The sequence below is a fragment of the Rothia sp. 11254D007BW genome (assembly GCF_053548195.1).
In genome coordinates this window covers 684570-742240 of the sequence record NZ_JBPWPK010000001.1, presented here as the reverse complement: position 1 = coordinate 742240, position 57671 = coordinate 684570, and the positions used below count along the sequence as shown (strand labels likewise).

At 59.7% G+C, this 57671-nt stretch carries 46 protein-coding genes and 2 tRNA genes (2 of these 48 cut by a window edge); 31 read left to right on the top strand and 17 right to left on the bottom strand.

Translation table 11 applies throughout. The annotated features are described in order from the left end of the window. The 7 genes from ACEE43_RS03395 to ACEE43_RS03365 all read right to left on the bottom strand — a co-directional run. On the bottom strand, positions 1-1272 hold the 5' portion of the coding sequence (locus ACEE43_RS03395) for a type I restriction-modification system subunit M (RefSeq protein ID WP_449106907.1). 210 nt of this gene lie to the left of the window's left edge; the window shows 1272 of its 1482 coding nt (coding positions 1-1272); the start codon lies at positions 1270-1272; its stop codon lies off the left edge, out of view. A 38-nt stretch (positions 1273-1310) separates the two neighbouring features. Further along, positions 1311-4688: a DEAD/DEAH box helicase family protein gene (locus ACEE43_RS03390; RefSeq protein WP_449106906.1), complete on the bottom strand. Its 3378-nt coding sequence runs from the start codon at positions 4686-4688 to the stop codon at positions 1311-1313. Between the two features lie 171 nt (positions 4689-4859). Beyond that, positions 4860-6782 (bottom strand): ABC transporter ATP-binding protein, encoded by a 1923-nt coding sequence (locus tag ACEE43_RS03385; RefSeq protein WP_449106905.1) that lies wholly within the window; start codon positions 6780-6782, stop codon positions 4860-4862. Further along, positions 6779-8533 (bottom strand): ABC transporter ATP-binding protein, encoded by a 1755-nt coding sequence (locus ACEE43_RS03380; RefSeq protein ID WP_449106904.1) that lies wholly within the window; start codon positions 8531-8533, stop codon positions 6779-6781. The genes ACEE43_RS03385 and ACEE43_RS03380 overlap by 4 nt, the downstream gene beginning before the upstream one ends. Positions 8534-9209: 676 nt before the next feature. After that, on the bottom strand, positions 9210-9824 hold the full coding sequence (locus tag ACEE43_RS03375; RefSeq protein ID WP_449106903.1) for an energy-coupling factor transporter transmembrane component T family protein: 615 nt from the start codon (positions 9822-9824) through the stop codon (positions 9210-9212). Continuing rightward, positions 9821-10627 (bottom strand): energy-coupling factor ABC transporter ATP-binding protein, encoded by an 807-nt coding sequence (locus ACEE43_RS03370; protein ID WP_449106902.1) that lies wholly within the window; start codon positions 10625-10627, stop codon positions 9821-9823. The genes ACEE43_RS03375 and ACEE43_RS03370 overlap by 4 nt, the downstream gene beginning before the upstream one ends. Positions 10628-10641: 14 nt before the next feature. Then, on the bottom strand, positions 10642-11244 hold the full coding sequence (locus ACEE43_RS03365; RefSeq protein ID WP_377129459.1) for a biotin transporter BioY: 603 nt from the start codon (positions 11242-11244) through the stop codon (positions 10642-10644). A 175-nt stretch (positions 11245-11419) separates the two neighbouring features. Between ACEE43_RS03365 and abc-f the strand changes: the two genes are divergently transcribed. After that, positions 11420-13018: a ribosomal protection-like ABC-F family protein gene (gene abc-f / locus ACEE43_RS03360; RefSeq protein WP_449106901.1), complete on the top strand. Its 1599-nt coding sequence runs from the start codon at positions 11420-11422 to the stop codon at positions 13016-13018. A 587-nt stretch (positions 13019-13605) separates the two neighbouring features. On the opposite strand, the gene ACEE43_RS03355 is transcribed toward abc-f, so the two are convergent. Next, positions 13606-14337 carry a metal-dependent hydrolase gene (locus ACEE43_RS03355; RefSeq protein ID WP_449106900.1) on the bottom strand — a complete coding sequence of 244 codons (732 nt, stop codon included), beginning with the start codon at positions 14335-14337 and terminating at the stop codon, positions 13606-13608. A gap of 231 nt (positions 14338-14568) precedes the next feature. Between ACEE43_RS03355 and ACEE43_RS03350 the strand changes: the two genes are divergently transcribed. Continuing rightward, positions 14569-15912 (top strand): nucleobase:cation symporter-2 family protein, encoded by a 1344-nt coding sequence (locus tag ACEE43_RS03350; RefSeq protein ID WP_449106899.1) that lies wholly within the window; start codon positions 14569-14571, stop codon positions 15910-15912. After that, complete coding sequence (locus ACEE43_RS03345) at positions 15909-16499, top strand: xanthine phosphoribosyltransferase (RefSeq protein ID WP_449106898.1); 591 nt, start codon at positions 15909-15911, stop codon at positions 16497-16499. Before ACEE43_RS03350 ends, ACEE43_RS03345 begins: the two co-directional genes overlap by 4 nt. Before the next feature lie 83 nt (positions 16500-16582). Here ACEE43_RS03345 and ACEE43_RS03340 read toward each other — a convergent pair whose 3' ends face one another. Together ACEE43_RS03340 and ACEE43_RS03335 are read right to left on the bottom strand one after the other, a co-directional pair. Then, positions 16583-17551, bottom strand: coding sequence for an SURF1 family cytochrome oxidase biogenesis protein (locus ACEE43_RS03340; protein ID WP_237242256.1), 969 nt, complete (start codon positions 17549-17551; stop codon positions 16583-16585). Between the two features lie 257 nt (positions 17552-17808). Continuing rightward, positions 17809-18324 (bottom strand): DUF3099 domain-containing protein, encoded by a 516-nt coding sequence (locus ACEE43_RS03335; protein WP_449106897.1) that lies wholly within the window; start codon positions 18322-18324, stop codon positions 17809-17811. Between the two features lie 183 nt (positions 18325-18507). Between ACEE43_RS03335 and ACEE43_RS03330 the strand changes: the two genes are divergently transcribed. Further along, complete coding sequence (locus ACEE43_RS03330) at positions 18508-19215, top strand: beta-ketoacyl-ACP reductase (RefSeq protein ID WP_346874528.1); 708 nt, start codon at positions 18508-18510, stop codon at positions 19213-19215. Between the two features lie 348 nt (positions 19216-19563). Beyond that, on the top strand, positions 19564-20304 hold the full coding sequence (locus ACEE43_RS03325; RefSeq protein WP_185172947.1) for an SDR family oxidoreductase: 741 nt from the start codon (positions 19564-19566) through the stop codon (positions 20302-20304). A 207-nt stretch (positions 20305-20511) separates the two neighbouring features. Here ACEE43_RS03325 and serB read toward each other — a convergent pair whose 3' ends face one another. Next, positions 20512-21447 (bottom strand): phosphoserine phosphatase SerB, encoded by a 936-nt coding sequence (gene serB / locus ACEE43_RS03320; RefSeq protein WP_449106896.1) that lies wholly within the window; start codon positions 21445-21447, stop codon positions 20512-20514. 30 nt (positions 21448-21477) lie between these two features. Here serB and ACEE43_RS03315 point away from each other — a divergent pair, with 30 nt between their 5' ends. The 4 genes from ACEE43_RS03315 (at position 21478) to ACEE43_RS03300 (ending at position 24835) form a co-directional block, all read left to right on the top strand. Beyond that, complete coding sequence (locus ACEE43_RS03315) at positions 21478-22263, top strand: ABC transporter ATP-binding protein (protein ID WP_237185651.1); 786 nt, start codon at positions 21478-21480, stop codon at positions 22261-22263. Positions 22264-22272: 9 nt separating this feature from the next. After that, the gene (locus ACEE43_RS03310) at positions 22273-23151 is read left to right on the top strand and encodes a TrmH family RNA methyltransferase (protein ID WP_449106895.1); all 879 of its coding nucleotides are present in this window, start codon (positions 22273-22275) and stop codon (positions 23149-23151) included. Positions 23152-23247: 96 nt separating this feature from the next. After that, complete coding sequence (locus ACEE43_RS03305; protein WP_083091002.1) at positions 23248-23505, top strand: type B 50S ribosomal protein L31; 258 nt, start codon at positions 23248-23250, stop codon at positions 23503-23505. 169 nt (positions 23506-23674) lie between these two features. Next, a complete protein-coding gene (locus tag ACEE43_RS03300) occupies positions 23675-24835 on the top strand; it encodes an LCP family protein (protein ID WP_449106894.1) in 1161 nt (386 codons plus the stop codon). 85 nt (positions 24836-24920) lie between these two features. Here the strand turns inward: ACEE43_RS03300 and ACEE43_RS03295 are convergent, their stop codons facing one another. Both ACEE43_RS03295 and pepN read right to left on the bottom strand, forming a co-directional pair. Continuing rightward, positions 24921-26090 (bottom strand): hypothetical protein, encoded by a 1170-nt coding sequence (locus ACEE43_RS03295; protein ID WP_449106893.1) that lies wholly within the window; start codon positions 26088-26090, stop codon positions 24921-24923. Positions 26091-26205: 115 nt separating this feature from the next. Continuing rightward, on the bottom strand, positions 26206-28866 hold the full coding sequence (gene pepN / locus ACEE43_RS03290) for an aminopeptidase N (RefSeq protein ID WP_449106892.1): 2661 nt from the start codon (positions 28864-28866) through the stop codon (positions 26206-26208). A gap of 149 nt (positions 28867-29015) precedes the next feature. Here pepN and ACEE43_RS03285 point away from each other — a divergent pair. The 3 genes from ACEE43_RS03285 to ACEE43_RS03275 all read left to right on the top strand — a co-directional run bounded on the left by ACEE43_RS03285 (position 29016) and on the right by ACEE43_RS03275 (position 31209). Next, a tRNA-Leu gene (locus ACEE43_RS03285) sits at positions 29016-29101 on the top strand. A gap of 267 nt (positions 29102-29368) precedes the next feature. Continuing rightward, positions 29369-29454: transfer RNA gene (locus ACEE43_RS03280), tRNA-Leu, on the top strand. Positions 29455-29703: 249 nt separating this feature from the next. Continuing rightward, a complete protein-coding gene (locus ACEE43_RS03275; RefSeq protein ID WP_449106891.1) occupies positions 29704-31209 on the top strand; it encodes a protein adenylyltransferase SelO family protein in 1506 nt (501 codons plus the stop codon). A 95-nt stretch (positions 31210-31304) separates the two neighbouring features. Here the strand turns inward: ACEE43_RS03275 and ACEE43_RS03270 are convergent, their stop codons facing one another. After that, positions 31305-33569 carry an MDR family MFS transporter gene (locus ACEE43_RS03270; RefSeq protein WP_449106890.1) on the bottom strand — a complete coding sequence of 755 codons (2265 nt, stop codon included), beginning with the start codon at positions 33567-33569 and terminating at the stop codon, positions 31305-31307. 387 nt (positions 33570-33956) lie between these two features. On the opposite strand from ACEE43_RS03270, the gene ACEE43_RS03265 reads away from it, so the two are divergent. The 4 genes from ACEE43_RS03265 to mshC all read left to right on the top strand — a co-directional run bounded on the left by ACEE43_RS03265 (position 33957) and on the right by mshC (position 37723). Beyond that, positions 33957-34919, top strand: a complete 963-nt coding sequence (locus ACEE43_RS03265; RefSeq protein ID WP_237185657.1) for an L-lactate dehydrogenase — start codon at positions 33957-33959, stop codon at positions 34917-34919. A gap of 153 nt (positions 34920-35072) precedes the next feature. Further along, positions 35073-35378, top strand: a complete 306-nt coding sequence (locus ACEE43_RS03260; protein ID WP_449106889.1) for a hypothetical protein — start codon at positions 35073-35075, stop codon at positions 35376-35378. Positions 35379-35467: 89 nt separating this feature from the next. Then, positions 35468-36298 (top strand): undecaprenyl-diphosphate phosphatase, encoded by an 831-nt coding sequence (locus tag ACEE43_RS03255; protein ID WP_449106888.1) that lies wholly within the window; start codon positions 35468-35470, stop codon positions 36296-36298. A 120-nt stretch (positions 36299-36418) separates the two neighbouring features. Continuing rightward, positions 36419-37723, top strand: coding sequence for a cysteine--1-D-myo-inosityl 2-amino-2-deoxy-alpha-D-glucopyranoside ligase (gene mshC, locus ACEE43_RS03250; RefSeq protein ID WP_449106887.1), 1305 nt, complete (start codon positions 36419-36421; stop codon positions 37721-37723). On the opposite strand, the gene ACEE43_RS03245 is transcribed toward mshC, so the two are convergent. Beyond that, positions 37720-38604: a PAC2 family protein gene (locus ACEE43_RS03245; protein ID WP_449106886.1), complete on the bottom strand. Its 885-nt coding sequence runs from the start codon at positions 38602-38604 to the stop codon at positions 37720-37722. The genes mshC and ACEE43_RS03245 overlap by 4 nt on opposite strands. A gap of 100 nt (positions 38605-38704) precedes the next feature. On the opposite strand from ACEE43_RS03245, the gene ACEE43_RS03240 reads away from it, so the two are divergent. The 15 genes from ACEE43_RS03240 (at position 38705) to ACEE43_RS03170 (ending at position 56222) form a co-directional block, all read left to right on the top strand. After that, complete coding sequence (locus ACEE43_RS03240; protein WP_449106885.1) at positions 38705-39850, top strand: site-2 protease family protein; 1146 nt, start codon at positions 38705-38707, stop codon at positions 39848-39850. 65 nt (positions 39851-39915) lie between these two features. After that, positions 39916-40950 (top strand): tRNA (adenine-N1)-methyltransferase, encoded by a 1035-nt coding sequence (locus tag ACEE43_RS03235; protein ID WP_237236256.1) that lies wholly within the window; start codon positions 39916-39918, stop codon positions 40948-40950. Between the two features lie 88 nt (positions 40951-41038). After that, a complete protein-coding gene (gene arc, locus ACEE43_RS03230) occupies positions 41039-42724 on the top strand; it encodes a proteasome ATPase (RefSeq protein WP_237204932.1) in 1686 nt (561 codons plus the stop codon). Between the two features lie 2 nt (positions 42725-42726). After that, positions 42727-44328, top strand: a complete 1602-nt coding sequence (gene dop, locus ACEE43_RS03225; protein WP_449106884.1) for a depupylase/deamidase Dop — start codon at positions 42727-42729, stop codon at positions 44326-44328. 29 nt (positions 44329-44357) lie between these two features. Next, positions 44358-44555 (top strand): ubiquitin-like protein Pup, encoded by a 198-nt coding sequence (locus ACEE43_RS03220; RefSeq protein ID WP_237185666.1) that lies wholly within the window; start codon positions 44358-44360, stop codon positions 44553-44555. A gap of 51 nt (positions 44556-44606) precedes the next feature. Continuing rightward, complete coding sequence (gene pafA / locus ACEE43_RS03215) at positions 44607-46040, top strand: Pup--protein ligase (RefSeq protein WP_449106883.1); 1434 nt, start codon at positions 44607-44609, stop codon at positions 46038-46040. 105 nt (positions 46041-46145) lie between these two features. After that, a complete protein-coding gene (locus tag ACEE43_RS03210; RefSeq protein WP_449106882.1) occupies positions 46146-47204 on the top strand; it encodes an FKBP-type peptidyl-prolyl cis-trans isomerase in 1059 nt (352 codons plus the stop codon). A gap of 34 nt (positions 47205-47238) precedes the next feature. Continuing rightward, positions 47239-47640 carry an FKBP-type peptidyl-prolyl cis-trans isomerase gene (locus ACEE43_RS03205; RefSeq protein ID WP_237199069.1) on the top strand — a complete coding sequence of 134 codons (402 nt, stop codon included), beginning with the start codon at positions 47239-47241 and terminating at the stop codon, positions 47638-47640. 72 nt (positions 47641-47712) lie between these two features. Further along, positions 47713-49665 carry a helix-turn-helix transcriptional regulator gene (locus ACEE43_RS03200; RefSeq protein WP_449106881.1) on the top strand — a complete coding sequence of 651 codons (1953 nt, stop codon included), beginning with the start codon at positions 47713-47715 and terminating at the stop codon, positions 49663-49665. Positions 49666-49812: 147 nt separating this feature from the next. Continuing rightward, positions 49813-50127 carry a hypothetical protein gene (locus ACEE43_RS03195; protein WP_237204938.1) on the top strand — a complete coding sequence of 105 codons (315 nt, stop codon included), beginning with the start codon at positions 49813-49815 and terminating at the stop codon, positions 50125-50127. Positions 50128-50132: 5 nt separating this feature from the next. After that, positions 50133-50390 carry a Sec-independent protein translocase subunit TatA gene (tatA, locus tag ACEE43_RS03190; protein ID WP_449106880.1) on the top strand — a complete coding sequence of 86 codons (258 nt, stop codon included), beginning with the start codon at positions 50133-50135 and terminating at the stop codon, positions 50388-50390. Positions 50391-50491: 101 nt separating this feature from the next. Then, complete coding sequence (gene tatC / locus ACEE43_RS03185; RefSeq protein ID WP_449106879.1) at positions 50492-51340, top strand: twin-arginine translocase subunit TatC; 849 nt, start codon at positions 50492-50494, stop codon at positions 51338-51340. A 108-nt stretch (positions 51341-51448) separates the two neighbouring features. Further along, a complete protein-coding gene (locus ACEE43_RS03180; protein WP_449106878.1) occupies positions 51449-54289 on the top strand; it encodes a DEAD/DEAH box helicase in 2841 nt (946 codons plus the stop codon). 34 nt (positions 54290-54323) lie between these two features. Beyond that, positions 54324-55373 carry a hypothetical protein gene (locus ACEE43_RS03175; RefSeq protein WP_449106877.1) on the top strand — a complete coding sequence of 350 codons (1050 nt, stop codon included), beginning with the start codon at positions 54324-54326 and terminating at the stop codon, positions 55371-55373. Between the two features lie 114 nt (positions 55374-55487). Continuing rightward, positions 55488-56222: a polyprenol monophosphomannose synthase gene (locus ACEE43_RS03170; RefSeq protein WP_237193723.1), complete on the top strand. Its 735-nt coding sequence runs from the start codon at positions 55488-55490 to the stop codon at positions 56220-56222. Positions 56223-56290: 68 nt separating this feature from the next. Here ACEE43_RS03170 and ACEE43_RS03165 read toward each other — a convergent pair whose 3' ends face one another. Together ACEE43_RS03165 and ACEE43_RS03160 are read right to left on the bottom strand one after the other, a co-directional pair. Further along, complete coding sequence (locus tag ACEE43_RS03165) at positions 56291-56629, bottom strand: RNA polymerase-binding protein RbpA (protein WP_135011868.1); 339 nt, start codon at positions 56627-56629, stop codon at positions 56291-56293. A gap of 93 nt (positions 56630-56722) precedes the next feature. Beyond that, a protein-coding gene (locus tag ACEE43_RS03160; RefSeq protein WP_449106876.1) for an SPFH domain-containing protein crosses the window boundary here: on the bottom strand, positions 56723-57671 show its 3' portion. The gene runs 176 nt beyond the window's last position; only the last 949 of its 1125 coding nucleotides appear in the window; its start codon lies off the right edge, out of view; the stop codon is at positions 56723-56725.

The following is a 57671-nucleotide window of genomic DNA, read 5'->3' as shown; positions in this document are numbered from 1 at the left end:
CTCAGCCCCATCACGATCAGCCCAGTGCTTCAAAACCTCCGGCAGGTCATTAGCCTCCACTGGGTTCCGCTTGTCATCCAGGCTGAAACCATCAGCCTCAACATCAAAGAACCACACCTCGTCAGTGCCACCCGAATTCGTCTTCGTAAAGAACAAAATAGCAGTCGATACACCCGCATAGGGCTTAAAGACCCCCGAAGGCAACTTCACCACAGCGTCCAGCTTCTGGTCCTCAACCAAGGCGCGGCGGACGTCCTTATGAGCCTTCGACGACCCAAACAAAACACCATCCGGCACAATCACCGCAGCCCGTCCACCGGGCTTCAACAACTTCAAAAACAGGGCCAGAAACAGCAGCTCAGTCTTCTTGGTCTTAGCGACCTTCAACAAATCCTGACTGGTTGCTTCATAATCCAAGCTCCCCGCAAACGGCGGGTTTGCCAGAATCAAAGAGTACTTCTCGGCGTCCTCACTGGCACCCTCACTCAGAGAATCACGGTAGCGAATATCAGGGTTATTTACCCCGTGCAACATCATATTCATCGACCCAATACGCAACATGGTCGAATCAAAGTCATACCCGTGGAACATACCCCCATGGAAATGCTCCCGGTGCTTCGCACTCGTAAACGGGTCCCGATTCTCACGCACCCACTCAGCAGCAGCCACCAAAAAACCAGCCGTACCGCAGGCAGGGTCCACAATGACGTCCTCAACATCAGGCGCCATCATCGCCACCATCAACTCAATAATGTGACGCGGAGTGCGGAACTGGCCATTCGTGCCCGACGTTGCCAACTTCGACAGCATGTACTCATACAAGTCGCCACTCGTATCAAGATCATCAAGAGCTATCGCGTCTAATTGATCAACCACCTTCGCCAGCAAGGCAGGGGAGGGAATGCGGAAAGTTGCGTCCTTCATATGTTGCGAATAAGTGGACGCCTCACCACCCACCTGGCTACCCAAATTCCGTAAGAAGGGGAAAATGCCAGTATTCATCAGGTCAAACATGACCTGCGGGTCCTGATTCTTAAAATTCTGCCACCGCAACAGCTCCTGACCCTCACCGAACACCGGGTTCTCCACCGGGCGGCCAGTCAACCGAGCCTTCTTCTCAGCACGGGTCTGCGCATCATCCAAACGACGAATAAACAGCAGATAAGTCATCTGCTCAATAACCTCAAGCGGGTTAGAAATACCGCCCGACCAAAAATCATTCCAAATACGATCAATACGCGATTTAGTCTCGCCCGAGATTGCAATAGCCATAGCTCTAAGTATATGGGGTCACAAGCCCCTACACCCTGCTAAGCCACCTCGGCCGTAGCCCTGATACGGTTGAGAATAGAAACAATCTCAAAGGCGTCATCGTCCCCGAACATCTCAAGCGGGTCACCCAAACTTACATAGGGGTCCTCATAGAGACGCGACGGGTCAACCGTGCCATTCTCACTCAGCTCATCCACAATGCGCTGCACAAATCGAATCTGCGTCGCCGAATACCGCGACTCATCCAAAAAGACTGCAAAAGCCGCCCGGGCCTCGTCCCTGCTCAAACCCACCAGCGAGCGCACAAACACACCCAGACCCCCAGACTCACGCGCTACCTGCACATTTGCAGGCCCGCCAATACCCGAAGCATCAATCAAATCAGCCAGAGCCGCAAAATCCTCGTCCGTCAGCTGCTTGCCGCGAAGAACCTTCTGCACAGCAACTGCATCCAGGTGCTCGCGCAGGTACTCCTGCATTTTCTGCTCAAACCGCTCCTGGTTCATACCCACCTGGGTACGCACCACTTCGACCTCTACCGGGTCGATAAGCTCGTCCTGAAAATTGGTGTAGACAATCTTCTTCTGACCCTTATCAAGCAGGTGGGTGACACCGCGCAGCTTCTTGCGCATGAACTCCAGCAGGGCAGGGGAGACATCCACCCACCAGTCATCTGCAGCCAACTGCTCCAGGTGGGGCAGGACGGCCGCGATGGCAGGAACCGCTGCCTTAGTCAGCAGATCCTCGGCCAGGGTCTGGGCCACCTCTTTGGCACGGGCTAGTGCGGCAGAATCACCGGTGAGGGCAGACAGCTGGGCCCCAAGCATGAGCAGGTCAAACTGCTTAGCCTCCAGGGTTCCTTCGACCTGCACCGTTGAGGCAACAGCCCCCAAACTCAGCGCCAACTCGGCCTCAGCCTCAGAAAGTTGCGCCCAGGCATCCGCGGATGCAAAGCGCTCCACCGCTGCCCGGTGCGGGCGCACCAGCACATTGCCCATATCCAACCTACCCACAAAGGTAGCCAGGTCAGAGCGCACCGCCACCGCGTAATCGTCCCCAGTACCCACGGTGCCAGAGCCCACCAGGGCCCGGGCCAGCCTCACCCGAGTTTCAAACACCCGCTGAGAGACAGGCTTAGCCAGCTGACCCTCAGAGCCGGGCAGATCCTGGCTGAAATACTCCAGGTTCTGGCAGAAATCGAAGACCAAAAAGTCCGTCTTATCGGCCCCGGGGCCAAAAACATCGGGAGCCAGGCGGGTACCGCGACCCAGCATCTGCCAGAACTTGGTCTTCGCCCGTACCAGCTTGAAAAAGACCAGGTTCAGAATCTCGGGCACATCAATGCCGGTATCGAGCATATCCACGCTAATAGCAATACGGGGCAGAGACTCCGGTTCAGAGAACTTCTCAATCGCTGACTCTGCCGCATACGTGCGGTTAGTAATCACCTGGGCGTAGGAGCCGCCGTAACCGGGGAAGAGCACGTTAAACCGCTCATAGATAAAATCAGCGTGGGCCTGGTTCTTGGCGAAAATGATGGTCTTGCCCAGCAACTCACCGTCAGCTACCCGGTAGCCGTGCTCCATGAGCGTGGTCAGCACCTTATCGACCGTATCGGCGTTGAAAAGAAAGCGGTTCAGGGCCTCGCTGGTAATCTCATCGGGCACAGCATCGCCCCAGTCGGCAGACTCCCACTGCTCCTGCTCAGCCTCACTGAGCTGGTCATAGCGGATGCCCTCACGCAAGAAACGGGTACCCACGCTAAAGCCCCGCGCCGGCACTAGATAACCGTCGCTGACCGCCTGATCGAGGGTGTAGGCATCGGTCGGCACGCCGGCCTCCAGGTCAAAGAGAGCATAGGTATTGAAATCAACCTCGTCCTTAGGGGTAGCGGTGAGCCCCACCAGCAGGGCGTCAAAGTACTCAAAAATCGCCTTGTATTTGGCATAGACCGACCGGTGAGCCTCATCGACCACAATCAGGTCAAAATAGCCGGGACCGAATTCGCGCAGGGTAGCTTCACCCTCAGCCCGGGTGCGGTTGATGATGTTTAGCATGGTGGGGTAGGTGCTAGCATAGACCCGGCCATTGGCCTGCCTATCTTCTACTAGATTCACCGTAGCCAGGTTGGGAAGGTGAGCCTTGAAGGCCTTGACCGCCTGGTTGACCAGGGCAGTACGGTCAGCAAGGAACAACACGCGCTTGACCCACCCAGCCCGCGACAGCAAATCCACCAGGGCGATGGTTGTGCGGGTCTTACCCGAACCGGTCGCCATCACCAACAGGGCCTTACGGCGGCGGGCATCAAATGACTCAGCCACCGACGCAACAGCCCGCAACTGATAGCCGCGCCCCGCAATCTCAGTGTTGACCTGCTGCCCGCTCAACTGCTGGCGGCTAGTCCTGCGCTCAATCATGAGGGCCAGCTCATCCTCGGTGAGGAACCCCTGCACCTCACGCGGCGGGTAACCGGCAGCGTCATCCCACAGGTAGTGGGTATAGCCGTTGGTATAGAAAATAACCGGGCGGACGCCGGTCGCCGCCTGAAGAGCGTCCGCATATGCTTTGGCCTGGTCGCGACCAATATCTACTGACTCCCGGGCCCGCTTGGCTTCGACCAGGCCGAGGGGGCGGCCGTCCCTGCCCCACAGCACATAATCAACTCGACCCGACCCGCTGGGAGTGGGCAAACCCGTCACCGGGTACTCGCGGTCCCGCTTATGAGCAAGGGGCCAGCCAGCTTCGCCCAGGAGCAAATCGATGAAGTAGTCGCGGGTCTCCGCCTCGTTGTAGTCGTGGGTATCTGGCAGGGTCTTAGCCGCCTGGGCTTCAGCCAACTGGGCTCGAAGACGCTCCAGCTCGGCGTCCATAGCATCCACCCTCGCCTGGTGCTCAGCTGCTATCCTCTCCATCTCAGCCGTGCGCTCGGCCTCAGCCTCAGCCATGCGCTGCTGGGTCAGAGCTCGCTGCTCTGCCTGGCGACGCAGCGTGGGAATCAGCTGGCGGTCAAAAGCCTTGCCCATAGGAGCTAGGGCTGGGGTTGCCGAATGGTTGTACACACCCCAGACCATCAGGTGATACAGGTCGGTCACCGCCCGCTCGGCGTCCCGGTCAGAAAGGACCCTCCGGGAGTTATGGGCCGCATCGTTTCCCAGGTGGCGGATAGTCTTGAACTTCAGGCGCTTGTCATTATCGAGAAATACAGAGAAAGCCTCATTGCTGGTCAAGGTCGCCAGCGTGGCCTGCTCCGTCCGATAGATGCCCCGCACTCGGTAAATATGCTCAACCAAACCCTCGATAGCCCGCCGGGCGTAGAAGCAGGCGGTGGGCGCGTCCGTCACCAGATAGCCCTCGGCCTTGGCACAATCCTGGTAGAGCTCCGGCAGGGCCTGGTAAACAAAAGCAAAGTTAGACATAGCGCCTCGTGACTGTGCGAGAAGGTGTAGGTGCAATCACACATATTTTAGCCTGGTCAGCGCTTGAAAGGGGACCTCAAAACCTCAAAGGGACCGCATAATATGCGGTCCCTTTTTGGAAATCAGGTCCCCTTGGGAGGCGGCCGTGAGCGGGAGCCTGCTCCGCCCGCCCTAGTCGCTAGCCCCCGCGAACTGCGAGTTATACAGCTCAGCGTAGAAGCCACCGCGCTCCAGCAGTTCGGTGTGGGAGCCGGATTCGACGATGTCACCGTCACGCATAGCGAAGATGACGTCGGCGTCGCGGATGGTGGAGAGACGGTGGGCAATCACGAAGGAGGTCTTACCAACCGCCAGCTGGCCCAGGGCACGGGCAATCAGCAGCTCGGTGCGGGTATCAACCGATGAGGTTGCCTCATCTAGGATCAGCAGCGGCTTATTGGCCACCATAGCCCGGGCAATAGTGACCAGCTGCTTCTGGCCGGCTGAGAGCTGGGTCTGGTCGGTCAGCACGGTGTCGTAGCCATCGTGCAGCTGGGTGACCAGCTCGTCCAGGCCCACCGAGGCCATCACCTCATCAAGCCGCTCCTGGCTTACCTCCCCAGCCCCGTAGACCACGTTCTCCCGCAAGGTTCCCTCAAAGAGCCAGGTATCCTGTAGCACCATGGCAAAGAGAGAGTCCACCTGTTCGCGGGTCAGATCGGTGGTAGGTACCCCGTCAATACGAATCTGGCCCGAGTCCAGTTCGTAGAAACGCATGAGCAGGTTGACCAGGGTGGTTTTGCCAGCACCGGTCGGGCCCACAATCGCGACCTTCTGGCCCGGTTCTACCGAGGCGGTAAAGCCGTGGATAACTTCCTTGCCCGGCTCGTAGCTGAACCGCACGTCCTCAAAGTCCACCGCCCCGCGCACCGGCTGATCCAGGGCGGCGGTCTTGGCGGACTCGTCCTCCAGCTCCTCTGCCTCTAAGAACTCAAAGACGCGAGCGCCAGCGGCTGCCGCCGACTGCAGGGAGGTAGCCGACTGGGCCAGCTGGCCCAGGGGATTGGTGAAGAGGCGGACGTAGACGATAAAGGCCACAATCACGCCGAACGTGATGCTGTTGTTGAGAACCAGGGCGGCACCAACCACGCAGACCACCACATAGCCCAGGTTGCCGATGAAGCCCATGAGGGGGAACATGAGGCCCGAGAAGAACATGGACTTCCAGGCCACCCGGTAGAGGTCGCTATTGCGGTCGGCAAATTCGGCGCGGGCGCCTGCCTCCCCGTTGTAGGCGCGAATCATGGAATGGCCGCTGAGGGTTTCTTCAATGTGGCCATTGAGCTTACCGAGTAGCTGCTGCTGGGCCACGAAGTATTTCTGGCTGCGGGCCAGCACGAAGCCTGAGGCGACGATACCCAGCAGAGAGGCAACAATGGCAGCTAGGGCCATGCGCCAGTCGGTTACAAACATCATGATGGTTGAGCCCACCAGGGTGACCACACCGGTGATGGTGGTGGCCAGGGAGTTGTTGAGGGTCTGCTGAAGGGTGTCCACATCGTTGGTCACGCGCGAGAGGGTATCGCCGGTTGAGCCCCTATCCATGTAGGCCAGGGGCAGTCGGTCAATTTTGCGGTCCAAATCGTGGCGCATGGAGCGCGATACCCAGACGGTCGAGCGGGCCATAATCTGCCCCTCCACCAGGCTCAAGAGCAGGGAGGCCACCAACATGCCGATTGAAATCCACATCAGGCGGTAGATTTCATCCATATCCAGCTGGCCGGTGAAGCCCTTCTGAATCTCGTCGGTAATCGCCGAAAGGAACTGCGGGGCAACAATGGTAAGAACAACCCCGATGACGGCAGCGACGATAGCGACCACCATGCCGGGTAGCACCGGGCGCAGGTAGGCAAGGAGCTTGCCCATAGTCTGCTTAAAAGGGGCGGACGCCTGCCCCGGCAGGGCGTGGCGCGGCGGCCCGCCGGGCCCGCCGTGACCTCCGGGACGCCCTCCCTTCTCGCTTTTGAGCTGGCTATCGCGCAGCTGGCCTGCAGACTCAAGACCCCTGCGGGCTGACTCTAGCTCTTCGGGGGTAAAAACTGGTGACTGGCTCATGAGCGAAGTTCCTCCTCAGAGAGCTGGGACAGGGCAATATCCTGGTAGACCTCGTTGCTGGCCAAAAGTTCCTCGTGAGTACCGGAGCCGACCAGGCGGCCCTTATCAAGCACCAGAATCTTATCGGCCTCCCGTACCGTACCGATACGCTGGGCCACCACCACAATGGTCGCCCCCTTGGCGGAGTTCTTGAGCTGACTGCGGATATCCCGTTCAGTCTTATAGTCCAGGGCCGAGAAGGAATCATCAAAAATCATGATCTCCCCACCACGGGCAAAGGCCCGAGCCATGGACAGGCGCTGCCGCTGACCACCTGAGAAGTTCTTACCGTTTTGGGCAACTACCGAGGCGTAGCCGTCCTCCTTCTTGCCCACGAACTCAGCTGCCGCAGCTGCATGAGCTGCCGCCACCACGTCCTCGGCGGTCACCTCCTGCAGGCCCTCACCCAGGGCAAGGTTAGAGGCCACCGAGCCAGAAAAAAGCACACTCTTTTGAGGCACATAGGCCAGACGGGCTCGCAGGTCCTTCTGGTTCCAGTTACGCACATCAACACCGTCCACCAGCACCGCGCCCTCGCGCACATCGGCAAATCGCGGAATCAGATTCACCAGGGTCGACTTACCCGAGCCGGTCGAACCAATAATAGCTACCGTCTCACCCGGGGCTGCCGTAAAGGAAATCGAATGCAGGGCATCGCCGTCAGCCTCGGGGTAACGGAAGCTGACATTCCTAAACTCCAGGGAACCTGCCGGGGCCACACCAGCGCTGACCCCGCCGTCCATAATTGCCGCCTGAGTTGTCAGAACCTCGCGGATACGGCGCCAGGCAACCAGCGCTCGCGGGCCCATCACAAAGATAACGGTCATCATCATGAAGCTGGTGACAACCTGCAGGGCGTAGGTAGAGAAAACAACCATCTGCCCAAAGAGGGTGACGCGCTCGGTCAAGTCGGCTGTACCGTTAATCAGCACAGCACCCAACACATAAATAGAGAGCGACAGGCCGGTCATAATGGCTGTCAGCAGGGGCATGATGAAGGCCATGGTGGAGCTGATGAAGAGGGTGGTGTTACGCAGGTCGGTATTGACCTCCTCAAACCGCTCCTCGTGGAAGGCGCCGGTGGTGTAAGCCCGAATAACCCGCAGGCCGGTCAGGTGCTCACGGGTGACCCGGTTGAGGCGGTCGGTGATTTTCTGCATGCGCATCATGCGGGGGATTGCCAGGCCCATGGCGACACCCAGCACCAGCAGGGTAGCGAGGACGGCGATCCCGGTGGGGATGGTCCATGTCAGCGACTGGGTAGCAATTTTGGAGCTAGCCCAGAGCGCCATGATGGGGGCCTTAATGCTCATCTGCAGGCCCATGACCACAAACATCTGCACCTGGGTCACATCGTTGGTGGAGCGGGTGATAAGGCTGTCGGTGCCGATGTGATTAACTTCTGCACTGGAGAGGTCAAAGGTTTTGTTGTAGACCCCGGCCCGCAGTCGCCGGGCTAGGGTGGTACCGAAAATTGCGGTGCAGAAGCCGGTGATAATGGCACAGACCATAGAGGCCAGGGCTGCTGCCAGCATGAGAGTGCCGTCTGAGGTGACGTCCTTCAGCTCGGACCCGGGCGTTGAGATGGTGAGGGTGATGTTTTCCATGTACTCGGGTACCTTGAGGTCAAGGTAGACCTGAGCCACGATGGACAGCACCGCCACCAGGGCGAGTAACCATTCTCGCCGGTGAATGAATTGGGTGATTTTCATGGAATCCTAGGGCGTTTTCGTCAAAGAAAAAAGGTGCATCTCTGCACCTTCGTCCTTTCTATTATGCCCTAGGTAGAGCGGCTAGATGTTGGTGAAACCGGTAACGTTGAGATGAGAAAGCTGGCTTCTTCTAAACTTTTTACCCAATTTCCTATGGCCTCAGAACGATACGAAATAAGGTTCAGCATGACGGCTAAATCTTCAGTCAGGTCTCGGGTGAAAACAGGTTCGTAGTGTGCGATCCGGTTTCGAAGTGTTCGTATTCTTTCGAGCGTAAAAGTTGCTGCCAGAACTCAAGCTTGAGCTCGGTAATCACTTTGCCTGTTGTCGTATAACTTGACCTAGTACGTATTAGATCTTGGCTTTGTCTGTGCGGAGGCTTATTCATTAGGGTAGGTGGAGCAGGCTCGCAGCGAAGCTGCTGGCTCGGGGCTGGCGTGAATCGCATTGAGAGCGAAGCGAACCATGCGAGAGGGTCGGCAGCGAGCGCGAGCCTGTGGAACCCCTTATGAATAAGCCTCGCGGTAGCGACTTCACAAAACCTTGTATATAGTTGGTCTCACGAAGCTAGAGGATTTAGCTGGAAGCAGTTTAGCTTTCTCCCCCTTTAGCACAAGATAATTATGAAGAGGAGCCAGGTCTGGCTCCTCTTCTTTTTATACACAGTAAATCATCTTTATCGGTCAAGGCCCCGGGCGGCCAGGGCGTCGCCGGTTTCGTGGGCGTAGGCCACCGTGGCAATCACCAGGGGGATGAAAAGCCGGAACTGGGCGACCTTGATCCCGCGGGCGGCCACCGCCGCCTGAATCAGCTGCCAGCTATCCATAATCACCGGGATAGAGCGCACCATCAGGGCCAGAGCCAGCCCCACCCGCTCAGGGGAGCCGCCCACCCACTTCAGGGGGGTGCACAGCCAGATAAACCCGTCAATCAAGACCGGCATAGGGGTTGACCACAGCAGCACCTTTGAAGCTGCAATCATGGTGAGTAGGGTCAGCAGGACGTCTGCCCCCGACTCTAGCTTGCTGCTGACCAGGTAGTAGACCAACAGAATTGCCAGCAACCAGGAAAGAGAAACCAGGGACTGCGCCCAGGTGCGCCAGGGAATTTTTGCCAGGGCCCCAAGAGCTAGCACCAGCGCGAGGGCTGCAAGGCCAAACCCCCAGTGGCTGGTAGCTGCCAGGTAGATGCCCAGCAGAAGAATGAAGACACCTTTGACCCACAGGGGTGCTCGGTGTACCGGGGTGCTGAGGGGCTTATAGGTGCCAAAGAGCTGGTTGGCAATGTTCATGCCCGACCCCCGGGACGTTGGGGGTCAGCAGGTTCAGGTGGGGCGGGGAAGTCCGTGGCACACCAGCGCTGGTAATCTGCCAGGACGGCTTTCGCCGGCCCCTGCGCCAGCAGGCGGCCCTCGTGGATAACGATTGCCTCATCGCAGGTAGCTGCCAGGTCAAGGTCGTGGGTGGAGATGACCTGCTGCTGGGGAAGTGAGTCGAGCAGGTCAAATAGTCTCAACCTATTCTTGAGGTCTAAAAGCGTTGTGGGCTCATCTAAAAGTAGAACCTTAGGGTTCACTGCAAGTACGGCTGCCAGGGCGGTCAACTGCTTTTCACCGCCTGAGAGGTTATAGACAGAGTCAAAAGCGCGGTGCTCAACCCCGCGCTCAGCAAGGGCATCCAGGGCGGCGGCGCGGCGGGCGTCCTTGCCTTTGATGTGCTGAAGGGAGAGCTCGACATCCTCAACCCCCGTGGGCATGACCAGCTGGGCACCGGGGTCTGAAAAGAGCATGCCCACCCGCGAGCGCACCGCGGTCAGGTTCTCACTGACACTCACCCCGTGAACACTTACCTCGCCTGAGGTCAGGGTGGAGAGCCCGTTGAAAAGCCGCAAGAAAGTAGATTTGCCCGAGCCGTTGAGACCCAACACCGCGGTGCGCGGGGCGGAAAGCTCCACGGTAATTCCGTGCAGGAGGGTGCGTTCGCTGGTGCCGGTATCGACGGTGACGGTAGCTGAGCGAGTGGCAAGCAGCCCGTCGTCCGAAAACCGAGCCGACGGGCTTGTAGCGCTTGCGCGTGAAGAGCGAGAAAAAAACACGGGCTCTATCGTACCTAGCGGCGGGCCAGGGTGGGGAAGGCCCGGTGCACAGCCAGGGTAACCAGCACGGCTACCAGGCACTTAATGAGATCGCCGGGGATGTAAATCAGGGCAGCGGCAACGGCAGCACCCAGCTCAAGGTCGGCGTTGATCATCATGCCGGCAACACCAAAGACCTGGATGATGGCAAAACCTGCGAGCACAGCCACCACAAAGGCTCCAAACAGGCCGGCCCCGCTCATACGGCGGCGCAGGGCTGCGTAGGCAAGCCCACCGGTAACCAGGGCACCGGGAATAAAGCCCAGCAGGTAGCCAAAGGAGGGAGAGACAATGGTGCCGAAGCCGCCGCGTCCGCCCGAGAAAACCGGAAGGCCAATCAGGCCAGCGACGACATACAGGGTAACGGCAAGGGCAGCGCGGGTGCCACCTAAGGTCAGGGCTGCGATGTAAATCGCCAGGGTCTGGAGGGTAATCGGAACAGCGGCCGGGCCCACCGGAATAGCGGGCAACAGGGCACATACGGTAATAAAAGCGGCAAAAACAGCGATAAGAGCCAGATCGCGACCGGGATTGGCAGCGGCGCGCGCCGGGCGCGCGGAAGTCTGTGATGATGTCATGCCCACTACTATAAACAGGTTTTGAACACCGTTCAAAAACTCTGCCTTTCTTTCACTTCTGTGACGCCAGCCCGAACCAACGCCCCGGTGGCCCTTCCAACATTGACCAGCACCACACCGGGGCGGTAAGATAGAAAGCTGGCCATCCACCCCTTACCTTAGGAGCAGTAGACCCGTGCTGTCAGTCAACAACCTCGAACTGCGAGCTGGCGCTCGCCTGCTCATGGAGGACGTCACCTTCCGCATCGATAAGGGCGATAAGGTTGGCCTCGTGGGTCGAAACGGCGCCGGTAAAACCACCATGACCAAGGTGCTGGCCGGGCTGACCCTGCCCGCTGACGGTACCGTCACCCGCGGCGGCACCATCGGCTACCTGCCCCAGGACCCCAAGGTCGATGACATGACCCAGCTCGCCAAGGACCGCATCTTCTCGGCCCGCGGCCTGGATGGGGTTGCCCGCAAAATGCGCCAGGCCCAGGAAATGATGGCTAGCGAAGACCCCGCAGAGCACGCCAAGGGCATGCGCCGCTACGACCGGCTCGAAGCTGAGTTCATTGCCGGTGGCGGCTATGCGGCCGAGTCTGAGGCAGCTACCATCACCGCCAATCTTGACCTGCCCGAGCGCGTCCTCAACCAGCCCCTCTCCACCCTCTCCGGTGGTCAGCGCCGCCGCGTCGAACTGGCCCGCATTCTCTTTGCCAACGCAGACACCATGCTGCTCGATGAGCCCACCAACCACCTGGACGCCGACTCGGTAGTCTGGCTGCGCGAGTTTTTGAAGAACTACCAGGGCGGCATCCTGGTCATCTCCCACGACGTGGAACTGATGGAACTGGTGGTCAACAAGGTCTTCTACCTGGATGCCAACCGCTGCGTCATCGATATCTACAACATGGGCTGGAAGAACTACCTGCTGCAGCGCGAGCAGGACGAGGCCCGCCGCAAGCGCGAGCGCGCCAACGCCCAGAAAAAGGCCTCGGCCCTGATGGAGCAGGCCAACAAGATGCGCGCCAAGGCAACCAAGGCGGTTGCAGCCCAGCAGATGATCAAGCGCGCCGAAAAGCTCATGCGCGGGCTGGAAGAAGAGCGCCAGGTCGATAAGGTGGCCGCGATTCGCTTCCCCGACCCTGCCCCCTGCGGCAAGACACCCCTATCGGCGACGGGGCTGTCCAAGAGCTACGGCTCCCTCGAAATTTTCACCGACGTCGATTTGGCTATTGACCGCGGCTCGCGCGTGGTGGTGCTGGGCTTTAACGGCGCCGGTAAGACCACCCTGTTGCGCATGCTAGCTAAGAGCACCCAGCCCGATACCGGCGAGGTCATCTACGGCCACGGGGCCAAGGTGGGTTATTTCGCCCAGGAACACGAGATCCTCGATCACGACCGCACCGTCTTTGAGAACATGAAGTCGGCGGCCCCTGACCTTGATGACACCCGTGTCCGCACCATTCTTGGCTCCTTCCTCTTCTCGGGAGATGACGTCGATAAGCCCGCAGGCGTGCTCTCCGGTGGTGAGAAGACCCGCCTGTCGCTGGCAACTCTGGTGGCCTCGTCCGCCAATGTTCTGCTGCTCGATGAGCCCACCAACAACCTCGACCCGGCCTCGCGCGAAGAGATTTTGAACGCCCTGAAGAACTATCGGGGGGCCATCGTGATCGTTTCCCACGATGAGGGGGCAGTTGAGGCCCTTGACCCCGAGCGCGTGCTACTGCTGCCCGATGCGGTAGAAGATTTGTGGAGCAAGGAATACCAGGACCTCATCTCCCTGGCTTAGGCAGGAATGAGTGGACGCCCGCCCCGCCCGGTAGTTGACCGGGCGGGGCGGTCTTGTATCGACACCCCTTCTTTGGTCCGTACAAATAGGCTTGTGTGTCTGTTTCTTACACAAGCCCACTGTTGGGGCCACCACACTCTACGAAAAAGACCTGTGTGTTTCGTGGGTTTTTTGTTCCCAAACAAAGGTCACGAAATGATAACGGTCCTATTTTGCTAGTGCAGGGTGGGCCAGTCGGCGTAGAGTAAATACCAGCTTCGGAAGCCAATCTTCCCCAGCTGCACCTCAAGCACACCGCCTCACCGATGAGGCGGCACACAAATCCAACACCGACGTTGGGCCGAACCTTGAAAGGATGATTCAATGCTGGAATCACACGACGTACGTTACCCCGAAATCGCTGAAGAGGGCGTAGAGGTCGACGTTTTCTGGACCGAAGACTAAACATCGTTCGCCTCAGCGGCACAGATATATTTTTGTTTTCCTTCCCACCCCACCTCAATGAGTGACTACATAGAAGTGATACACGGGTGAAAGACGGGGGCCCGGCACCACGCGGTGCCGGGCCCCTGTCTTTGCCTGAAGTCTTAGGCTCCTGTGAGGAAGCCGCTGATCAGCTGGGCGGGATAGCTGGTGAGGAAACCGAAAAAGGCCAGGGTGTAGGCCCCGATATAGACGGTCAGGGCGGCGGTGAGGAAGTTCTCGCGGGCTGAGCCAGCATCGCCCAGGATGGGTAGAGCCATGTAGCCGCTCTTACGCCAGAGCTTGCTGGGAACTACGGGCTTGATGGTAGCTGGCCAGAAGGGGTTGACCCCTCTGGTAGTCAGAGCATCGCCCAGAATGTGGGCGGTCGCCCCGGTGAGAACCGCCCAGGGCATGAGGGCCAGTGAATCGGTATAGATGGTTCCGGCAACGACCGCGAGCGCCCCCAGCCAGCCCCCCGGTGCCTTGAAGGTGCGCAGGGCCAGGCCGCCAGCAAAGCCGGCTAGAGCCAGGGCTAGGACGGGGATGCCCGCGTAGGTCAGGCGGTCGGCAAAAAATGCCAGGGCCCAAAAGGCTGCTAGGCCAATCAAAGAATGGGTTCCCTTGCGGTGGCCGCCTGAAAGTCGGCCCACCAACAGGGCAACCCAGCGACTGACCGGCGGAATCGAGTGGGCGATGGTGCCGTTATGGTGATCAATATCGGGGAGCATGCCCGCACCGGCAGCCGCTAGGGTAGTGACGGTCAGGGTGGTGGGGTCGTCAATGCCCAAGACTCCCGCCTCGTTGAGGGCTAGCCAGGCTGCTGCTGCGCTAATGGAGTGGGAATAACCCATCATGATGGTGCGATCCTTATGAATAATCCTCTGGAAGTGAAAGCACCACTTTAACACAGTTTCGAATATTTGTTCTAAAAGGACGCCGGTGGTCACGGAGTAGGCACAGCCGGGGGAACGTTCGCCCAGAGCGAGCAAGAAGCGTAGACTAAAACTAGGACCACCCCACCCCGGCAGCCCTGCCGGGGGCGAGCGTCCTTACACCCACCACAACTACATACCGAAAGTCCTTCGTTGAACCAACATACCCAAGGGTCAGAACCCCAGACCCCTGCTGAAACTTCAACCGACATGCTCTACCAGATCGACGACACCCCACCCCTTGGTGTTTCTATCCTGCTAGCACTCCAACACATCCTGGCAGCCTTCGCCGGAATCATCGCAGTACCCCTGGTCGTCTGCGCCGCCCTCGGCTTTAACGTCGCCCAAACCTCACTGATGGTCAGCGCCTCCATCTTCGTCGCGGGCCTCACCACCTTCATCCAGTCCCGCGGTATCGGCCCCGTGGGCGCTCGCGTACCCGGCATGATGGGCACCGACTTCACCTTCGTCAACCCCACCATCGCGGTTGGCTCCCAGTTCGGCATGGCCGGAATCGTGGCCGCCACCATCAGCGCCTCACTGGTTGAGATTGTGCTCTCCCGCTTCATTAAGCCCCTGATGCGTTTCTTCCCGCCGCTGATTACCGGTACCGTGGTGGCCCTCATCGGTATCACCCTGCTGCCGGTCTCCATGGACTGGGCAGCAGGCGGCGCGGGCTCCGAGGACTACGGCTCCCTGCAGAACCTCACCATTGCCTTCGGCGTCATGGCCCTCACCCTCGCAATCGCCCACTTTGGCCGCGGTATTCTGCGCGCTGCCGCCGTCTTTATCGGCATGGTCGCCGGCTACCTAATCTGCATTCCCTTGGGCCTAGTTGACCTCTCGGTCGTCTCAGACGCCGCCTGGTTCGCCCTGCCCAACATCTTCGCCTACGGCCTGCACTTTGACCTGGCCTCCACCCTGGCCTTCGTCCCCGCCTACATCGTCTCCACCATCGGAACGGTCGGCATCATGATGGCTATCGGCCAGGCCTCCGACGCCACACTCGACAGCAAGCGCGTCTCGAACGGCGTACTTGCGGACGGCGTCGGCTCAGCTTTAGCAGGCGCTTTCGGCGCGGGCCCCAACACCGCCTTCTCCCAGAACGTCGGCCTCATTACCCTCACCAAGGTAGCCTCCCGCCGCGTCATGATTACCGCAGGCATTATCCTGGCTATCCTCGGCGTCTTCCCCAAGCTCTCAGCCCTGATTTCCGTGATGCCCCAGCCCGTCCTCGGTGGTGCAGGCGTCATCATGTTCGGTCTGGTCGCTGCTCAGGGCATCAAAACCCTCACCACCATCGAACTGGGTGACCGCGAACTGCTCATCGTCTCGGTGGCCTTCGCCCTGGGTATTGGCGTGACTGTGCGCCCCGACATGCTCGCCAACCTGCCCACCGCCCTGCAGATGATTCTCTCCTCCGGCATCTCCACCGGAACCCTGGCAGCCCTGCTACTCAACATCATCCTGGTAGACCGAAAGAAGAAAACCGCATGAAACTCCTCGAAGACCGCATCCGCCGCGACGGCCGCATCCTGCCCGGAAACATCCTCAAAGTCGATCAGTTTGTCAACCACCAGGTCGACCCCGCCCTCATGATGGAGATGGGGCGCGATTTTGCCGAACACTTCAAGGACGCCGGTATCACCCGCGTCCTCACCCTCGAAGTCTCCGGTATCTCCATAGCCATGACCGCAGCCCTACACCTGGGAGTGCCTATGGTCTTCGCCAAGAAGATTTCTTCAAAAACCCTCTCCACCGATACCTACCACTCCAAGGTCTTCTCCTACACCAAGAAAATCGAGTACGACATCCGGGTGGACAAGCGCTTTGTCACCCCCGATGATCGAATCCTGATCATTGATGACTTCCTCGCAAACGGTCAAGCCCTGCACGGGCTGACCCACCTCTGCGAGCAGGGCGGAGCCCAGGTAGCTGGAATCGGCATCGCTATCGAGAAGGTCTTCCAGGGCGGCGGCAAGGAATTCCGCGAGCGCGGCTACGACGTCTACTCCCTGGCCATGATCGACCACTTCACCGACGACGGGGTGGTCTTTACCCACGAGGTAGAAAAAACCCAGTAGCACAGCAAGCAGCTCAAGAAAATGCTCCCCTCCACCTGAAGCGGTGGAGGGGAGCATTTTCTTTTCTCAATCACCCACAAAGCCTAGCGGTAGAGCTGCTCATCGAGCAGGGCGTCCTCCACCTCTTCATCGGTAATCTTCTTACTGCGCTTAGGGGCCTTAGGGCGCACAATGGACTTCATATGCGCGGGCATATCATCCACAAACTCCATGCGGCGGCGCACCACCTCTTCGTCCTCATCGCCGATATAGGTGCCATCAGCATCGTAGAACTGACCAAAATAGGCCTCAAGCTCAGCGGCAACCTGCGCATCGAGCTCATCGTTGCGCACCTTCTGGCGGGCAGACCAGAAATAGGCAATATAGAACATGGCCGCAAAACAGTACCACTGCACCGAATACGACAGGTTCGGCCCGTAATCTTCCTCCGGCTTATCCTTGACAACCGGGGCGCTCGCCGGAGCCGGGCTCTCAGAAGCCATCACACCGTAATTGACCGTATCGAGATCAAGACCGGTCACCTCAGCAACCTCGGGAAGGTCAATACTGGTAATCTGCCCATCCACCGATGAAGCACCCGTATCAATCTCACCCTCCACCAGACGCACCGTAATGGTCACCTGCCCAGCCGGGGGAGCAGGCACCGGAGAAGCCGTCGAGCCGGCATCCCCAAACGCAGCCTCCATCCAGCCGCGATTGACCACCACAATATGGCCCTGGTCGGTCTGGAAAGGCACCAGCACCTCATACCCGTTCAACCCGTTATAGGGCCGATTGCGCACCAGCAACTGGTGCTCACTCAGGTACTCGCCGGTCATGGTCACCGGCTGCCAGCGCAGCTCAGAATGAGCGGACGCAAACAGGCTAGAATCATCCGCAAAATCCAGGGGAGCGGCATCATAGTTCTGCGAAATACGCTCATTCGAAAAATCAAGCGCCTCCTTACGGCTCATCTGCCAGCTCGCCAAATACAGGCACACCAGCGACGCGACCACCGTCAGCACAAACAGGCCAACCCACTTACCCGAGAGCAGAAAACCGTACTTCTTCACAACCAACCACCCTATCCCAGCGGGACAGTCTGCTTCCAAAAACTACGCGCCACCAAAAAATCCTGAAGATACTGAACATGCTCCTCACAGGCAGCCCAACTCTTCAAACGTTCCGGAGCATGCACCTTGGGGTTATTCCACAAGACCTCAAACCGGGCCTGCTCCTGGCAACCCTTACGACTACACTTCACAAAATCAGGCCCCTGCTCACCCGCAGCAGCCTGACCCTGATTCAAGGACCCTAAAATATCCACTCGCTACTCCCTGCCATCCTCATCAAAAACCACTTCACCATCAATAATCACAGGCTCACCAGAACCATCCGCCCCGGAGTTAGCCGGGTGAGCGCTCGCCCCAGCTGCCTGGGAGTCGTGAGCACCGGCGTCCGCGCCCTCAGAACTCTGACCCTGAGCAGCCGCAGCTCGTGCAGCCCGATCAGCCTGAGCCGCCTCAATAGCAGCCTGCTGCTCCGGCGGCAGCATGGCAGAAAAACCGCCACCACCCTGCTTAGCCTCACCGTTAGCCACCACCACAGCCGTCCAAGGAATAATCGCAGCCGCAGCCAGGCACACCCACTGCCATACCCCCTCCACCATCACCGCAGCGATGATAAAGACAATGCGCAAAAACATCTTGAAAGCATAAACCTTAGCCCGAGAACTGACCCCCACAGACTGCCGCTCAGCAGCGTCCGTAATCTCAAAAACCTCAGGTTCCCCCGAAGAGTAACCGGCAGCCTGCAAATCCTCAGCAGTCCAATACTTCTGCGCCACCGGCAAACCTCCTCACACAGGCACAAACTCACCCCACCAGTCTACCCCCGACCACCAACCCCACCCCACACCCTAACCGAACCCAACAGGCCAAATAACACGCGCCTACTTGAACAAACCACCACTTTTTTCTCAAGAGCGTAAGATAGGGGCAGAACCAAAACCCCACAACAAGGTGAAACAATGACCAACCCCACCGTACTCATCACCGGCGGCAACCGAGGCATCGGCTACGCCATCGCCACCGAATTCAAAAAAGCCGGCTACAACGTCGCCATCACCTACCGCTCCGGCGAACCCCCCGCAGAATTCTTCGCCGTCAAAGCAGACGTCACCGACACAGCCTCCATCGACCAAGCCTTCACCGCCGTCGAAGCAGAATTCGGCCCCGTAGGCGTCGTCATCGCTAACGCCGGGATCACCAAAGACACCCTGCTCATGCGCATGAAAGAAGACGACTTTACCTCCGTCATCGACACCAACCTCACCGGCGCCTTCCGCGTCGCCCAACGCGCCACCAAGGGCCTACTCAAAAACAAGGGCGGCCGCATCATCTTCATCTCCTCCGTCGTCGGCCTCTACGGCAACCCCGGCCAGGTCAACTACTCAGCCTCCAAAGCCGGACTCGTCGGCATGGCCCGCTCCATCACCCGCGAACTCGGCGCCCGCAACATCACCGCCAACGTCATCGCCCCTGGCTTCATCAAAACCGACATGACCGACCAACTCTCCGACGACCTCAAAAAGCAGTACACCGACTCCATCCCCGCCCGCCGCTTCGCCGAACCCAAAGAAATCGCCGACGTAGCCCTCTTCCTCGCCTCCGACGCCGCAGGGTACATCTCAGGTGCCGTCATTCCAGTAGACGGCGGCCTGGGCATGGGGCACTAATACAGCCTGGCCGGTGTGTGCCCGTCCGCGACCCTCTCACTCCTCGCCCGGGGGGCTCGTCGTGATTCACGCCAGCCCCGAGCCAGCGGACGGGGCACACACCTTCCCAGGCTGCTGTGTATGCCAGAGCGGGGGGCGGTAGCTCCCCGGCAGCCGACTGGCTGGGGCTGGCATGAATCGCAGTGATGAGTGCCGAGATTCCGAGCAAGCGAGGAAAATAATCTCGGCGCGAATCTGGCGAGCATGCGAGCCAGTTAGCGAACCGGCGAGAAGGTTAGCCGGCAGAGGGGAGCTACCGCCCTTTACTTCTCACAGTAATCATTTGTACAACGCTTATAAGGACTAAGAATGTCACTTCAGAACAAGACCATTATCATTACCGGTTCTTCCCGCGGCGTGGGCGCAGACACCGCCCAGATTCTTGCCGCCCAGGGAGCCAACATCATCGTCAACTACCGCTCTAAGGCACCCCGTGCTACCAAGGTTGTTGCCGCCATTGAAGAAGCCGGCGGCAAGGCCGTTGCTGTACAGGGCGACGTGACCAAGGCTGAGGACGCCGCCGCCCTGGTAGAAGCTGCCATCGAGAACTTCGGCTCCCTGGACTACCTCATTCTCAACGCCTCTGGCGGCATGGAAGCCGGCATGCCTGACGACTACGCCATGGTGCTCAACCGCGACTCCCAGCTGCGCCTGGCCCGTCTGGCAGCCGAAAAGATGCCTGAGGGCGGCCGCATCGTCTTTGTGACCAGCCACCAGGCCCACTTCATCCGCGAAGTAGAGACCATGCCCGAGTACAAGCCGGTTGCTGAGTCCAAGCGCGCCGGCGAGGACGCCCTGCTAGCAGAAATCCCCGCCCTCACCGAAAAGGGCATCTCCCTGGTGGTTGTCTCCGCCGACATGATTGAAGGTACCGTCACCGCGGCCCTACTCAACCGCCTGCACCCCGGCGCCATTGAGGCCCGCCGCGAAGAAGCCGGCAAACTTTACACCGTCAACGAGTTTGCCCAGGAAGTTGCCAAGATGGTAACTGCCGACGTTGAAACCGGCCACATCGAGCTGGTCGGCGGCGCGGGCGGCTTCATCAAGTAGCCTTAGCATCACAAGATTTCGCAGGCTCGCGCTCGCTGCCGACCCTCTCGCTGGTTCGCTGACGCTCACAAGCGATTCACGCCAGCCGCCGAGCCAGCAGCTTCGCTGCGAGCCTGCGAAACCTAACCCCTTCATACGTAAAAGGACGCTGGTAACCACCTACCAGCGTCCTTTACCTATTGCGTGAGGGTAGTGCCTCGCAAATCTTTAGAGCCCAGCGAAGTGGCGCACCGCGTCCAGACGCAGGGTGTTGATTTGGGCGTCGGCGACCTCAAGCAGGGCGGTCTTAGCGTTGAAGGCAACACCCAGCTCAGCCTCAAGAATCATGAGCACATCGTTAGCTCCGTCGCCCACAGCAATGGTCTGGGAGGACTTAATATCGAACTCCTTAGCCCACTCCTTCAGCGACTCCTTCTTGACCTCACCGGTAATGACCTCGCCGGTGACCTTGCCGGTCAGCTTACCCTCGATGATGTCAAGGACGTTGGCGCGCGCCTTGGAAAGGTTCAGGTAGCCCGCCAGCGGGGAGAGAACCTGAACAAACCCGCCCGAGACCACGCAGACCTCGTGGCCGGCAGCCAGGAAAACCTCAACCAGCTTGGTAGCACCGGGGGAGTACAGCACCTTGGAAGCCACCTCATCAATCACCGACTCATCGAGACCGGCTAGGGTAGCAACCCGCTCACGCAAGGACGCCTCAAAATCGAGCTCACCGCGCATCGCCCGCTCGGTCACCTCAGCAACCTCGGCGCCGCGTCCTGCCGCAGCTGCCAGCTCATCAATGACCTCCTGGCGGATCAGGGTAGAGTCAACATCCATAATGAGCAGCTTCTTCTCATCATTAGCCAACTCAGCAGGCACCACATTCAGGTCAAAGCCCAGCGAGCCCGCCCCATCGAGCAGCCCCAAGGCGCCGCGGGCGTCCTCAACACCACCGCGCTCCCACGAAGCCGCAGCAATATAGACCGAGTAGGCCGGGCCCTCAGCCTCGCGCTCCACGCGAGAGGCAGGAACCTCCATCAAAAGACCTGACTCAAGCTCCAGGCCCTCAACCGCCTGCAACGCAGCAACCAGCTGCTCCTCAGTAGCAATCAGGGGAGCGTCCGCACGAGAAATAGCAACAATATTCACAGAAGTACTCATAGGCACCATTATCTACTAAAGTTGTGAACCATGGCATCAGTTCTTGAACTTAATAAGGTTACTGTCTCACGAAGCGGTAAGAACCTCATCCACAACATCACCTGGTCTGTCGAAGAAGGCGAACGCTGGGTCGTCCTTGGCCCCAACGGCGCGGGCAAAACCACCCTGCTCTCCATCGCAGCAGCCCGCCTGCACCCCACCCGCGGAGAAGTCGACATCCTCGACGAAATCCTCGGCGCCGTCGACGTTTTTGAACTACGCCCCCGCATCGGCCTCTCATCAGCCCCCATGGCAGCCCAAATCCCCGGCAACGAAACCGTGCTCGATGTCGTCATCACCGCAGCCTACGGCGTAGCAGGCCGCTGGAACGAAGAATACGACTCCTTCGACGACAACCAGGGCAAGGCCCTGCTCGACGACTGGGGGGTAGCCCACCTAGCTGACCGCCCCTTCGGCACCCTGTCTGAGGGCGAAAAAAAGCGAGTGCTCATCGCCCGCGCCCTCATGACCGACCCCGAAATGCTGATTCTCGATGAACCCGGCGCCGGCATGGACATCGCAGGCCGCGAAGACCTGGTCAAGCGCCTCACCCACCTGGCCCTTGACCCCTACGCCCCAGCCACCATCCTGGTCACCCACCACCTCGAAGAAATCCCCGCAGGCTTCACCCACGCCCTGCTCCTACGCGAAGGCGAAATCGTAGCAGCAGGCCCCATCGAAGAAACCCTCACCCAGGCCAACGTCTCAGCCACCTACGGCCTCGACCTCGACCTGACCATTCACGAGTCCGGCCGCTACTCAGCCTTCGCCCGCTAGCTCACAAGCATGAAACCCAAACAACTCACCCCCGAGCAGCTGGCAGAACGCTCAGCCCGCGTCACCGCCCTGCCCAACACGCGTCCGCTCAGCACAGCCCCGAGCGAGGCCACCCGCTTCTACACCCACCTCACCGACGTCAAGCTGCGCTCCATCAAAGAACCCGAATGGGGAATCTACATCGCAGAGTCCTCCAAGGTAATCCGCCGGGCGCTCGCCGCCGGGCACCGGCCTCTCTCCTTTCTCATGAGCGAAAAATGGGCCGATGACCTCATTGACGTGCTGCAGGAGCACCCCGAGGTGCCCGCCTTGGTGGGAAGCGAGGACGAGCTGGAGCAGGTCACCGGCTTCGCCCTGCACCGCGGGGCCCTTGCCGCCATGGCCAGGCCCGAACCCGCCCCCTTACAAACCCTGCTTGAGGGGGTGCGGCGCATCGCAATTCTGGAAGACATCGTGGACCACACCAACGTGGGTGCCATCTTCCGCTCGGCAGCCGCCCTCGACGTCGACCTAGTGCTGGTAACCCCGCGCTGCGCTGACCCGCTCTACCGGCGCTCAATCCGCGTCTCCATGGGAACCGTCTTCCAGGTACCCTGGGCCCGACTGGACTCCTGGCCAGGCACCCTCGACACCCTACACACAGCGGGCTTCACCACCGCCGCGCTCGCCTTAGAAGAAGATTCTTTGAGCCTGACCGAACTGGCTAACCGCAACGACGAAAAGCTAGCTCTGATTTTGGGCACTGAGGGGCACGGGTTGGCCACATCCACCCTGGCAGCCACCCAGCACACTGTCATGATTCCCATGAGCCACGGGGTTGATTCCCTCAATGTAGCGGCCGCCTCAGCCGTTGCCTTCTGGGAAACCCGCCCAAAGATGGTAGAGTAGTTCCTCGGTTGTAAACCGCAACCACCGGTAGGCACCCGCCCCGGTAGCAACAAGATATGCACTGGCAAAATCCAGGGCACGAAGAAGGTAAATATCATGCAGGCTGGCATTCACCCTGAATACAACTACGTTCTCTTCCGCGACCTCGCATCAGGCGAGACCTTCCTGACCAAGTCAACTATGACTTCTCAGAAGACCGAAAAGTGGGAAGACGGCAACGAGTACCCCCTCGTAGAAGTTGAAATCTCATCAGCTTCACACCCCTTCTACACCGGCAAGCAGCGCATCATGGACGCCGCTGGTCGTGTTGAGCGCTTCAACGCTCGCTTCGCAAACTTCGGCAAGAAGGCCTAAGTTTACAGCCAGTCTATTCAGGCTTAATATCACACCCCGTGACCGTGATTTATCACGCGTTACGGGGTGTTTTTGTAGGTTCACTGCGTAGAATTGGGTTCGATTCACTCCGCGTATTACACCCTTGCCGGGTGGTTGCGCCCCTTTTGAGACAAGTTAGGGAGGTACCGTGTCCGTCGCGGCTCACGAAGAAGAACCTAAAAAGAAGAAAAGTAAAAAAGCTCTCTGGATTACTCTGCTCATTCTGCTGCTGATTCCGGTCATCGCTGTGGGCGGGTACCTGTTCATGATCAATAAGGCATGGAATAAGTCCGAGACTTTTGATAGTGCCATGCCGAATGAGGACGGCTCCGTAACTACCCCCCATAATGACGAGCTGCAGAAAATAGTAGATGAGGCAGCTAACGCAACGATTACCAATGAATCGGGCGCTACCTTAGAAAGTAACGTCTCTGAGGGCGATGCTAACGGTAACGGCATCCTTGATATCTATGAAGGTGGTGCCGTCACCGACCGTCCGGTTAACACTGCTGCCACCGATATCCTGCTGCTAGGTTCTGACCAGCGTTCCGGTGCCGAAGCACAGGTTGTGACCGGTGCTCGAGCAGATACCATCATGGTGCTGCACATCCCTGAGGACGGCTCCGCTGCCTACCTGATCTCGGTAATGCGCGATACCTGGGTTAATATCCCCGGTTACGGCTCTCACAAGGTTAATGCCGGCCTGAACTATGGCGGTGTTGACCTGCAGGTTGCTACCATTGAGCAGCTTCTCGGCATCCAGATGGATCACGTCGCTGAAATTGACTTCCAGGGTTTTAAGGCTCTGGTTGATACCCTGGGCGGTGTAACTGTTGATGTTCCCTTCGCTTTTAACGCAACTCCCGCTGGATATTCCTTTGCTGCTGGTCCTCAAACCATGACCGGTGGTGAGGCGCTGGTCTTCGTGCGCGAACGCTACGTTTTCTCTGACGGTGACTACCAGCGCGTCCGTAACCAGCGTGCCTTCCTGCGCGGCGTCTATAACGAGCTAAAAGCCGATGGCGCCCTGTCTTCTGCTAGCAAGCTGCTGCAGGTCATCGAGTCTGTATCTCCCTACATGAGCGTAGATCAGGGTCTATCCCCTTCAGCCATCGTGGGTATTGCCCAGCCTGTTCTGGCTAACGGTAACACTCAGCTGGTTTCCATGACCCTGCCGAATGCCGGTACCGGCTGGTCCTGGGATGGTCAGTCGATCGTGGTGCTCGATGCCGCTGCAACCAGCGCTCTGTCGAACGCTCTGAAGACCGATACCATGCCTAGTTACATTGCTACCTACGGTTCTGACTAAATCCAGGTAGTCCCTCGCCAGAGGATATAAGGGGAGCCCCACCAGTTTGGTGGGGCTCCCTTTATATTTTCTTTTTACCTTGAGGCTAGTGTTCGAGCGGGTCGGCAGATACTTCTTCTTCGGTATAGCTGTTATCGCGACCGACGAAGAGAGCTAGGAAGGCTACGGAGGCGCCGAGCACTATACCTAAAATGCCGAGCAGGGGCTTGAAGAAGACAAGGACTAAACCTGTGACCAGGATGAGCCCGCCTACAAGGCCAAGGAGCGCAGAGATGCGCTGTAAACCCAGGGAGTTCGCTGTAGTGGGTTCTGCGGTTTCAGCTCCGTTGGCTTCAACGGTAGTGTGCTCAGTTGCGGCCGGACGGCTGGGCATGAGTGAGCGCTTTTTCTTGGAGGCATTACTGCGGGTCGCTTCACCCTCGGTCGGTACGTAGGCGGGGGGTACCTCGTAGGAGGGTGCGGCCGGTAGAAGCTCGGGTAGGTAATTGGGGAGCTCCTGGTACCACTCGGCAGGAATTTCAGAGGGGCGGACGGCCTGCACCGTCAGGGACAGCTCAAAGGAGTTGCCACGAATCGTGCCCCAGGCGCTGGTGAGCTTATCGTGCTCATAGGCGTAGCGGATGACGGGGGCTAGCTGCTCGGAGATCTGGGTGGAGAGGCGGCCTACCACCTTGCGGTCGTGCAGGACGTCGACCGAGTCAACCACACGCCCGTCCGCGTGCTTAATCTGGTTATTTTCCAGGGAGAGAATCACTCGGCCCTCACCGGAGGGAGGCAGGATGGAGTGTAGGTACTCGGAATGGTCCTTCTCATCGAGCACCTTCATAGAGGCCCCCTGGGGTAGCAGGGTTGCCTGGGTGGGGGCGTTGTTGAGGGGAAAAAGGGAGCCAGGGGCGCTCAGGGAGAGCTGGCCGCTGCTTTCGATGTGGGTTTCACCGGTGACCCCGCGCAGAACAGCAGAGAGCTGCATGCGGGTCACAGCGTCGTAGCCCGAGGCCACAACGCGTGTAATCGGGCCCCAGTAGGCAGCGGAGTCCTCGGGGGAAAGACGCCCCAGCTTGAGGTCATCAGCGTAAACCGCAATGGCCTGGGGCTGGTAGGGGTTATCGGGTTCTGGTACAAGGCGAACCTCACCGTTCCAGACCCGTTCGCGGTCAATCAAGAGTTCTTCAAAAACCTGAAGAATTTCTGCATCGTAGTAGTCATCGGTGATGACCTGCACGGTGCCGCGATCGCCCAGTACGTAGTCGGTCACAGTAGGCTCCTTATCCCAAAAAGTTACTCTCTATAGCTTCTCACGAAAAAGCCGGTTTTGGTTTGCAATGCTGCGCCCCAAAACCGGCTTTCTGCGTAGATTCCCAGGTAAAGACCTAGTTACCTGCCCCCTCTTCGGCGACAGATGCGTTATAGGCCTGAGCGGTAAGGATACGGACGGCATCATCGAGCAGCTCCCGCACCAGTCGCACCAGGGCGGTGGGGGCGTCCGCATGCTCGGCTAGCCAGCGCTCAGTGGCGCGGACGACCGGGTGGGTTCCCGCAGTACCCTCTGCCAGCTCTACCGCCGGGTAGAGACCACGAATAACGCGGGTAGCCATACCGCCGGTACGGGCAGCCCAGGTGGGTACAAGAAGCTCAAAGAAAGCATCCCGATAACCAACACGCAGTTCTTCCGGGCCATGCTGGAAACCTGCAGCGGTCGCCGACAGCAACTCATTCGAAAGGCCCATATCTTCAGTTACCAGGTTCCAGGCAGCCTGCTTCGCAGCCGCCACCGGCAGAGCAGCGGTCGCAAAAGCATAGCCACGCTCAGCCGTAGCAGAAGGACGGAAAGACCGCGCCTCATCCAGCTCCTGCCGAGTCACCGCGTCCTGAACCGCAAGCGCCCCCAGAGCCTTCCAACCCAGAGTCTGGTTATAGCTCATACCAGGAGCATCAGAAATAAAGCCCTCAACCTGCCTGCTCGCACCCCGCGCCAGATCCTGAGCGAACTCAAGACCCAACTGCGAATGCGCCGACACAGACAGTAGCGCCCGCACCAGAATCAGCTGCTCATCACTACCCTCCTTCGCGCTAGCAAGAGCCTCAGACAGCGCAGCATACAGGGCATCCCACAACTCCCCACGAGCACCCGCCGGAGTGTACAAAGAAATCGCAGCCTGCGCCTGATCCACAATATTCGACAGAAGAGTAGCGGACGGCTCAGCAGCGGCAGCCTGCCCCACAGCCAGCACAAACCGGCGGCTAGCAAGCTTGCCATCACGCACCATATTCCACAAACTACCCCACAGCAGACCCCGCGACAGAGCATCCTCCACCGACGACACCTGACTCAAAGCAAACTCAAGCCCATCAGCCTCAGCCAGGGCAACCTTCGCATAGGTCAAATCCTCAGCATTGAGCAAAACCACATCAGCAGCAGCCACAAGAGCCTGCTCCTGATCAGTCAACCCAACAAGCACCTCATTCTGACCCACAGGAATATCAGCCGACACCACACCCGTGGGCACCAGACGCCCGCCCTCAGAGGCGAACAGGGCAATCTTCAACAGATGCGGCCGCCCCAACTCAGCCGGAACACCCACAGGCAACTGCTGACGCACCACCAACTGCACAGAACCATCAGCACCGGTCACACGCTCACACGACAGCTCAGACAAACCACTCGTCTGCAACCACGCCTCAGCCCAAGTACGAACATCACGATCAGAGACCTCATCAAGCACACCCAAGAAATCATCAAGAGTCGTATTACCCCACTCAAACCGCTTAAAGTAAACCCGCGCAGCCTCAATAAACTGATCAAACCCAACATAAGCAACCAGCTGCTTCAGGGCGCTCGCACCCTTGGCGTAGGTAATACCGTCAAAGTTCTGGCGGGCAGCTTCAAGGTGGGGGATATCCGCAACAATTGGGTGAGTTGTCGGCAGCTGATCCTGACGGTAAGCCCAGGCCTTACGGGAATTCGCAAAGGTGACCCAGGCGTCCTTATAGCCATTGGCCTCAGCAGCGCCCAGATGCCCCATGAAGTCTGCAAAAGACTCCTTGAGCCACAGGTCATTCCACCACTTCATCGTGACCAGGTCACCAAACCACATGTGGCTCATCTCGTGGCAAATCACATTAGCCCGACCCTCAAGCTGGGACTCATCAGCGCCGGAGACAAAAATGTACCCCTCGGTGAAGGTCACCAGGCCGGGGTTCTCCATTGCCCCCAGGTTGTACTCCGGAACAAAAGCCTGCTCGTACTTGGGGTAGGGGTAGGCATAGTCAAAGAGGTCCTGGAAGAAATCCAGGCCCTGCTTGGTCACGGCAAAAATATTCTGGTAGTCAAAATGCTCTTTGAGCGACTGGCGGCAGTAGGCAACCAGGGGGATAGGCCCAGAATTAACAGCGGACGCCGGGGTATAGGTATCGAAAGCGGTAAAGTACTCGCCCGCCACAATAGCGGTGATATAGGTAGAAATACGGGCAGTCGGCTTGAAAACACGCTTAGAAACCGACGAATCTGACGGGTCATCAATTTCGCGATCCAGCTCAGCATTCGAGCTCACCACCCAGCTCTTAGGAGCCGTAATGCGGAAGTTGAATACAGCTTTGAGGTCAGGCTGCTCAAAATTCGGGAAAACCCGACGACAATCCGCCGGCTCATACTGGGTGTAGAGGTAAACCTTGCCGTCAGCCGGGTCGATGTAGCGGTGCAGACCCTCACCCGAGCGGCTAAAGTACGACCGGCCCTTGATGGTGAGAGTATTTTCCGTCTGTAACTGGGGGAGGGTGATGCGGGAGCCTTCAACCACCTCATCAACAGGTAGCGATACCCCGTTGAGCTTCACCGATTCCACCGACTGATGGATGTAGTCAATAAAGGTGCTAGCACCCTCAGACGCCGTAAAACGGACTGTGGTGGCTACCGGGTAGGTTTCAAAATCAGAGCTGGCATGAGTGAGATCAACATGCACATCGTAAGTATCAACGCTGATAGTACGGGCCCGCAGAGCGGCCTCTTCTTGAGTCAAGTTTTCGTTATTCACATCACCATAGTAAGCCCCTGTATGTACAAGGTCGAGTTTGGAAGCGCTAGTGGGGTAGGGGAAGGTGGATTTTGCACGTTCACTCAACATTGTGTATAGTAATAACTCGTTGCCAGCACAGCTTCGGTTGAAGAAGTGCAAGACACCTTGCGCGGGTGGCGGAATAGGCAGACGCGCTAGCTTGAGGTGCTAGTCCTCGTATTAGAGGGTGGGGGTTCAAGTCCCCCCTCGCGCACAAGAAAACCCCATGTGGGACATAGAAAAAACCGGTTCCTGTTGACAGGGGCCGGTTTTTTGTTGGTAGGGACCCTGCTGAGGTGGTTTACAGGAATCTTGAGCGTTAGCCCGTCGGGGGAGTGCTTATCTGATAATCATCCAATGTTTGGGTGTGATGGAGCTTATGTCACCAAAGCCCCTTTCTGGTTTGCGCGCGCAAAAAGTGCCCGGTATAGTTATTACTCGTTGCCAGCACGGCTTCAGCTGAAGAAGTGCAAGACACCTTGCGCGGGTGGCGGAATAGGCAGACGCGCTAGCTTGAGGTGCTAGTCCTCGTATTAGAGGGTGGGGGTTCAAGTCCCCCCTCGCGCACAAGAAAACCCCATATGGGTCATAGAAAAAACCGGCTCCTGTTGACAGGAGCCGGTTTTTTGTTGACTTAGGCTCTTCTGCTGCAAATCAGGCCCTGGCGGAATTTTATACCCCGGTAGATTATCAACTTTACTCATCAGTTAAACTGATTATTTTCGGCTGGCGCCCTTAAAAAATTTTGAAATCGGGGGCAGCTCCCAGCCTCCAAGCCAGTCTCTCTAGCCTTCGACCGGGCGATAAACTAGCCCTATGCAGCCTACTGAACCCCGTGCATCCGCCCTGCTCCTTGACCATACCTTCAGTGAGACCTTCCCTGACCTCACCCGCCGTGCCCAGCCGGATATCCCGCAGGGTACCCGCCTGGCCTGGCTCAATGAGAATCTTGCCCGCGACCTGGGGCTGGACCCGGCCTGGCTGCGCACTAACGCCGGTCTAGCCTGGATGACGGGCAGGGGAGAGGCCCCCACGGTCGCCCTGGCCTACTCGGGCTACCAGTTCGGGCAGCTCTCGCCGGTGCTGGGCGATGGTCGGGCCCACCTCGTTGGTGAACTGGCTATCCCCGCGCGGGAAGAAGGCGGTAGTGCTGCCCGCTGCGATTTACACATCAAAGGCAGTGGCCGGACGCCCTTCTCCCGCCCCGGTTCGGACGGCAAGGCTCCACTGTCGGCGGCCTGGCGGGAGGCTGTCATCGGGGAGTCCCTGCATGCGCTCGGTCTGCCGACCACCAGGGCCCTGGCTGTGTTCGAGACCGGAGAGAAGGTACAGCGCCGCGCACCTGAGCCGGAGCCGGCGGGGCTGGTTCTGCGTGTTGCCGCCAGCCACCTGCGGGTAGGTACCTTCCAGTTTGCCCAGTATCACTGCGACTCTCAGGTGCGGGGGCAGCTGGTCGATTATGCCCTGGCTCGTCACTACTCCGACCTCACCCCGGGAGAAAATCGCAGTGAGCGGGCCCTTGCCCTTCTTCGGGCTGTGGCGCAGAGGCAAGCTCACCTGGTAGCTAGTTGGCAGGCGCTGGGGTTCGTGCACGGGGTGCTCAACACCGATAACGTAACTATTTCTGGCGAGGCTATCGATTTTGGCCCCTGCGCTTTCATTGATGCTTTTGAGCGTGGCAAGGTTTTTAGTTCTATCGACCGCCAGGGCCGTTATGCCTACAACCACCAGCCCGGCATTACCGCCTGGAATCTTTCCCGTTTTGCCGAAACCCTGCTCGATATCATCGACCCTGAAAACCCGAACCGGGCAATCCACCTAGCCACCGAGGTGATCTCGGAGTTCGAAGATGAAGTGGTGGAGCAGCAAATAGCTGCTTTTGCTGCCAAGCTGGGGCTTGACCCGGGTGGGGTTGGTGAGGACGTCCGCACTCAGGTGGGTAGATTCGGGCAGGCAACTCTGGGGCTACTCGAGCGCCACGCGCTGGACTTTACAGGGTTCTTTAGGTCTTTGGTTGAAGGAACCTGCCTGCTGCCGGAGGGAGACCGGCAGGGCTGGTTGGCTCGGTGGGAGGAACTGAAGGGCGCTACAGGTACTACCGCTGAGCGAGCCACGGAACTCATGCTGGCACATAACCCGGTCTACATCCCCAGAAATTTGGCCCTCGACGCTGCCCTGCGGCAGATGGAACGCGGAAATCAGCAGCCGCTTGAGGAGTTGCTGGAAGCCGTCAGTAACCCCTTTGAGCGCCGTGCTGGCCTGGACTACCTGGAGGGCGCTCCTGCCGAGTCCCGCTTCTTCACGAGCTTTTGCGGAACGTAGGGTAACTTCTCTTATCTAGAATTTGGTTTAAAAGGGCCGGGGCCTGCCACCGACGAGTTCGGTGGTAGGCCCCGGCCTTCTGCTATGGAGAGCGCCTAGCGGGAGCGGCGGTGCAGCCAGCTCAACAGGGCGGCACCTAGAGCCAGGGTTCCTGCGGCAGTAGCGGCGAGGACGCCAGCCCGCGGCTTCTTGCCAGACGCTAGGGGAGCCTGGGGTGCGGCAGTTGCGGGAACAGCCTCCACCACGGGGATGCTGCCGGTGTAGACGGTCTGAACATTGAGCACATCGCGCTCAGCTACCTCGGTCTGGGGCTCAGCGGCATCTTCAGCCTGCTTGTTGCCCTGGGCGTTCTCCTGCAGACCCGAAGCTGCACGCAGCGGGGGAGTCTTGAAGAAGAGAGCCAGAACAAAGGCCAGAACGGTGGCAAAGAAGCCAACCCAGTAGACCGACAGGGTTGAAGCGTTGAAGCCAACCATGAAGGGGCGGGTGAGGCGGGCGTCCGCACCGGTGAGGTAAGAGGTATCAGAGGTTGAAACGCCTGATTCTTCACCATCGGTGGAGGTAGAAGAAATCTGCTCTGCCAGGGTGGGGGTGAGCTGGTCTACCCAGTAGGAGCGCTGGGCTTCATCGGACCAGTCAACGACCAGGGTGCCGTCCTGAACCGACGTGTGAGCCTGCTCGGCGGCAGATGCCAGGGCAGCCTCTTCAGCGGCCGGGGTGGCTTCAGCTACCTGGGCGTCAATGAAGGTCTGAGCCTGGTCGGCAGGTAGGGTGCCAGCGTCAACCTGGGCCTGAACCGCAGCAGAAACCTGCTGATAGACCGCATCGTCGGCGGCGGTGCGAGCCTGATCAGAGGCCGTTGAGAGCTGAGAGGCGATAGAGCTCTGGGCGGGCTCCACAATCTGATTCCACATCTGCTCCATGATGCCCTGGTTCTCAGGAGCGGAGGCCACAGCGGGAGTCAGCGCGGCGTCAAGACCTGAACGCAGGTCGTCCTCGTTGCCCATGGCCTTCATAATGTTGCCGGGCATAGCTGAGAAGAGAACCGACAGCAGGACGGCGGTACCCATGGTGCCACCGATCTGACGGAAGAAGGTAGCGGCGGAGGACGCCACACCCATGTAGGAGGGAGCAACGGCATTCTGGGCTGCCAGGGTCAGGGACTGCATGAGCTGACCCAGGCCAAGACCCATGATGAACATGCCCAGCATGAGGAACCAGAGGGGGCGGTCCGCTGTCATGAAGGTCAGGTAGTAGTAGGCAACCACCATGAGGGCGGTGCCCAGAATGGGGAAGATGCGGTACTTACCGGTGTTAGCGACCATGCGACCCGACACGATAGAGGCGGTCATAATACCGGCCATCATGGGTAGGGTTGCGAAGCCCGATTCGGTGGGGGTTAGCCCGGTGACAATCTGTAGGTAGAGGGGGATGGTCATCATGGCGCCGAACATGCCGAAACCAACCAGGAAGCCCAGAATGGACGACATGGAGAAGGCGCCGGAGCGGAAGAGAGCCAGCGGCAGAATGGCGTCCTGGCCCATCTTGGACTCGATGATGAGGAAGGCTGCTAGACCCAGGGCGGAGATGACGAAGCAGGTGATGGACGCTGCGGAGGTCCAGCCCCATTCGCGACCCTGTTCAGCAACGAGCAGGAGGGGGACCAGGGCTACAACAACGCTGGTTGCGCCCCACCAGTCGACGCGGGGCTTGAGGGTAGCATCGCTGATGCGGGGCAGGTGCAGGAACTTCCAGACCATGGCCAGGGCAATGATGCCGATGGGGACGTTGATGAGGAAGACCCAGCGCCAGCCGGTAATCCACAGAATTTCGTCGCTACCGGCAAAGAGGCCACCGGTGAGGGGGCCGAGCACGGAGGAGATGCCAAAGATGGCCAGGAAGTAGCCCTGGTACTTGGCGCGCTCACGGGGAGCCAGCATGTCGCCCATAATCGCCATGGGTAGAGACATGAGGGCGCCCGCGCCGATGCCCTGGAAGGCGCGGAAGGCTGCCAGCATGATCATTGAGGTGGAGAAGCTGGAAAGAAGCGAACCCAGAATAAAGACGACGATACCGAAGAGGTAGAGGGGTCGGCGGCCGAAGAGGTCGGAGAGTTTGCCGTAGATTGGGGTGGTGATCGTGGAGGTGATCATGTAGGCGGTGGTGACCCATGCCTGCTGTTCTAGGCCGTGGAGGTCATCGCCGATCGTCCTGATAGCTGTAGAGACGATGGTTTGATCGAGGGATGAGAGGAACATGCCCGCCATAAGACCGACGATGACCAGCATGATTTGCCGATGGGTCATGAGGGGTTGGTCTTGGGCGGTTGTCTGCTCTGGTGTAGCTGGTGCTGTAGACATGACGAACCTTTAGGTCTGGAGTGAATTGCGGGTTCGCGCGGTTTTGCTTGGTCTACGGTGCGCGGACGCTTGTGGCGGGCGGTTGCGTAGTCTTGGGTTCGCGAACCTAACAAGCTTAAGTGCAGTTCTGCAAAAATACTTCCTTCTGAAAGCGTCTTGTGCGCCACAATGGGCAGGGTGGCTTGAAATTATCTACGTAAGACCGGGTGTGAGCTTTCACAAAGGGTCAAGCTGCACATATTTGGTTTTGTGGGCTTTTCTGAGTAAAGGTCAGCAAAACCCCAAATGAAAAGCAGATAAACCCACATAAAAGCGTATTTTTTCTGGCATACTTGAGATGTAACGAACACAAAACAACCCCACAGCATCTGCTGAAAGGAACCTCCCATGGCTCTCGAAAAGAAGAACACCAAGCTCGGCGTTATCGGCGCAGGTGGTGTTGGTTCAGCAACCGCCTACGCAGCAACCCTGCGCGGCGCAGCTGATGAAATCGTTATCTACGACATCGCCGGTGAGCGCGCTGAGGCAGAAGGCCTCGATATCGCCCACGGCACCATGTTCGCCCACGAAGCTGAAGTTTCAGGCAGCGGCGATGTAGAAATCCTGCGCGACTCAGACCTCATCATCGTTACCGCAGGCGCCCGCCAGAAGCCCGGTCAGCCCCGCCTCGAACTGGCAGAAGCAAACGTCAACATCTTCAAGTCCATGCTTCCCAAGGTCATGGAGGTAGCCCCCAACGCTATCCTCATGATCGTCACCAACCCCTGCGACGTCCTCGCCGTTGTTGCTCAGAAGATCACCGGCCTGCCCACCGAGCGCTGCTTCGCATCCGGTACCGTGCTCGACTCATCCCGCCTGCGCTGGCTGATTGCTGAAAAGGCCGGTGTCTCCATCAAGTCAGTTCACGCCAACATCGTTGGTGAGCACGGCGACTCAGAATTCCCCGTCTGGTCAGCAGCCAACATCGGTATGGTTCCCCTTGACGAGTGGACCAACGAAGACGGCGAAAAGGTCTTCACCGAAGAAGTCAAGGCAGAACTGGCAGAAGAAGCCATGCGTGCAGCCTACAAGGTCATCGAAGGTAAGGGTTCCACCAACTACGCCATCGGCATCTCGGCGACCCGCATCGCCGAAGCTATCCTGCACGGCCAGGACGCCGTACTCAACGTCGCAACCCAGGTACGCGGCCGCTACGGCATCGAGGGCGAAGCCGCTCTCTCACTGCCCTCAGTTGTCTCCCGTGATGGCGTCAAGCGCGTACTCGACGTCCCCATGACCGACGAGGAAATCGAGCGTCTGCGCGCCTCAGCCAACGCCATCAACTCCTCACTGGCAACCCTGGGCTTCTAAAACCGGATAAGCCACTAGCGCATCCGAAGCCTGGCCCTATAGACAGTGCCGCCCCGCTCCCACCCGAGCGGGGCGGTACTGTTATGTGTGATTCACCAAATTTTCACCGCCCGGTATTTCCCACGCACTGAGAAAGGGAGTAACGTCTACTGTATGAGTAATAACCCTCGTGCCGAACTGGCTCACCTGACCGCCGCCCTCGAAGAGCACCTCAACGCTATTATCAATAGCCGCGGTGAACACGACGCCGCCGTCGACAACACCTACGTAGCCATCGCAAACGCCTTTGAACGCTACGAAGAAGCCCTGTTCGACGCCTACGAAGAGGTCACCCCGCTCGAAGTTTTTATCGAAGATGAAGATGACGACGATGACTTTGACTACGACTTCGATGAAGAAGACGACGAAGACGATGATGATGATGAGGTGGAGTACTACCTCGATGAAGAGCAGAAGTAGACCGGTTACCTAGGTTCTACCTGTTATTCCAAGCACAGCACCGCGAGCGGTGCTGTGCTTTTTCTTTGACTCGCGTAGAGTTTTCTGCTGTGGAATGGATACAAGCAATCATCCTGGGTCTCGTCCAGGGTCTAACTGAGTTTTTGCCGATCTCGTCATCGGGTCATATTCGTATCGTGGGTCAGTTCTTGCCGAACGGCGAGGATCCCGGTGCGGCTTTTACCGCTATCACCCAGCTGGGTACTGAAGCGGCTGTTTTGGTCTTCTTCTGGAAGGACATCGTTCGCATCATCAAGAACTGGTTCGGTTCTTTGGTGGGCAAGGTTGATAAGAAGGATCCGGACGCCCGCATGGGCTGGTTCATCATCATCGGTTCCCTGCCGATTGGTATTCTGGGCATCCTACTGGAGGACTACATCGATTCAACCTTCCGTAGCCTCTGGATTACCGCAACCATGCTGATTGTGTTCGCAATCTTCCTGGGTATTGCAGACCGTATCGGTCGCGAACAGCGCGAGCTGAGAGACCTCACCATCAAGCACGGTATTCTATACGGCTTCGCGCAGGCGCTGGCCCTGGTTCCCGGTGTTTCACGCTCCGGCGGTACCATTATGGCCGGTCTGCTCATGGGCTACACCCGTGAGGCTGCCGCCCGTTACTCCTTCCTGCTGGCAATCCCCGCAGTTTTCGCATCGGGTCTCTACAAGCTGGCAGGCAGCATCTCTGAGGGCTTCACCGGCTACTACGGTTTCGGTTCCACCATGGTCGCAACCCTGGTTGCTTTCGTGGTCGGCTACCTGATTATTGGCTGGTTCCTCAAGTACGTTTCCAATAAGAGCTACAGCATCTTCGTCTGGTACCGTATCGCCCTGGGTCTTGCCCTGTACATCCTGCTGGGCACCGGCGTCCTCGCCGCGTAGACCTGTCTCACTTTTTACCCGCCCGGAAATACCTTTCCGGGCGGGTATTGTTTTAGGAAGAGAAAAAGTGCCGCCCGAGGCTATTTTGGGTAGGCGCACATCGACTATCGTGAGGTTTTCATGCGAGCTTGGGACCAGCCCACCATTCCGTCACTCCCGGGGCAGGCGCCCCTTCCCACCGTCTTTGATACTGCGGCCGGAGGCAGACAGACTCTTGAGCGTGAGAGCCGCGCCGGGCTGTACGTCTGTGGCATTACCCCCTACGACGCGACCCACATGGGGCACGCTTCTACCTATGTTGCTTTTGACGTGCTGAACCGGGCCTGGCGCGATGCCGGGGTAGAGGTAACCTTCGTACAGAACGTCACCGACGTTGATGATCCCCTGCTTGAACGCGCCGAAGCGACCGGCGTTGACTGGCAGCAGCTGGCTGAGGAACAGACCGAGCTGTTCCGCACCGATATGGTGGCCCTGAACGTCATTGCCCCCGACCACTACGTGAGCGTTGTTGACTCGGTGCCCTCGGTGGCGGCTGCCGTGCAGAAACTGCTGCACGAGGGTGTGGCCTACCGCGTGCCCGGTTTCACCGACGAGCAGGGTGTTACCCAGCCCGACGGTGATATCTACTTCGATATTGAGGCCGCCCAGAAACTGGGTGAAGGCCGCGAAGGCGGCTGGTCGCTGGGTCAGGTGGCCCACTACAGCATGGAAGAGATGCTGACTATTTTTGGTGAGCGCGGCGGCGACCCTAATCGCCCCGGTAAACGTAATGCCCTTGACCCCCTGCTGTGGCGCGTTGAGCGGGCGGGGGAGCCTGCCTGGGAGGCGGGGGAACTAGGACGCGGCCGCCCCGGCTGGCATATCGAGTGCAGCGTGATCTCGAGTGAGTTCCTGGGAGCACCTTTCTCTGTTCAGGGCGGTGGCTCTGACCTGATTTTCCCGCACCACGATTTGGGTTCGAGCCATTCCTTTGCCCTGAACGGTGAGCCTATGGCCCGCCACTACATGCACACCGGCATGGTGGGCCTTGACGGGGAGAAGATGAGCAAGTCCCTGGGTAACCTGGTGCTGGTGTCGAAGCTGCGGGCTGCCGGCGTAGAACCTGCCGCTATCCGCCTGGCGATTATGGATAACCACTACCGCACCGACTGGTTCTGGCAGGAAGATTTGCTGACCAAGGCCCAGGGGCGTCTGGAACTCTACCGCTCGGCTGCGACAGCTGCCGAGGGGCAGGCCGATGAGGCCGCGCTTTCCCTGCTTGAGAGCGTCCGCCAGCATCTTGCCGACGACCTCAACACTCCCGCCGCTCTGGTTGCCCTTGACCAGTGGGCCCTCTCTACCCTTGAGAACGGTGGTGCCGGCGGTCAGCTGGTAGCCGACCTGCTCATGGCCCGGCTGGGTATTGACCTGGCAGCTGCTGCCTAGTTGTCGTCCTGGTCCTTGAGGAATTTCTCGAACTGGGCCGCAATATCTATTTGGCTGAGGTCAGCGATATCGTCGTTGGCCTCAGCTATTGATTCTAGGGTTCGTACGTAGCTGGCCAGCTCGGGCTCGTCCTCGATGAGGGCGTCGGCCTGGTGGTTCCAGCTGGCGATGTCGTCTGCGCTGCGCTCTAGGGGCATGGGGAAGCCCAGAATCGCTTCGAGGGCAGAGAGCAGGGTGAAGGTTGCCTTGGGGTGGGGCGGCTCTGGCAGGTAGTGGGGAACCGACACCCAGAGGGAGAGCGCCGGTATGTGAGCTTGCCCGGCTTCGAACGCCAGCACGCCGATCAGGCCGGTTGGGCCCTGGTAGGCATTGGCTTCTACGCCCTCTAAGGCGAGGACGCTACTGGTATAGCTGGTAACGCTCAGCGGCAGGGGCCGGGTATGGGGGACCTCATCGAGCAGGGCCCCGCAGAAAACAACCAGGTCAACCTGTTCCCGCTGCACCAGGTCTTTAAAACGCTCGATGTAGGCCTGCCAGTTCATGGAGGGTTCGGGACCCGAGAGGGTCAGCAGGCGGACGCCGGCGGTGGTGTGTGCCTCGGTGAAGACGGTATCGGGCCAGGTAATGCGCTGGGTGCCGTCCTCATCGATGCTCAGAAGAGGCCGGGTTTCGGTGTAGTTGTAGCAGCCGCTCGCGTCGAACCCAGCAGCTGGCTGGGTGGGGTAGTGCTCCCAGAGTGCGCGGAAGGCTTCTATGACGGCATCACCGGCGTCATTCCATCCTGTGAAACCGACCAGGAGCACGGTGGGGGTGTGTGCCGGTAGGGTGGAGGTGCTTGCGAAATGGTTCAGAGCGTTGAGGGGGAGGGGCTGATTAATCACCCCCATATCCTACTCCTGATAGGCCGTAACCTCTATAGGCAATAGACTAGAGAGTTCCGGGGCGATAGCTCCGGTGATATAGCGCTCAGGAGGTTAAGGTATGACGTCCCATCCGGGTCTTCGGATTGGTTCTTTCGCGGGGGCGCCAATATATCTGCGCCTCTCCTGGTTCCCCCTCATGGCTTTGGTCGTGGTGGGTTACGGTATGAACCTGGCGTCACTGCGGTCTTTAACAGAGCTGCAGGGCTATCTCGCTGCTGGTGTGGTTGCCGGTACCCTAGCACTGGGAGTCTTCGCCCACGAACTGGCACACGCTGCGGTCGGCCGGGCCCGGGGGGTGCGGATTTCGTCTATCTCCCTAAACATGTGGGGCGGGCAGACCAAGATGCAGACCGCTTCGGCGGCTACCTCGCTACTGGTGTCGGTGGCTGGCCCGCTGGTTAACTTTGCGGTAGCGGCCCTGTGCCAGCTTATCTGGCTGGTGACGGGGTCCGCCGACTTCTTTGGCTTCGCCTTAGCTGCCCAGGTCAACCTTGCTATCGGTATTTTTAACCTGATACCTGCCTTCCCCCTCGACGGCGGTTATGCCCTTGAAGCCCTTGTCTTTATCCTGGTAGGCCGCCGGTCGGTGGCAACCCGGGTGACGGCCTATACGGGTCTTCTGCTCCTTGCCCTCTTAGCTAGCGCCCTGCTCTTTACCGGCCTGTGGCGATCCCCCTGGGTACTACTGGTGGCCGCTGCCCTGGCCTTTTATCTGTGGAGCGGCACTAACCACTCCCTCAAACAACTCGCGCAGGATTCCGACCCTCACCACCCCCTACGGGCGTCCGCCCTGATGGCTCCCGCCCAGCTTGCTGACCCGCACAGCAGCATCGGTGGTGCCCACCAGCGCTGGGACGGCGTATCCCACCTTCTCCTGGTAGAGCAGCAGGGATCGTCCGTGCACCCCCTTGCCCTCGTTGAACCTACAACACTCGCTGCCTCGTTGGGCTCTCTTGACCAGCAGCCCCTTGCCGCGATCGCCCAGCCCCTTGCAGCCCGCACTCTGGGCATTCAGACCGGTTACATCGACACCTTCGATGAGTACAGCGGCTTTGCCCACTACCGCCTGCCCGAAGAGCAGCGGGGGCAGAACCTCACCTGGGTGGTGATGGACGCCGCCACCCCCGTAGGTCTGGTAACCTCCCAGGCCATGACCCAGGCGGTGCTGGCCACCGTGGGCGCTGGCACGTCTTCATCTAAATGACCCCACCGCGCTTTTCTGAGACAATAGAAGAAACCAGACCAAAAACGAAAGAGAAATCTGACCTTATGAGCACCCCTACCGGTAGCGTCAACCGCCGTGGTCCCTTCCGTCCGGGAGAACGCGTCCAGCTAACCGACGAGCGCGGACGCATGACCACCATTACCCTGGCTGAAGGCGGGGAATACCACTCTCACCGCGGTTTCTTTAAGCACAGCGAGCTCATCGGCAACGTTGAGGGCACCGTGATTGAAAACTCCGAGGGGTTCAAGTTCCAGGCTCTGCGCCCGCTCTACAAGGACTTTGTGCTCTCTATGCCCCGCGGCGCTGCCGTGGTCTACCCCAAGGACGCCGGTCAGATCGTAGCCATGGCCGATATCTTCCCCGGTGCCCGCGTGATTGAAGCTGGCGTCGGCTCCGGTGCCCTCTCTATCGCCCTTCTGCGGGCTGTGGGGGACGGCGGTCACCTGCGCTCTTTCGAACGCCGTGAAGAGTTTGCCGATATCGCCCGCGGCAACATTGAGACCTTCTTCGGTGGGGAGCACCCCGCCTGGTCGCTGACCCTGGGCGATTTGGCTGAAGCACTGGGCGAGGTCGAAGAACCCGGTAGCGTAGACCGCGCCGTCCTCGACATGCTAGCCCCCTGGGAGTGCCTGGATGCCGTAGCCACCGCCCTGGCACCCGGCGGCGTCATCATCTGCTACGTTGCAACCGTCACCCAGCTCTCTCGCGTGGCTGAGGCCCTACGCGCCGATGGCCGTTTCACCGAGCCCGAATCCCACGAAACCATGGTGCGCGGCTGGCACGTTGAGGGTCTGGCAGTGCGCCCCGACCATCGCATGGTAGCCCACACCGGCTTCCTCATTACTGCCCGCCGCCTAGCTGACGGGGCAGAGCGTCTTGCTCCCAAGCGCCGTGCCTCAAAGACCGATTTCTCAGAAGAGGATATGAACGCCTGGACTCCCGCAGCCCTGGGTGAGCGCAATGTCTCTGACCGTAAGCTCCGCCGGGCCGGTCGCGATGCCCTGAACCTGGCTGAAAAGGCCGCCTCCGCTGCCCAGAAGGCTGAGGCAGCGCAGGCTGACCAGGATACCGAAAACTAAAACCCCATGACGGCCCCGCCACCCGATGATTGGGGTGGCGGGGTTCTGACTCACCGGTGAGTCGTCACCAGAAGGAAGTGCCCCCAGCATGAGTGAACGTTTAACCGTTTCGTCGGTAGATTACGAGCGTATTCTGCGGCAGCTCAATATCGCTAACGATAACCGCCGCAATCTTGATCGGCAGTTGCGGGCGGCTGGCGAGCGCAACCAGAAGCTGGTGACGGCTCTGACCAAGACAAAGAACGAAATTGAGCATTTGCGCATGGCGCTGGCTCAGGAGGTGGCTCCGCCGCTGAATTCTGCCCTGGTGCTGGGGGTACACGGGGCGACGATGACCTACCAGGATCTTGCTGAGGGTAAGACTCCGGCTGAGATTGAGGAGCATCTTGATGTGCTCTTGGGTGGCCGTCTGGTGCGTATCACCTGCTCACCCCTGCTGCCGATTGCCCAAGTGAAGCCGGGTATGACCGTCCTGCTCAACGAGCAGACCCAGGCCGTGGTATCGCTGGGGTTTGAGGGCTACGGTGATGTGGTGACGGTGCGGGAGGTTCTTGATCACGATCACCTGGTGGTTGACCTACCCAATCAGTCTAAGGCTGTGGCTCGTATCTCGGGTGCCCTGGACCCGGACGAGCTGCGGGTGGGGGATACCGTCACCTACGATTCGCGTATTCAGATGGTGACCTCCCTGGTTCCCCATACCGATGCCCAGGAGCTGGTGCTGGAAGAGGTGCCCGATGTTACCTATGACAATATCGGTGGTCTGGGTGACCAGATTGACCTGATTCGGGACGCCGTTGAACTGCCCTTCCTGCACCCCGATATTTACCGCCAGTACCGCCTCACCCCGCCCAAGGGTATCTTGCTCTACGGCCCTCCTGGCAACGGTAAGACCCTGATTGCCAAGGCTGTGGCTAACTCTCTGGCTGCGCGGGCTGCGGAGCGGTCTGAGAATGGTAAAAAGACCGGCTACTTCTTGAACATCAAGGGCCCGGAGCTGCTGGATAAGTATGTGGGTGAGACCGAGCGACAGATCCGTGATATCTTCTCTGCTGCCCGCGACAAGGCACGAGCGGGCCACCCCGTGGTGGTTTTCTTTGATGAGATGGAGTCGCTCTTCCGCACCCGCGGTTCGGGCCGGTCTTCGGACGTAGAAACTACCATTGTGCCCCAGCTTCTGGCTGAGATTGACGGGGTTGAGAGCCTGGATAACGTCATTGTGATTGGTGCGACCAACCGCGAAGACATGATTGACCCGGCCGTGTTGCGCCCGGGGCGTTTGGACGTGAAAATCCGTATTAACCGCCCCAACCGGGCCGGCGCTGCCGAAATCTTCGGGCTTTACCTGACAGAGGATCTGCCGATTAGTCAGGCTGAGGTGGCACGAGCTGGGTCCCAGCAGCAGGCGGTTGCCAGCATGATTGAGACGGTCATCGAGAATCTCTTCTCCGCTGAGCCGGCGAACCGCTACATCAGTGTTGATTTAGAGAACGGCGTGAGCCGCTGGCTCTTCAGGGGCGACTTCCTTTCGGGTGCCGTGATCCGCAATATTGTCGATCAGGCTAAGAAGCTGGCGATTAAGTCTTACCTGTCTACCGGGGCTGAGGGTATCAGCACCGAGCACCTGCTTGAGGCCGTGCGCGCAGAGTTCGAGGATCAGGTCGAGGTTCCCCAGGCTAGCGAAATTGAGGATGTTCTCTCTACCCTTAACATTCGTCTGCGCGTGCTTAACGCCGCCCCGGCTCGTGCCGTCGATACCGGAGCGGGGGTCTAGCGATGACTGTTCGCCGTATCATGGGGGCCGAGACCGAGTATGGGGTTCATGCCCCGGCAAAGCCCCACGCCAACCCCACGGTGCTCTCTGCCTTTGTGGTCAACACCTACGACACCCTTTTCAAGCAGGAGCTCTCAGCGGCCCTTGAGACCCGCTGGGAGTACGGTTCAGAAGCACCGCTAGCCGATGCGCGCGGTTTCGACATGCCGCGCGAGCAGGCCCACCCCACCCAGCTAACCGATACCGCCCACGTGCTCACCAGCGAAGATATCGCGGCAGAAGCCCTGAGCGAGGCCGGGCATTTTGCCGAGCGTATCGACTGGGATGCGGTCACCATGAACTCGATTCTGCCCAACGGGGCCCGTTTTTATGTGGACCATGCCCACCCCGAGTACTCCTCGCCCGAGGTGACTAACCCGCGCGACGCCGTCCTCTGGGATGCGGCAGGCGACCACATCGCCGCACAAACCGTAGCCACCATTGAAAAGGTGACCGCTAGCCAGAGCTCAGCTATGCCCGCGGTTAACCTCTACAAGAACAATACGGACGGCAAGGGCCAGTCCTACGGTTCCCACGAGAACTATCTGGTGCCCCGCACCGTCGATTTTGAGTACCTGGCAGCTAGCCTGCTGCCCTTCTTTGCCACCCGCCAGGTCATGGTGGGGGCAGGACGGCTGGGCTTGGGTACAGCGGGGGAGCAGGCAGGTTTTCAGATTTCCCAGCGCGCTGACTTCTTTGAGCGCACCGTTGGCCTGGAAACCACCGTCCGTCGCCCGCTGATTAACACCCGCGACGAGCCCCACGCCGACAGCAACCGCTACCGCCGCCTGCACGTGATCACCGGCGACGCTAACCTGTCGCACACCTCTAACCTGCTCAAGTTTGGCACCATGTCCCTGGTGCTGAACCTCATCGAGGCAAAAACTGCTCCCGCTATCAAACTGGCTGACCCGGTTGCTGCCATGCACACGGTCAGCCACGACCTGACCCTGAGCACCCAGCTGCCCCTCGCGGGCGGGGGCAGTATAAGCGCCCTGCAGATTCAGCGGGCCTACCTCGATGCTGCCATCGCGCTAGAGACCAACCCCGATGAGGCAACCGCCGAGATCCTGCAGCTCTGGGGCGAGGTGCTAGAGGCCCTGGCAGAAAACCTCCTATCCCTGGCCGACCGCCTGGACTGGGTTGCCAAGTATGCCCTACTGAAGGGCTACGTTGACCGGGGCCTGAGCTGGGATAACCCCAAGCTGGCCGCCATCGACCTGCAGTATTCGGACGTCCGCACCGGCAAGGGCCTGTACCACAAGCTGGTAGCCCTGGGTCGCATGAAGACCCTCTTCAGCCCCGAAGAGATTGCCCGAGCCGCGGCCGAGCCGCCGCGCGACACCCGTGCCTACTTGCGCGGTAAGCTCATCACCACCTGGCCCGACGAGGTCGTAGGAGCCAACTGGGACACCCTCTCGGTACGCAACCCGCTCTCCATCGACCTGCACCGCCTGACCATGGATGACCCCGAGCACTTTACCGCCGAAATCGTTGAACCCCACCTGGGGCTAGAGCACGCAGACCAGCTTTTTGCCCTACTGGCAGGCCAGCAGCACAGCTAGCCGTCATACCCCACAGAAAGAGAGACATCATGGACCGCATCCAGCGCCAGAACACCACCTCAACCACCTCCCAGCAGGTAGAAGAAGTAGCCATCGCCCACCAGAACACCGAGGTGAACGAGCAGGCAGTATCAGACATCGACGACCTGCTGGCAGAAATCGACGGCGTGCTCGAAGAAAACGCCGAAGACTTCGTCAAAGGCTTCGTCCAAAAGGGCGGCCAGTAGGCCCAACCCCCACACGTAGCCAGTACCCGCCCCAACGCCTAAGGAAGACCCGTGGAACGCAGAATATTCGGCATCGAAACCGAGTTCGGCATTAGATACATCCCGAAAGGGCTTGGCCCCCTGGCCCCAGAAGAGGCCGCCCGCAAGCTCTTCAAGCCGGTGGTAGACACCTGGCGTTCCTCCAACGTCTTCCTGCCCAACGGCGGGCGGCTCTACCTTGACGTGGGATCCCACCCCGAATACGCTACCGCCGAGACCGCCTCGGTCCGCGATGCCCTGATTCAGGACAAGGCGGGGGAGTACCTGCTCAACGACCTCGTCAACCAGGCAGAAGATTCCCTCGAAGCAGAGGGCTATCAGGGGCAGATTTTCCTCTTCAAAAACAATGTTGACTCGGCGGGCAACTCTTTCGGATCCCACGAGAACTACATGCTAGAGCGTAAGGTGGAGTTCTCCCGCCTGGTCCGCTCCCTGATTCCCTTCCTGATTACCCGCCAGATTGTGGTGGGGGCGGGTAAGGTACACCCGGCAGGCCCCCCGCAGTGGGGCGGACGTCCGCTCGGGCCAGAGGGGCAGCCCAGCTTCTCCTTCTCCCAGCGCGCCGACTACATCTGGGAGGGCTCATCAACAGCCACCACCCGGGCCCGACCCATCATCAACACCCGCGATGAGCCCCACGCCGACGCCTCGCTCTACCGTCGTATGCACGTCATCAACGGGGACTCCAATATGTCGCAGGCCACCACCCTGCTCAAACTCGGGGCCACCGACCTGGTGCTTCGCATGCTTGAGGACTACTACCCCCTCGAGAACTTCGAAATCAAAGACACTGCCACCGCCCTGCGCGTCATCTCCCACGATCTGACCGGCACAGCAACTTTCCCCCTGGCGGACGGCCGTGAAGCTAACGCCCTGACCCTGCAACGTCACTACCAGGCAGCGGCCACCCGCTACATCGAAGAGAAGGGAGCCCACCACGAGGACGTGCCCTACATCCTGGATCTCTGGGGCCGGGCCCTCGACGCGGTGGAAAGCGGCGATACTTCACTCATTGATACCGAAATTGACTGGGCCATCAAAAAGAAGCTGCTCGATACCTACATCGCCCGCGGAGCCAGCGGCTACGATGACCCCAAAATCCAGCAGCTTGATTTGGCCTACCACGATATTGACCCCACCCGCGGTGTCTTTGGGCTGCTCACCCGCAAGGGCTTGGTCAAGAACCTCATCAGCCACGATGATATTGCCCACGCCACTGTACACCCGCCTGCCACCCGGGCCTCCCTGCGCGGCCGCTTCATCAGTGCAGCCCGCAACGCCCGGGAGCCCTTCACCGTGGACTGGGTCCACCTGAAACTCAACAACAAGCCCCATCTGACCGTCATGTGCAAGGACCCCTTCGCCACAGAAAACGCTGCGATGGAAGACCTCCTGGCTACCCTCAGCCCTGCTCCCTCAGACACCTGGTCGCCGCCCTTCATTTAGGCTATAGGGCGAATTACCAGTACCACCCCAGCTCTATCCGCTAGTATGTACGCGGTGAAGAAAAGCGTTCCTCAGCCGAACGTAACATCAACGAAAGTGAAACCAGTGAAGAAAAAATCAGCCCTTTTCGCATCCAGCGGCGCAGTGCTCGCCCTCGTCCTCTCCGCCTGTGGCGGTAGCGGCGACGGAAGCAGCCTCGCTGACGTTGAATACTCCATGAACGAAGCCACCGCCGAGCCCTCGGTTTCTTTCGCAACCCCCTTCGCCGCCAACGGTACCGAAGCCCACAAGATTGAGGACGGCGACGGTGCCACCATCGAAGACGGCGACAGCCTGCTGGTAGACGCCACCGTCTTTAACGGTGCAGACGGCACCGCCCTGGGTACCACCTACACCGATGCTCCCATGATTATCCCTGTGGGTCAGGAACTTAAGGACGCTGCTCCTGAACTCTATGATGTACTGATCGGTTCAAAGGTGGGTATGTCCTTCTCCTACTCCACCAACATTGATGCCACATCTACCTCAACTGCTGAGGCCACCCCCACCGTATCAGCGGGCACCGCCACCAACGTTGAGGTATACACCGTCTCCGGCAAGCTGCTCAAGAGCGCAGAGGGCACTGAAAACGAGAAGCAGTCCTCAGCTCTAGAAAGCTTCTCCGTAGCTGAAGACGGCACCGCTACCCTGACCCTGTCTGAAGATCGCGGCGACGCTCCCACTGAGCTCTACACCGAAGACCTGATTACCGGCACCGGTGCCACTGTCAACGCAGATGATACGGTTTACGTAAATTACGTGGGCGTGACCTGGTCAGATGGTGCTCAGTTCGATGGAAACTTTGGTGCAACCCCCACCGACCTTTCCCTGAATGGCGTTATCGAGGGCTGGAAGCAGGGTCTGGCCGGTAAGACCGTGGGTTCCCGTGTGCTCTTGGTTATCCCCAGTGAACTTGCCTACGGTGAGGACGCCGCCACCAGCGGTGCTCCCGAGGGCGCCCTGGTCTTTGTGGTCGATATTCTGGGTTCCTCACCCACCCGCACCGCAGCAGTATCTCCTAGCGCTTCAGCCGATGCGTCCGCAACTGCAGATGCCAGCGCAAGCGCCACCGAATCTGCCTCTGAGTCAGCGAGCGCTGAGGCAACCGCCTCAGCTAGCGAATAAATTTTCGTTCCCCTGTTAGAAAAGGTAAAACCTCATGTCATTTGGTCAGCGTAACCTCGACCGTACCAAGCCCGAAATCGACTTCCCCGAAGGCGGCACTCCCGAAGAGCTCATCATTATCGATGAGATTGAGGGCGCCGGTGAGGTTGTCGAGGCTGGCGATACCGTTTCAGCCCACTACGTCGGTGTAGCTTTCTCCACCGGTGAAGAGTTTGACTCCTCTTGGGGTCGCGGTGAGCCCCTGCGCTTCCAGGTAGGTGTGGGTATGGTCATCCGTGGCTGGGACGAGGGTCTGCTCGGCATGAAGGTGGGTGGTCGTCGCCGTCTGGAGATTCCCAGCGAGATGGCGTACGGTTCTCGCGGTGCCGGTTCTGCTATTGGTCCTAACGAATCCTTGATTTTCGTGGTTGACCTGGTAGACGTCATCAAGCGTTAATTCTTGCTCCTGGTCTCTGCCTGAGCGTGTTTGGCCCTCGGTTCGAAAGAGCCGGGGGCTATCTTTATGTATGTGACTTCTAAAGCTGTTGAACGTGCCGCTGCCCTGCTTGATGTGCTTTCGTCGGCCCCCTGGGGGCTGGACCGACAGGCCCTGCGTCAGCGGGTGCCGGGGTATGATCTAGCCGCTACAGATGCTGCTTTTGAGCGTATGTTTGAGCGGGATAAGCAGGTCTTGCGAGCCTTGGGTGTTGAGCTGGTAGCTGAGCGGGCTGACCGGTCACAGCTGGGTTTTGTGTACCGTCTTGAGAGCAAGTCTCAGGCGGTTGCTGATTTTTCTGCCTTGGATGTGGTGGTTTTGAGTCACTGTGCCAGGGCCTGGGAGGGCACCGAGTTGGAGCGCTTGGCGCGGGCTGCCTTGCTGAAGGTGGGGGCGAGTGTGGGCCAGCGCCTGGGCGGTGAGCTGGGGGAGCCAGCTCGGTTTACGACGGTCCCCGGGGTTGCTGAGTGCCTGGCAGCGGTGGCTGAGGGCAAGGGAGTGAGTTTTCAGTATGCTGGCCGGGATGAGGTGCGGACGGTTACCTGCTGGGGCCTGGGGCTGCGGTTTGGTCACTGGTACCTGGTGGGCTGGGATAGGTCCCGGCAGGGCCAGCGTATTTTTCGGCTTGACCGGGCTGCGGGCCTGGCTGTTCTTGCGGTGGAGGGGCCGGAGCCTCCGGCGTCCTTTTCGATGGTGAGAGAGCTGGCGGCATTGGAGCCTGAACAGGTTCCGCTGGTGGCCAGCCTGCCCCTGGTGGTAGAGGAAGACGGTAAGGACGAGCCGCAGCTGAGCCCCTCCTACGGGCTGGTGGAGTCTGCCCTGCAGGCGATGAGGGGCGGACGCACCCACCGGCTCCCGGAGGGCACATTAGCTCCTGGCGTGGTGGGGGATTACCAGCAGAAGATCGCTGATGAAGAAGAAAGGCTTCGGCGGGAATTGCGGGCCTGGCACGCCCCGGTGCCCGATATCGTTGCTCCTACCCGGACTAAAGCCTGGAAACCCGTGGTAGCTCAGCGGGCCCGTGAAAGTGCTTCAGACCAGCTCATGAGGCTTCTACTCATGGTGTCCCTGATCGAGAGTACCGGGGGGCTGTCTCTTGCCACCCTGGCAGATTTCTTTTCAACGACGGAGCAGAAGGCCCGTACCCAGCTGGAAGGCTTAGCCAGCAGCGTTGGGTTTGAGTCCCTGGATCTAGACATTAACTCGGCTGGGTTTGTGACCCTGCGGGGGCAGCAGGTGCTGACCCGCGGTGTGTCTCTGACTGAAACAGAAGCCCTGGCGTTGAGCCTGGCTCTCGACCTGTCGGCCAGCCTCGATACAGAGTCCTTTTACAGCCACCTGCGCCAGAAGGTATGGGCCTCGGTTGCTACCGAGAACCTACCCGAGGTGGCGCCCATGCCTGAACGGGTAGGGGTCTATCGGGCCGACCTTAACCCCCTAGTACAGCGGGCTCTTGATCAGCAGATTCCCCTCGATATCACCTACAGCTCCCACCGGTCTGTCTCCCGCCGCATTATTGAACCGCTTGCCCTCATCGTTGATAACGGACCTCGCTACCTGCAAGCCTGGTGCCGGCTGAGCGGGCAGGTGCGGCACTTTAGGCTCGACCAGATTTTGAGTATGGCCGCGGTAGAGGACGATAGCTTCACCCGACTGACGCCGCCCGGCACCGAAGCGGGGGAGGGAGCGTCCGCCCCCGTTAGCCCTCGCAGCTGGCTCACCCAGTTGACCAGCGGCCAAGTTGCTGCCGAGACCATGATTCTGGCTGTCGCTAAAAGCCTGCCGGTAGCCCAGCGCGAAAAAACCCACAGCACCCTCTGCCGCTACGCCCTTGAAACAGCCGAAGAAAACGGTGTGACCTTCTACAAAATACCGGTTGCCCACACCGCCTGGGCCCTTAACCTGCTGATAGACCTGGGCCCGACCGCCCGCCTGCTCACCCCTGCCCACCTGCGGCAAGACCTGCTAGAGCTACTGGGTGACTAGGGAACACAAACAACTGCACCGGTACATTACCCACCCATATCTCAGCAGAATCGGTGCAAGCCCACAGCAAAATATTCTCAAAACTAAAGCCGCTTGGGATATATAATTGTCACTATGCCTTGGTGGTTTTGGATAGTTTTGTGGACCGTGCTCGTAGTGAGCTCGCTCTGCCTGCTAGCCTGGCTGCTATACCGCGCCTTCCGCAAAGCCTTAGGGGCACTCGATGCCGCCCAAGACTGGGAGTCCAGCATTACAGATGCGCTTGGGCAGGCCAACCACGCCCAGCCCCTCAGAGAAGAACCGCAACCGGCTCTTTTCATCCCGGTAGGAACCGCCTACGCAGACTACATCCAGGGCAAGAACACTCGAACGCTCGACCGAGCCCGCCGCCGCTCTCAGCGCCGCGACGAACTCGGACAGCCCCAACTCGTCGGAGACCTCAAACGTCTTCAAGAAAGGTGACGCTCGTGCTCGGTAACCTCGGCCCCGTCCATCTCATCATCCTCCTTGTCATCATCATCCTGCTCTTCGGTGCCCCCAAGCTCCCCGGCATGGCCCGCAGCCTCGGCCAGTCCATGCGTATCTTCAAGTCAGAAGTTGACGGCCTGAAGAACGACTCCAAGAAGAACAACGAAGCAAACGGCGACACCAACGGCTCCGTCGTTTCCGGTGAGATTATCAACAACCCCACCACCACCGACCAGAACAAGGGCTCACAGAACTAAGTTCTCACCCCCAGAGCGTTCGTGAGTTAACCGCCCGACCCGTGCCCTGGCCACCCAGGGCACGGGTTTATGGGCTCCCAGAGTTTCAGTAGAAGGCACCCATGGCTAAATCAACCAGCCGAAAGAATAACCCCCAGGCCACCATGGCCCTCGGCGAGCACTTTCGCGAATTCCGCAACCGCCTGATTAAAGCGGCTGTTGCTACCTTTATCTGCGCTATCGGCGGCTTCTTCCTCTACGAGCCCTTCATGGAGGCCATCAGCGCCCCGGTCTACGCCATCAACACCGAAGCTGGCCGCACCGCTGCCCTGAACTACTCCACCGCAACATCTCCCTTCGACCAGATGGTGCGTATCTCCCTCTACATCGGCCTGGTTATCGCAAGCCCCGTCTGGCTCTACCAGCTCTGGGCCTTCATCACCCCGGCCCTCTACCGTAAGGAAAAGCTCTACACCCTGGGCTTCACCTTTACCGCCATCCCCATGTTTCTTCTGGGCACCGGCCTGGCCTGGTGGGTGTTGCCCACCGCCGTCCGCACCCTGACCATGTTCAGCCCCGATGGCGCAACCAACCTCTTCACCGCCGACGTCTACGTCAGCTTCGTGGTTAAATTCATGCTGGTCTTCGGTATTGCCTTCGTACTGCCCGTTATCCTGGTCGGCCTTAACTTCATCGGCCTGATCCGCGGTAAGACCATTCTCAAGTCCTGGCGCTGGGTAGTCGTGCTCGTAGCCCTGCTCGCAGCTATGGCTGCACCCGGTAACGACATCATGTCTATGCTCTACCTCATGCTGCCCCTGCTCTTCTTCTTCTTTGTTGCTATCGGTATCGCCATGCTCAACGATAAGCGCCGCGACCGCCGCAACGCCAAACTGGCAGAGGGTCTCACCGACGACGAACTCAACCGTGCCACCAGCCTAGAAGAACTTGACCAGCTCGGCCGCTCCTAAAACTTTCCCGCCCCGGCACCCTGTGTCGGGGCGGTTTTTTGTTCGCGCTAGAACGAAAGCTGACTGCGGGGTGCCCCTGGCCGAAATCTACCGCCTAAGATTAGACATATGGCTAGCTACGCTGAACAGTACCTGCGCGCCAAAGAACGCGCCACCTTCTCAAAGACCGCCCTTTACCGCTTTGAGCAGACCCTGAGCTTTGACCTGGATGACTTCCAGCGCCGGGCCTGCACCTCGGTTGAAGACGGTAGAGGGGTGCTGGTTGCTGCCCCCACCGGGGCAGGCAAAACCATTGTGGGTGAGTTCGCTATCTACCTGGCCCTATCGCAGGGCAAAAAGGCGTTCTACACCACCCCGATCAAGGCCCTGAGTAACCAGAAGTACAACGACCTGGTGGCAGCCTACGGTGAGGACGCCGTGGGGCTGCTGACCGGCGACACCTCCATCAACTCCGAAGCCCCCGTGGTCGTGATGACCACCGAGGTGCTCCGCAACATGCTCTATGCAGATTCCGCCACCCTGGCCAACCTGGGCTATGTAGTGATGGACGAGGTGCACTACCTGGCAGACCGCTCCCGCGGGGCGGTATGGGAAGAGTGCATTATTCACCTGCCCGAATCGATCTCTGTCATCGCCCTATCGGCCACTATCTCTAACGCCGAGGAATTCGGAGCCTGGCTCGATACCGTGCGCGGGCAGACCGACATTATCGTTTCTGAACACCGCCCGGTTCCCCTCTGGCAGCACGTGATGGTGGGCCGCCACCTCATGGACCTCTTCGCTGGCGATACCACTGTCGAGGACGCCGCAGCCGCCACCGACCTGCCCGAGGTCAACCCGGAGCTGGCTCGGGTCGGACGCCGCCCCCGCCCCTCGCGGGGGTCCGGCGGCAAGTCCTTCTCCCGCCTGGGCAAGGGAAAACGTAGTCGTAACCAGGGCTACCAGTCCCAGGGCTATGACCGCGAACGCCGCAGCAGCGCGGACGAGGCGAGCGCGCCCGTCCGCCCCCAGCGCATTAGCCGCCCAGAGATGATTCGATCCCTCGATAAGGCGGGTCTGCTGCCCGGTATCTGTTTTATTTTTTCGCGGGCGGGCTGCGACGCTGCGGTATCGCAGTGTATCGATGCCGATATTCGCCTGACGACCGAGGCTGAGGCCCAGGCTATCCGTGCCTATATCGCTGAGGCTACCGCTAGCCTCGAGACCAGTGACCTGGCGGTACTCGGTTTTTACGAGTGGCGTGAGGGCCTGATGCGGGGTGTAGCGGCCCACCATGCGGGCCTGCTACCGGTCTTCAAGGAGGTTGTTGAGACCCTCTTCTCTGAGGGGCTGATACGCATGGTCTTTGCGACCGAGACCCTGGCGCTGGGCATCAATATGCCGGCCCGGTCGGTGGTTCTTGAGAAGCTCACCAAGTTCAACGGTGAGACCCACGTGGATATCACGCCGGGGGAGTACACCCAGCTGACCGGACGCGCGGGCCGCCGCGGTATCGACGTTGAGGGTCACGCTGTGGTTATGTGGCGCCCCGGTCTAGAGCCCCAGCAGGTAGCTGGCCTGGCCTCGAAGCGCACCTACCCCCTCAATTCCTCCTTCAAGCCCACCTACAATATGAGCGCCAACCTGATTGCCCAGTTTGGCACTGAGCGCACCAAGAAGATTCTGGAAAGTTCTTTTGCCCAGTTCCAGGCCGATAAGTCGGTGGTGGGGGTGGCTTCTCGGGTGAGGAAGAACGAAAAGGCTCTGGCAGGTTTCGAAGAGGCGATGACCTGCCATCTGGGTGACTTTACCGAGTACGCCCGCATCCGCCGTGACCTCTCTGACCTTGAGAAAAAGGCCGAGAAGGGCCGTAATCGTCTGCGGCAGTCCCAGGCGGTGGCGTCCGTCCTTGACCTGCTACCCGGCGATATCATCGAAATCCCTCGGGGCCGTAATGCGGGCCCCGCCGTGGTGCTGGCAAGGGCCGAGTCTCTGGACGACCCGCGCCCGTCCATTCTGACGATGGCTGCACAGCTGCGTCGCCTCGACCCCCGCGACCTCGACGGGCCGGTTCTGCCGATTTCGAAGATTAAGGTGTCAAAGAAGTTCACCGGTAAGACCCCCAAGGACCGCCGAGACATGGCCTCTCGTATGCGTGAGGCCCTCTATCAGGGGCTTCCTGCCCGCTCGGGGTCTCAGAAGAAGTACTTCAACGAGCGCGAGCGCGGGGACGAACAGAAGATTGAAGAGCTGCGCCGGGCCCTGCGCAACCACCCCTGCCACGGGTGCTCTGACCGCGAGAACCATGCCCGGTGGGCTGAGCGCTGGTACCGCCTGTCGCGCGATACCGACGGTTTGCGCCGTCAGATTGAGCGCCGCACCAACACTATTGCCCAGGTCTTTGAGCGTATTACCCAGCTGCTGGCTAGCTACGGTTACGTTGAGACAGTGGAGGGGCGTCGCGTGCTCACCGCCCGGGGTGCCTCCCTGCGCCGGGTTTACGGTGAAAAGGACCTGCTGACCTCCCTCTGCCTTGAGGACGGTTTCTTGCAGGGCCTTGACCCGGCTTCTACCGCTGCGGTGGTCTCAGCCCTGGTCTATGAGGCAAAACGCGATGAGCTGGGTCTTCTGTCTCGCTACCCCGGTCACGGGGTTGAGGGGGCGCTGATGACCGTGCTGAAGCACTGGAATAAGCTCAACGACGCCGAAAAACTCCACCGGCTACCGCAGACCGCCTCGCCTGACTTCGGTATGGTCTGGCCCGTCTATAAGTGGGCGCGGGGCAAGAGCCTTGCCCAGGCGATCGATAGTACCGACCTGGCCGCTGGCGACTTTGTGCGCTGGACCAAACAGGTCATCGATAGCCTTGATCAGATTGCCCATGTGGCATCGTCTGACCCCCAGCTACGCACCCAGTGCGAGGCCGCTATCAACCTGCTTCGCCGCGGCGTGGTAGCAACCCAGCTTTAGTCTGTTGTACTGTCAGTATTTTGAAAGGACGGCAATGATGCCCGCAACTGTCATGCTCGATGGCTCTGTTTACAGCCCCGCTGACCCCTTTGCTACCGCCCTGGTCATGAACGAGGGCCAGGTGGAGTGGGTGGGGCAGGACGCCGGTGCCCGCTCCATTGCGGATTCCTCCATGACCGTGCAGGAGCTGGGCGGACGCCTGGTCACCCCCAGCTTTGCTCTAGCGGCGGCTTCTACGACCGGGGCGGACGCTCCCGCCCTGCTCGATGAGCTAGCGGCAGCTGGCTACGGTTATGCCCGCCTACTGCTCACTGATTTCGCGCAGGAGCTCCCTGCAGCGCACCCTGCGGTTGCTGCTGACTACTACCTTCCCGTAGGCAGCCTTGAGGGTGGCAGGGAGCTGCCCGCCGGCGTCCGCGGTATCTTTGTCTCATCCCCGGGAGAGCTTAGCTCACAGTTACTGGCTTCGCTGGCAGAAGAGCGTCTGCAGCTCATGTTGGTGGTTACCGAGGCGGCTCAGGTAGGGGAGTACCTGGCTCATCTGGCGCCTCTTGATGGGCTCACCCGTCTGCGGATCAGCCCCAGCCTGGAAGGACTCACCGAGCTAACCGAAGGCGACCTCGAACAAGCCAAAAACCTACAGGTCACCCTCGGTTTCTCAGGCGACTTCGACCGCTCCGGCGAAGCCTTTGGTCGGGCCCTGGCGGCGGGGGCAGCAGTAACTCTAGGGTCAGACCCCGGTACCCGGCCCTCACTATTGGGCTGGGAGCTGGTCAACGCGGCCGTCAATCCCGCACAGACAGAACAAGCAGTATCGGCTCGCGCAGCTTTTGCCGCCTGCACCCGCGCTGTCTACCGCGCCGCGTCCGCCCCCAACCCCTTCACCGGCCAGCTCGTGCCCGGTGCCCCCGCCCACTGCGCCCTCTGGACCATCACCGAACTCATCGTGCAGACCCCCGACAGCCGCATAGCCGCCTGGAGCACCGACCCGCGCGCCCGAACCCCGCTGCTTCCCGTCCTGGCCCCCGACGTACCCCGCCCCGAGCTGGTCAGCCTGTACCGCAACGGCCACAAAGTGGGCTAGGCGTCACCTCAGACCCAGGCCCGCGATACACGCTCGGGCACCTGCACCCTATATAATGAAAAACTGGTTTACACGCCGTCCCACGATTCGGATGGGCCATGACAAGGAGACCGCATGCGAGTACTAACCGTGATTCCTACCTACAATGAGAAGGAAAACCTTCCCGTCGTAGTAGAGCGCCTGCGCGCAGCCGTGCCCGACTGCGACATCCTCGTCGTCGACGACAACAGCCCCGACGGCACCGGCCAGCTCGCCGACTCCATGGCAGCAGAAGACAGCCACATCAACGTCCTCCACCGCACCATCAAGGACGGCCTGGGCGGTGCCTACCTGGCAGGCTTCGACTGGGGCCTAGAAGCTGGCTACGACGTACTTGTTGAGATGGACGCCGACTGCTCCCACCAACCCGAACAGCTGCCCCTGCTCCTGCAGGCTATCGAAGGTGGAGCCGACCTGGCTATCGGTTCCCGCTACGTACCCGGCGGCAAAACCAAAAACTGGCCCCTGCACCGCCAGATCCTTTCCCGCGGCGCCAACCTTTATACCCGCCTGATTCTGGGCACCAAGGTCAAAGACATCACCGCGGGCTACCGCGCCTACCGTCGCGAAGCCCTGCAGAAGCTTAACCTCGAAGGCATCGACTCCAAGGGTTACGTCTTCCAGGTTGATTTGGCCTGGCGATCCGAGCAGGCCGGCCTGAAAATTGTAGAAGTACCTATCACCTTTGTGGAGCGTGAAATCGGCAGCTCCAAGATGGATGGCAACATCATCGTTGACTCCATGACCAAGGTAACCCGCTGGGGCCTGACCGCCCGAGCAGAGCGCGTCCGCTCCCTCATCAAGAAGTAATACCAGCTGATACACAAAGGGCCCCGCCAGATAACTGGCGGGGCCCTTTGTCTTAGAGGGAGGATAGCCTAGAGGGCGTGACGCTCCCGGTAAATCTCAAGGCGCTGCTGCAGGGTCTCTTCGAGTTCTTCGACGCTACGGCGCTCCAGGAGCATGTCCCAGTGGGTACGAACAGGCTTTTCAGCGTTCTCTTCAACCTTGCCGTCGCCAGAAACTAGGAAGGCCTCCTTGCCGGACTTGGCGGTCCAGGTTGCGGGAATCTCAGCTTCCTGCGCGAAGGTAACGAAGACTCGTTCACCGTCTTCTGTGCGGTATTCCACACGCTGGCGGGGAGCCGGCTCCACGCCTGATTCGGTTTCCATTGACTGTGAACCCAGGCGCATACCGCGCAGGCTGCGATCGCTCATTTTCTTCCTCCATAAACGGTGACTGAAGTGCTTGCAGGTTTGTAACTACTCAAAGGCGGGTAAACCGTGCAGGCCAAATACCCATTATAACCTTTAGGCGCCGGGGGTGTGGGGGTCTGTGCCCTCAGCTGATTCGCCGGTAGGGAGCTCACCCTCCTGAGGGATTTCAACGCCGCTATCGAGCTTATCGAGGTTGGGGTTGAGGTCTTCAGGGGTCACACGGATCACCGGGGTGTCAACCAGGGGAGAGGACGGGGGAGTCGCAGGGGTAGACTCTTCCTCAGTCTCAGGTGCGCCCTCGTTACCCAGGGGTGAGAAGGCGTTGCCGATACCGCGCAGGGCATCGCCCAGCTCGGTGGGAATGAACCAGAGCTTGTTAGCATCGCCCTCGGCTAGCTTGGGCAGGGTCTGCAGGTACTGGTAGGTCAGTAGCTTCTGGCTGGGATTCGAGGCGTGGATTGCGTGGAAGACCTTCTGGATAGCCTGGGCTTCACCGTCAGCACGCAGGATAGCTGCCTTAGCGTCACCCTCAGCGGTCAGAATCTGGGACTGCTTTTCACCTTCTGCTCGTAGAATCGCAGCACGGGAGTCACCTTCGGCGGTTAGAATCTGGGACTGCTTCTGGCCTTCGGCAGTTAGAATAGCGGCTCGGCGGTCACGCTCGGCTCGCATCTGCTTTTCCATGGAGTCCTGGATGGAGTGCGGGGGCTGAATTTCTTTGATGTCGACGCGGGAGACGCGGATACCCCAGCGGCCAGTGGTGCTGTCGAGAACCCCTCGCAGCTCGCTGTTAATCTGGTCGCGGGAGGTCAGGGTTTCTTCGAGGTTGAGACCACCGACGACATTGCGCAGGGTGGCGCTGGTCAGCTCGTCTACCGCCTGGATGTAGTTGGTGATTTCGTAGGTCGCGGCTTTGGGGTCGGTCACCTGGAAGTAGACCACGGTATCGATACCGACGACCAGGTTATCTTCGGTGATGACAGACTGGGCGGGGAAGGACACGACCTGTTCACGCAGGTCAATGAGGGGCAGGACGCGGTCG

Bases quoted from the DNA above. Each gene is read 5' to 3' on its own strand.
- ACEE43_RS03345 (WP_449106898.1), top strand. From the start codon at position 15,909: ATGAAACTCCTCGAAGACCGCATCCGCCGCGACGGCCGCATCCTGCCC.
- ACEE43_RS03205 (WP_237199069.1), top strand. From the start codon at position 47,239: ATGTCATTTGGTCAGCGTAACCTCGACCGTACCAAGCCCGAAATCGAC.
- arc (WP_237204932.1), top strand. From the start codon at position 41,039: ATGAGTGAACGTTTAACCGTTTCGTCGGTAGATTACGAGCGTATTCTG.
- ACEE43_RS03275 (WP_449106891.1), top strand. From the start codon at position 29,704: ATGCAGCCTACTGAACCCCGTGCATCCGCCCTGCTCCTTGACCATACC.
- ACEE43_RS03235 (WP_237236256.1), top strand. From the start codon at position 39,916: ATGAGCACCCCTACCGGTAGCGTCAACCGCCGTGGTCCCTTCCGTCCG.
- ACEE43_RS03265 (WP_237185657.1), top strand. From the start codon at position 33,957: ATGGCTCTCGAAAAGAAGAACACCAAGCTCGGCGTTATCGGCGCAGGT.
- tatC (WP_449106879.1), top strand. From the start codon at position 50,492: ATGGCTAAATCAACCAGCCGAAAGAATAACCCCCAGGCCACCATGGCC.
- mshC (WP_449106887.1), top strand. From the start codon at position 36,419: ATGCGAGCTTGGGACCAGCCCACCATTCCGTCACTCCCGGGGCAGGCG.
- ACEE43_RS03315 (WP_237185651.1), top strand. From the start codon at position 21,478: ATGGCATCAGTTCTTGAACTTAATAAGGTTACTGTCTCACGAAGCGGT.
- ACEE43_RS03390 (WP_449106906.1), bottom strand. From the start codon at position 4,688: ATGTCTAACTTTGCTTTTGTTTACCAGGCCCTGCCGGAGCTCTACCAG.
- ACEE43_RS03325 (WP_185172947.1), top strand. From the start codon at position 19,564: ATGTCACTTCAGAACAAGACCATTATCATTACCGGTTCTTCCCGCGGC.
- ACEE43_RS03260 (WP_449106889.1), top strand. From the start codon at position 35,073: ATGAGTAATAACCCTCGTGCCGAACTGGCTCACCTGACCGCCGCCCTC.
- ACEE43_RS03355 (WP_449106900.1), bottom strand. From the start codon at position 14,337: ATGATGGGTTATTCCCACTCCATTAGCGCAGCAGCAGCCTGGCTAGCC.
- ACEE43_RS03305 (WP_083091002.1), top strand. From the start codon at position 23,248: ATGCAGGCTGGCATTCACCCTGAATACAACTACGTTCTCTTCCGCGAC.
- ACEE43_RS03175 (WP_449106877.1), top strand. From the start codon at position 54,324: ATGATGCCCGCAACTGTCATGCTCGATGGCTCTGTTTACAGCCCCGCT.
- ACEE43_RS03330 (WP_346874528.1), top strand. From the start codon at position 18,508: ATGACCAACCCCACCGTACTCATCACCGGCGGCAACCGAGGCATCGGC.
- ACEE43_RS03380 (WP_449106904.1), bottom strand. From the start codon at position 8,533: ATGAAAATCACCCAATTCATTCACCGGCGAGAATGGTTACTCGCCCTG.
- ACEE43_RS03375 (WP_449106903.1), bottom strand. From the start codon at position 9,824: ATGAACATTGCCAACCAGCTCTTTGGCACCTATAAGCCCCTCAGCACC.
- ACEE43_RS03170 (WP_237193723.1), top strand. From the start codon at position 55,488: ATGCGAGTACTAACCGTGATTCCTACCTACAATGAGAAGGAAAACCTT.
- ACEE43_RS03385 (WP_449106905.1), bottom strand. From the start codon at position 6,782: ATGAGCCAGTCACCAGTTTTTACCCCCGAAGAGCTAGAGTCAGCCCGC.
- dop (WP_449106884.1), top strand. From the start codon at position 42,727: ATGACTGTTCGCCGTATCATGGGGGCCGAGACCGAGTATGGGGTTCAT.
- ACEE43_RS03240 (WP_449106885.1), top strand. From the start codon at position 38,705: ATGACGTCCCATCCGGGTCTTCGGATTGGTTCTTTCGCGGGGGCGCCA.
- serB (WP_449106896.1), bottom strand. From the start codon at position 21,447: ATGAGTACTTCTGTGAATATTGTTGCTATTTCTCGTGCGGACGCTCCC.
- ACEE43_RS03365 (WP_377129459.1), bottom strand. From the start codon at position 11,244: ATGACATCATCACAGACTTCCGCGCGCCCGGCGCGCGCCGCTGCCAAT.
- ACEE43_RS03270 (WP_449106890.1), bottom strand. From the start codon at position 33,569: ATGTCTACAGCACCAGCTACACCAGAGCAGACAACCGCCCAAGACCAA.
- ACEE43_RS03310 (WP_449106895.1), top strand. From the start codon at position 22,273: ATGAAACCCAAACAACTCACCCCCGAGCAGCTGGCAGAACGCTCAGCC.
- ACEE43_RS03165 (WP_135011868.1), bottom strand. From the start codon at position 56,629: ATGAGCGATCGCAGCCTGCGCGGTATGCGCCTGGGTTCACAGTCAATG.
- ACEE43_RS03220 (WP_237185666.1), top strand. From the start codon at position 44,358: ATGGACCGCATCCAGCGCCAGAACACCACCTCAACCACCTCCCAGCAG.
- ACEE43_RS03180 (WP_449106878.1), top strand. From the start codon at position 51,449: ATGGCTAGCTACGCTGAACAGTACCTGCGCGCCAAAGAACGCGCCACC.